Source organism: Leucobacter komagatae (genome assembly GCF_006716085.1).
Lineage (GTDB): Bacteria > Actinomycetota > Actinomycetes > Actinomycetales > Microbacteriaceae > Leucobacter > Leucobacter komagatae.
The window spans coordinates 228,450-286,120 of sequence record NZ_VFON01000001.1 but is presented as its reverse complement, the minus strand read 5'-3'; the positions used below and the strand labels follow the sequence as shown (position 1 = coordinate 286,120).

At 65.9% G+C, this 57,671-nt stretch carries 46 protein-coding genes and 3 rRNA genes (2 of these 49 cut by a window edge); 6 read left to right on the top strand and 43 right to left on the bottom strand.

All coding sequences use genetic code 11. The annotated features are described in order from the left end of the window. The 23 genes from dnaE to FB468_RS01165 all read right to left on the bottom strand — a co-directional run. Positions 1-1,921, bottom strand: partial view of a DNA polymerase III subunit alpha gene (gene dnaE / locus FB468_RS01275; RefSeq protein WP_425460817.1) — the 5' portion only. Its footprint begins 1,583 nt before the window's first position; the window shows 1,921 of its 3,504 coding nt (coding positions 1-1,921); the start codon lies at positions 1,919-1,921; its stop codon lies beyond the left edge, outside the window. 175 nt (positions 1,922-2,096) lie between these two features. Then, entirely contained in the window at positions 2,097-3,977 is a 1,881-nt protein-coding gene (locus FB468_RS01270; RefSeq protein ID WP_141885751.1) for a glycosyltransferase, read from the bottom strand. A 143-nt stretch (positions 3,978-4,120) separates the two neighbouring features. After that, positions 4,121-5,038, bottom strand: coding sequence for an RluA family pseudouridine synthase (locus FB468_RS01265; RefSeq protein WP_141888047.1), 918 nt, complete (start codon positions 5,036-5,038; stop codon positions 4,121-4,123). Further along, positions 5,025-5,642 (bottom strand): signal peptidase II, encoded by a 618-nt coding sequence (gene lspA / locus FB468_RS01260; protein ID WP_342777239.1) that lies wholly within the window; start codon positions 5,640-5,642, stop codon positions 5,025-5,027. The genes FB468_RS01265 and lspA overlap by 14 nt, the downstream gene beginning before the upstream one ends. Positions 5,643-5,649: 7 nt before the next feature. Then, on the bottom strand, positions 5,650-6,300 hold the full coding sequence (locus FB468_RS01255; RefSeq protein ID WP_141885750.1) for a DivIVA domain-containing protein: 651 nt from the start codon (positions 6,298-6,300) through the stop codon (positions 5,650-5,652). An 81-nt stretch (positions 6,301-6,381) separates the two neighbouring features. Then, the gene (locus FB468_RS01250; RefSeq protein WP_141885749.1) at positions 6,382-6,678 is read right to left on the bottom strand and encodes a YggT family protein; all 297 of its coding nucleotides are present in this window, start codon (positions 6,676-6,678) and stop codon (positions 6,382-6,384) included. Beyond that, positions 6,678-7,163, bottom strand: coding sequence for a cell division protein SepF (locus tag FB468_RS01245; protein WP_141885748.1), 486 nt, complete (start codon positions 7,161-7,163; stop codon positions 6,678-6,680). The genes FB468_RS01250 and FB468_RS01245 overlap by 1 nt, the downstream gene beginning before the upstream one ends. A gap of 30 nt (positions 7,164-7,193) precedes the next feature. Next, positions 7,194-7,892, bottom strand: a complete 699-nt coding sequence (locus FB468_RS01240; protein WP_246055678.1) for a YggS family pyridoxal phosphate-dependent enzyme — start codon at positions 7,890-7,892, stop codon at positions 7,194-7,196. A 7-nt stretch (positions 7,893-7,899) separates the two neighbouring features. After that, positions 7,900-9,099, bottom strand: coding sequence for a cell division protein FtsZ (gene ftsZ / locus FB468_RS01235; RefSeq protein WP_141885747.1), 1,200 nt, complete (start codon positions 9,097-9,099; stop codon positions 7,900-7,902). Between the two features lie 133 nt (positions 9,100-9,232). Then, positions 9,233-10,300: a cell division protein FtsQ/DivIB gene (locus tag FB468_RS01230; protein ID WP_141885746.1), complete on the bottom strand. Its 1,068-nt coding sequence runs from the start codon at positions 10,298-10,300 to the stop codon at positions 9,233-9,235. Then, positions 10,297-11,718, bottom strand: a complete 1,422-nt coding sequence (gene murC, locus FB468_RS01225; protein ID WP_141885745.1) for a UDP-N-acetylmuramate--L-alanine ligase — start codon at positions 11,716-11,718, stop codon at positions 10,297-10,299. Before murC ends, FB468_RS01230 begins: the two co-directional genes overlap by 4 nt. 74 nt (positions 11,719-11,792) lie before the next feature. Further along, the gene (locus FB468_RS01220) at positions 11,793-13,016 is read right to left on the bottom strand and encodes an MFS transporter (protein ID WP_246055676.1); all 1,224 of its coding nucleotides are present in this window, start codon (positions 13,014-13,016) and stop codon (positions 11,793-11,795) included. Next, a complete protein-coding gene (locus FB468_RS01215; protein ID WP_141885744.1) occupies positions 13,003-14,079 on the bottom strand; it encodes a UDP-N-acetylglucosamine--N-acetylmuramyl-(pentapeptide) pyrophosphoryl-undecaprenol N-acetylglucosamine transferase in 1,077 nt (358 codons plus the stop codon). The genes FB468_RS01220 and FB468_RS01215 overlap by 14 nt, the downstream gene beginning before the upstream one ends. A gap of 4 nt (positions 14,080-14,083) precedes the next feature. Beyond that, positions 14,084-15,304, bottom strand: a complete 1,221-nt coding sequence (locus FB468_RS01210; protein ID WP_141885743.1) for an FtsW/RodA/SpoVE family cell cycle protein — start codon at positions 15,302-15,304, stop codon at positions 14,084-14,086. A gap of 3 nt (positions 15,305-15,307) precedes the next feature. Next, positions 15,308-16,804, bottom strand: a complete 1,497-nt coding sequence (gene murD / locus FB468_RS01205; RefSeq protein ID WP_141885742.1) for a UDP-N-acetylmuramoyl-L-alanine--D-glutamate ligase — start codon at positions 16,802-16,804, stop codon at positions 15,308-15,310. Beyond that, on the bottom strand, positions 16,801-17,886 hold the full coding sequence (mraY, locus tag FB468_RS01200) for a phospho-N-acetylmuramoyl-pentapeptide-transferase (protein ID WP_141885741.1): 1,086 nt from the start codon (positions 17,884-17,886) through the stop codon (positions 16,801-16,803). Before mraY ends, murD begins: the two co-directional genes overlap by 4 nt. Next, complete coding sequence (locus FB468_RS01195) at positions 17,883-19,319, bottom strand: UDP-N-acetylmuramoyl-tripeptide--D-alanyl-D-alanine ligase (protein ID WP_141885740.1); 1,437 nt, start codon at positions 19,317-19,319, stop codon at positions 17,883-17,885. Before FB468_RS01195 ends, mraY begins: the two co-directional genes overlap by 4 nt. After that, entirely contained in the window at positions 19,316-20,875 is a 1,560-nt protein-coding gene (locus FB468_RS01190) for a Mur ligase family protein (RefSeq protein ID WP_141885739.1), read from the bottom strand. Before FB468_RS01190 ends, FB468_RS01195 begins: the two co-directional genes overlap by 4 nt. 11 nt (positions 20,876-20,886) lie before the next feature. Further along, entirely contained in the window at positions 20,887-22,659 is a 1,773-nt protein-coding gene (locus FB468_RS01185) for a peptidoglycan D,D-transpeptidase FtsI family protein (RefSeq protein WP_246055675.1), read from the bottom strand. A gap of 79 nt (positions 22,660-22,738) precedes the next feature. Further along, positions 22,739-23,326, bottom strand: a complete 588-nt coding sequence (gene ftsL / locus FB468_RS01180; RefSeq protein ID WP_141885738.1) for a cell division protein FtsL — start codon at positions 23,324-23,326, stop codon at positions 22,739-22,741. Then, complete coding sequence (gene rsmH / locus FB468_RS01175) at positions 23,323-24,294, bottom strand: 16S rRNA (cytosine(1402)-N(4))-methyltransferase RsmH (RefSeq protein WP_141885737.1); 972 nt, start codon at positions 24,292-24,294, stop codon at positions 23,323-23,325. The genes ftsL and rsmH overlap by 4 nt, the downstream gene beginning before the upstream one ends. 13 nt (positions 24,295-24,307) lie before the next feature. Continuing rightward, the gene (gene mraZ / locus FB468_RS01170; protein WP_141885736.1) at positions 24,308-24,739 is read right to left on the bottom strand and encodes a division/cell wall cluster transcriptional repressor MraZ; all 432 of its coding nucleotides are present in this window, start codon (positions 24,737-24,739) and stop codon (positions 24,308-24,310) included. A 397-nt stretch (positions 24,740-25,136) separates the two neighbouring features. Beyond that, positions 25,137-25,505, bottom strand: a complete 369-nt coding sequence (locus FB468_RS01165) for a DUF3040 domain-containing protein (RefSeq protein ID WP_141885735.1) — start codon at positions 25,503-25,505, stop codon at positions 25,137-25,139. A 71-nt stretch (positions 25,506-25,576) separates the two neighbouring features. On the opposite strand from FB468_RS01165, the gene FB468_RS01160 reads away from it, so the two are divergent. Next, entirely contained in the window at positions 25,577-26,677 is a 1,101-nt protein-coding gene (locus FB468_RS01160) for a polyprenyl synthetase family protein (RefSeq protein WP_141885734.1), read from the top strand. Between the two features lie 4 nt (positions 26,678-26,681). Here FB468_RS01160 and FB468_RS01155 read toward each other — a convergent pair whose 3' ends face one another. Further along, positions 26,682-27,029 (bottom strand): Rv2175c family DNA-binding protein, encoded by a 348-nt coding sequence (locus FB468_RS01155; RefSeq protein ID WP_141885733.1) that lies wholly within the window; start codon positions 27,027-27,029, stop codon positions 26,682-26,684. Positions 27,030-27,123: 94 nt separating this feature from the next. On the opposite strand from FB468_RS01155, the gene pknB reads away from it, so the two are divergent. Beyond that, positions 27,124-29,127 carry a Stk1 family PASTA domain-containing Ser/Thr kinase gene (gene pknB, locus FB468_RS01150; RefSeq protein WP_246055674.1) on the top strand — a complete coding sequence of 668 codons (2,004 nt, stop codon included), beginning with the start codon at positions 27,124-27,126 and terminating at the stop codon, positions 29,125-29,127. Between the two features lie 105 nt (positions 29,128-29,232). Here pknB and FB468_RS01145 read toward each other — a convergent pair whose 3' ends face one another. Next, positions 29,233-30,612, bottom strand: coding sequence for a class II 3-deoxy-7-phosphoheptulonate synthase (locus FB468_RS01145; protein WP_141885732.1), 1,380 nt, complete (start codon positions 30,610-30,612; stop codon positions 29,233-29,235). 120 nt (positions 30,613-30,732) lie between these two features. After that, positions 30,733-31,413, bottom strand: coding sequence for a lysophospholipid acyltransferase family protein (locus FB468_RS01140; protein ID WP_141888043.1), 681 nt, complete (start codon positions 31,411-31,413; stop codon positions 30,733-30,735). A 138-nt stretch (positions 31,414-31,551) separates the two neighbouring features. Here FB468_RS01140 and FB468_RS01135 point away from each other — a divergent pair, with 138 nt between their 5' ends. Beyond that, a complete protein-coding gene (locus tag FB468_RS01135) occupies positions 31,552-33,381 on the top strand; it encodes an AMP-dependent synthetase/ligase (protein ID WP_141885731.1) in 1,830 nt (609 codons plus the stop codon). 113 nt (positions 33,382-33,494) lie between these two features. On the opposite strand, the gene def is transcribed toward FB468_RS01135, so the two are convergent. Beyond that, positions 33,495-33,986, bottom strand: coding sequence for a peptide deformylase (def, locus tag FB468_RS01130; RefSeq protein WP_141885730.1), 492 nt, complete (start codon positions 33,984-33,986; stop codon positions 33,495-33,497). Between the two features lie 86 nt (positions 33,987-34,072). Here def and FB468_RS01125 point away from each other — a divergent pair, with 86 nt between their 5' ends. Beyond that, positions 34,073-34,885: a ParA family protein gene (locus FB468_RS01125; RefSeq protein WP_141885729.1), complete on the top strand. Its 813-nt coding sequence runs from the start codon at positions 34,073-34,075 to the stop codon at positions 34,883-34,885. Positions 34,886-35,276: 391 nt separating this feature from the next. Here the strand turns inward: FB468_RS01125 and FB468_RS01120 are convergent, their stop codons facing one another. From FB468_RS01120 to FB468_RS01105, 4 genes are all read right to left on the bottom strand, one after another. Next, positions 35,277-35,798, bottom strand: a complete 522-nt coding sequence (locus FB468_RS01120; RefSeq protein ID WP_246055920.1) for a MerR family transcriptional regulator — start codon at positions 35,796-35,798, stop codon at positions 35,277-35,279. Between the two features lie 209 nt (positions 35,799-36,007). Further along, positions 36,008-36,685, bottom strand: coding sequence for a transcriptional regulator FtsR (gene ftsR / locus FB468_RS01115; protein ID WP_141885727.1), 678 nt, complete (start codon positions 36,683-36,685; stop codon positions 36,008-36,010). Further along, positions 36,685-37,077 carry an FHA domain-containing protein gene (locus FB468_RS01110; protein WP_281290285.1) on the bottom strand — a complete coding sequence of 131 codons (393 nt, stop codon included), beginning with the start codon at positions 37,075-37,077 and terminating at the stop codon, positions 36,685-36,687. The genes ftsR and FB468_RS01110 overlap by 1 nt, the downstream gene beginning before the upstream one ends. Before the next feature lie 194 nt (positions 37,078-37,271). Further along, entirely contained in the window at positions 37,272-38,741 is a 1,470-nt protein-coding gene (locus FB468_RS01105) for an XRE family transcriptional regulator (RefSeq protein ID WP_141885726.1), read from the bottom strand. Between the two features lie 311 nt (positions 38,742-39,052). Between FB468_RS01105 and aceB the strand changes: the two genes are divergently transcribed. Next, entirely contained in the window at positions 39,053-40,660 is a 1,608-nt protein-coding gene (gene aceB, locus FB468_RS01100; RefSeq protein ID WP_141888041.1) for a malate synthase A, read from the top strand. A gap of 142 nt (positions 40,661-40,802) precedes the next feature. On the opposite strand, the gene mnhG is transcribed toward aceB, so the two are convergent. The 9 genes from mnhG to FB468_RS01055 form a co-directional block, all read right to left on the bottom strand. Continuing rightward, complete coding sequence (gene mnhG / locus FB468_RS01095) at positions 40,803-41,267, bottom strand: monovalent cation/H(+) antiporter subunit G (protein WP_141885725.1); 465 nt, start codon at positions 41,265-41,267, stop codon at positions 40,803-40,805. Next, positions 41,260-41,568 (bottom strand): MrpF/PhaF family protein, encoded by a 309-nt coding sequence (locus tag FB468_RS01090; RefSeq protein ID WP_211359057.1) that lies wholly within the window; start codon positions 41,566-41,568, stop codon positions 41,260-41,262. The genes mnhG and FB468_RS01090 overlap by 8 nt, the downstream gene beginning before the upstream one ends. After that, the gene (locus tag FB468_RS01085) at positions 41,565-42,125 is read right to left on the bottom strand and encodes a Na+/H+ antiporter subunit E (RefSeq protein ID WP_141885724.1); all 561 of its coding nucleotides are present in this window, start codon (positions 42,123-42,125) and stop codon (positions 41,565-41,567) included. Before FB468_RS01085 ends, FB468_RS01090 begins: the two co-directional genes overlap by 4 nt. Continuing rightward, on the bottom strand, positions 42,118-43,791 hold the full coding sequence (locus tag FB468_RS01080) for a Na+/H+ antiporter subunit D (RefSeq protein WP_141885723.1): 1,674 nt from the start codon (positions 43,789-43,791) through the stop codon (positions 42,118-42,120). Before FB468_RS01080 ends, FB468_RS01085 begins: the two co-directional genes overlap by 8 nt. Further along, positions 43,788-44,234 carry a Na(+)/H(+) antiporter subunit C gene (locus FB468_RS01075; RefSeq protein ID WP_425460816.1) on the bottom strand — a complete coding sequence of 149 codons (447 nt, stop codon included), beginning with the start codon at positions 44,232-44,234 and terminating at the stop codon, positions 43,788-43,790. Before FB468_RS01075 ends, FB468_RS01080 begins: the two co-directional genes overlap by 4 nt. A 2-nt stretch (positions 44,235-44,236) precedes the next feature. Beyond that, entirely contained in the window at positions 44,237-47,116 is a 2,880-nt protein-coding gene (locus FB468_RS01070) for a Na+/H+ antiporter subunit A (protein ID WP_246055669.1), read from the bottom strand. Between the two features lie 164 nt (positions 47,117-47,280). Further along, a 5S ribosomal RNA gene (gene rrf / locus FB468_RS01065) occupies positions 47,281-47,397 on the bottom strand. Positions 47,398-47,533: 136 nt separating this feature from the next. Then, a 23S ribosomal RNA gene (locus tag FB468_RS01060) occupies positions 47,534-50,646 on the bottom strand. A 438-nt stretch (positions 50,647-51,084) separates the two neighbouring features. Continuing rightward, positions 51,085-52,607 (bottom strand): 16S ribosomal RNA (locus FB468_RS01055). Together the 16S, 23S and 5S rRNA genes form the textbook arrangement of a ribosomal RNA operon. Positions 52,608-53,145: 538 nt before the next feature. Here FB468_RS01055 and tgt point away from each other — a divergent pair. After that, positions 53,146-54,474, top strand: coding sequence for a tRNA guanosine(34) transglycosylase Tgt (tgt, locus tag FB468_RS01050; protein WP_141885720.1), 1,329 nt, complete (start codon positions 53,146-53,148; stop codon positions 54,472-54,474). Between the two features lie 206 nt (positions 54,475-54,680). On the opposite strand, the gene FB468_RS01045 is transcribed toward tgt, so the two are convergent. From FB468_RS01045 to gltX, 3 genes are all read right to left on the bottom strand, one after another. Next, the gene (locus FB468_RS01045; RefSeq protein WP_141885719.1) at positions 54,681-55,382 is read right to left on the bottom strand and encodes a queuosine precursor transporter; all 702 of its coding nucleotides are present in this window, start codon (positions 55,380-55,382) and stop codon (positions 54,681-54,683) included. A gap of 84 nt (positions 55,383-55,466) precedes the next feature. Beyond that, positions 55,467-56,471: an NAD(P)/FAD-dependent oxidoreductase gene (locus FB468_RS01040; RefSeq protein WP_141885718.1), complete on the bottom strand. Its 1,005-nt coding sequence runs from the start codon at positions 56,469-56,471 to the stop codon at positions 55,467-55,469. 70 nt (positions 56,472-56,541) lie between these two features. Next, positions 56,542-57,671 carry the 3' portion of a glutamate--tRNA ligase gene (gltX, locus tag FB468_RS01035; RefSeq protein WP_141885717.1) on the bottom strand. The gene runs 394 nt beyond the window's last position, so 1,130 of the gene's 1,524 nt are visible here — the last part of the coding sequence; its start codon lies off the right edge, out of view; the stop codon is at positions 56,542-56,544.

Genomic DNA, 57,671 nt, shown 5'->3' with positions numbered 1-57,671 from the left:
GGCGGTACAGCGCGAGCACAGCGGAAATATCCTCGAAGTTATCCGGCTTCATGAGGCGCAGCAGGCCGCGCATCGGGCCGCCATCGAGCTGGAACACGCCGAGCGTGTCGCCGCGGGCGAGCAGCTCGTACGACGGCGCGTCGTCGAGTTCGAGCCGCTCGAGGTCGAGCTCGACCCCGCGGTTCAGCCTGATGTTTTCGAGCGCGTCGGAGATGATCGTGAGGTTTCGTAGCCCCAAGAAGTCCATCTTGATGAGGCCGAGGCCCTCACAGGTCGGGTAGTCGAACTGCGTGACGATCTGGCCGTCTTGCTCGCGCTTCTGCAGCGGGATGATGTCGATGAGCGGGTCGCTCGACATGATGACGCCGGCGGCGTGCACGCCCCACTGACGCTTCAGCCCCTCGAGCCCGAGCGCGGTCTCGTAGACCCGCTTCGCGTCTGGATCTTCCTGCAGCACGGCGCGGAACTCGGCCGCCTCCTTGTACCGCGGGTGCTCTGAGTCGGTGATCCCCGAAAGCGGGATGTCCTTCGCCATGACGGCAGGCGGCATCGCCTTCGTGAGCTTCTCTCCCATACCGAACGGAAAACCGAGCACGCGCGACGCGTCCTTCAGCGCCTGCTTCGACTTAATCGTGCCGTAGGTCACGATCTGCGCGACGCGCTCGTCGCCGTACTTCTCGGTCACGTACTTGATGACCTCGCCGCGGCGGCGATCATCGAAGTCGACATCGAAGTCGGGCATGGAGACGCGGTCGGGGTTCAAGAACCGCTCGAAGATGAGTCCGTGCTGCAGCGGGTCGAGGTCAGTGATCCTCATCGCGTACGCCACCATTGAGCCCGCGCCCGAACCACGGCCCGGGCCCACCCTGATCCCGTTCGCCTTCGCCCAGTTGATGAAGTCGGCGACGACGAGGAAGTAGCCGGGGAAGCCCATCTGAATGATGACGCCGATCTCGTACTCGGCCTGCTTGCGCACCGCGTCGGGGATGCCGCCCGGGTAGCGGTAGTGGAGGCCCTTCTCGACCTCCTTCACGAACCAGCTGTCCTCGCTCTCGCCCTCGGGCACGGGGTAGCGCGGCATGTAGTTCGCCGAGGTGTTGAACTCAACCTCGCACCGCTCAGCGATGCGCAGCGTGTTGTCACACGCCTCGGGCAACTCGCGGAAGATGTGCCGCATCTCGGCGGCGCTCTTCAGGTAGTAGCCCGAGCCGCTGAACTGGAAGCGGTTCGGGTCGTCGAGCCGCGAGCCCGACTGCACGCAGAGCAGCGCCGAGTGGGCTTCCGCGTCGTTCTCGCGCACGTAGTGCAGGTCGTTCGTCGCGAGCAGCGGAATCCCGAGGTCACGCGCGATCGCCAGCAGGTCTTTCTGCACCCGGCGCTCGATCTCGAGACCGTGGTCCATGATCTCGCAGAAAAAGTTGTCTTTACCGAAGATGTCTTGGAACTCGGCGGCCGCCTGGCGCGCCTCGTTGTACTGGCCGAGGCGCAGGCGGGTGTGGATCTCGCCCGACGGGCAGCCCGTCGTCGCGATGAGCCCCTTCGAGTAGGTCTGCAGCAGCTCGCGGTCCATACGCGGCTTGAAGTAGTAGCCCTCGAGCGACGAGTAGCTCGACAGCCTGAACAGGTTGTGCATGCCCTCGGTCGTCTCCGAGAGCATCGTCATGTGGGTGTACGCGCCGCCGCCCGACACGTCGTCGCCACCGCCGTCGCCCCACCGCACTCTCGTGCGGTCTGAGCGGTGCGTACCGGGGGCGAGGTATGCCTCGATACCGATGATCGGCTTCACGCCCGCGTCCTTCGCCGAGCTCCAGAAATCGAACGCGCCGAACGTGTTGCCGTGGTCTGTCATCGCGACCGCGGGCATGCCCTGTTCTGCCACCGCCTGCATGAGCGGTTTGACGCGCGCTGCACCGTCGAGCATCGAGTACTCGCTGTGCACGTGGAGGTGAACGAAACCGTCAGAATCCGACACTCAAGAGCCCCTTTCGAAGACTGTTCAAGGGTACCGCCTCGCACTTCGATCCATGTCCAGGATCGCGGGGCAGGCGCCCGCAGAGGGCACGCCGCCCGCGTGCCACCCGCGGAGCGCCCGCGCCTCAGTCGCGCGCGCCAGGAAGCCTGCGGCGCAGCGCTGCAACCCAGCGGCGGGCACCACGCACCCCAAACACCGTCGCGGGGTACGGGCTCAGTCGCACGTCTTCCGCGATAACCGTGCGCGGCTGGCCCTCGCCGCCCAGCACCGCCACGATGTCGACGCCGCCGGAGCCCGCGCGGTCACACGCCACAGGAAAGTCCGCCGCAGGAAGGGTCACGGTCGCACGGTACCGCGTGCCCGGGAGCCGCCGTACCCGTGCGGCGCGGCGCCACTCGATCGCGGGCTTCGCGGCAGCGATCCCGAGCATGACCGACGCGGGGAGCTCGCGCGATCGCGACAGGCCAAACTCTGCCTCGATCGCTATCGAGTGGGGGCGCCGGCACACGCGCAGGGAGAGCGGCTTCGCCTCGCGGCGCTCCGCGGTGATCTGCCCCGCCGCGAGATCTACTTCAAGGCCGGCGAGCAGTTCACGCCACTTCGCCGCGATGACCTCCGGCCGAAATCGTTCGGCCTCGCGGGCGGTCGCAGCGCGCACTCGCTCGCACTCGGCCTCGGGCCGCGCGAGGAAGGCGGTGAGGCGCGCAGCGAGCGCGCGGGGGTCCTCTTGTGCCACCAGGCACCCCGGGATCTCACTGAGGAGCTCGGCAGGGCCGTAGGCAATGTCGTAGGCAATGTCGTAGGCAAACGGGACGCAGCCGTCGGCCATCGCTTGGGCGACCGCCATACCAAACCCCTCGTGCGTGCTCGACAGCGCGGTCCACGAGGCCTCAGCAAAGCGCTGTCTCGCATCGGCCGCATACCCGCGCAGCTCGACGACCCCGTCGAGGCCGAGCTCGGAGACGAGCGCGCGCAGCTCGAGTTCTCCCTCACCCGTGCCGAAGATGTCGAGCGTGATCTCCGGGTGAGTCTCCCTGGCAATCGCGACCGCCCGCACAATATGGTCGAGGCGCTTCCGCGGTTCGAGCGAGCTCAGCACGACCCCGTGCGCGGGACGGCGCTTTCGAGCGCGCGGCGCCTGGCGCCCCGGGAGTTCGCCGGCTGTGGTCGCGCCTCCCGCAATCGCAGGAGGGATCACGCTCACCGCCGGCCCGCTGCCGAGCAGGGAGCGCAGATCATCGCGCTGCGCCGAGGTTGAGCACACGACGCGCTCGAAGGCCTCAAGGTCGCGAATCACCTCGGAGCGCGTCGCCGAGAGCACCCCGAAGGGCCGCGGCTGAGCGTGCCCGAGGTGCCGATTGTGGATCACGTGCACACTCGCGACTCCGTCTCTGCGATAGCGCGGGGCGAAGCGGGAGGTGACCTTGCTGTCGTAGAACAGCACGGCCTGATCGTTGCCAAGGTGCGCGTCGAGCGCGAACGCATACAGGCTCCAGATGCTCCGCCACGCCCGCACCGGAGTTCCCGAGCGGTCGAAGAGCGTCACTCTGCGGCTTGGTGATCCAGCGACCGCCGGGCCATCTCGCCGGTCAACGGCGAGGAGCGAGCCGTCAGGGCGGTAGTGGTCGACTTGCAGCGCCGTCGTCCCGTCGTCGGCCCACCGCGTGCGCATCCGTACCGCCCCGCCATCGGCCCAGGGCGTGGTTTCGCGGCCGAGCGCGGCGTCGGTGAACCGCAGCCCGCGCGCGGGAGGGCGCGGCGTGTCTGCGACCGCGAGAATATCCCAGAGGTTCGTGAGTGGCCCGGCGGCGGGCAGCCTCCCCTCTGCGGCGAGCCGCTCACGGTCGTGCTCACGCCGCTGCGTCGGCACAAAAAGCATCGTCTCGCAGGCGTAGCCGGCCTCGGCGAGCATCGCAGAACGGTCGAGCATGGCCGAGGTCATGCCGCCGATGTGTTCGGGTATGGCCCAGCTCAGCGAAAGCACCCTAAGAGGTTGTTTCGGCACAGCGCTCCCCTTTCGAGAAGAGGCAGGAGGTCCTCATGGTGCCGATCCGGGCGTCACCAACCTCACGGTAGCCGCCCAAAGCTATGGGACTGCCGAAAGCGCTGAGCCCACCGCAGGATCTGCGGTGGGCTCACATCAGCGGGTCAGGCGTCGAGAACGTCGATCGCGTGCTGCAGATCGGCCGGGTAGGTCGACTCGAACTCAACGGGCTCGCCCGTGCCCGGGTGCCGGAACCCGAGCCGCATCGCGTGCAGCCACTGGCGCGTGAGGCCGAGGCGTTCGGACAGCACCGGGTCTGCGCCGTACATCGCGTCGCCGACGCACGGGTGGCGCTGGGCCGACATGTGCACGCGAATCTGGTGCGTACGGCCCGTCTCGAGCTCAACCTCGAGGAGGGTCGCAAACGGGAACGCTTCGAGCGTCTCGTAGTGCGTGATCGACGGCTTTCCGTCGCTCGTCACCGCGAACTTCCACTCGTGGCCGGGGTGGCGGCCGATGGGGCCCTCGATCGTGCCCGAGAACGGGTCGGGGTGCCCCTGCACGACGGCGTGGTAAATCTTCGTCACCTCGCGGTCTCGGAAGGCGCGCTTGAGGAGGCTGTAGGCGCGCTCGCTCTTCGCCACGATCATGAGTCCGCTCGTACCAGCGTCGAGCCGGTGCACGATCCCTTGCCGCTCGGGCGGGCCCGAGGTGGCGATGCGGTAACCGGCGCCGGCGAGGGCACCGAGCACGGTCGGGCCGGTCCACCCGAGCGAGGGGTGCGCGGCAACGCCCGCTGGCTTGTCGATCACGACAAGGTCTTCGTCGTCGTACACGATGCCGAGCTCGGGGAGGTGCACGGGCACGACGGTCGGGCCCGTCTTCTCCTCCCAGCTCACCTCGAGCATCGCGCCGGCGGCGAGACGAGCGGACTTCGGGATGATCTCGCCGTCGAGCGCAACGCCTCCGGCAGCGATGACTTCCTGCGCGAAGCTCCTGGAAAACCCGAGTAGTTTTGCGAGCGCGGCGTCAGCGCGCTCGCCGGTAAGCCCATCGGGCACTGGCAGGCTACGGTGTTCCACCATCGGCCCTCTCGTCGTCGGCGGCAGATGCGTCTGCGTCGTCGGCCTCTGGTGCGTCGGCGTCGGCGCCGCGCTTCTCGCGACCGCCCTCGATCTTCAGCCCGAAGATGGTGATGAGCACGAAGAGGATCATGCCGCTCACGATGCCGATGTCAGCGATGTTGTAGATCGCGGGCATCATCCACGGCGTGAAGATGAAGTCGACGACGTGGCCCTCAGGGAACCCGGGCTCCCGTGTCAGCCTGTCGGTAAGATTGCCCAGCACACCGCCGAGCAGCAGCCCCAGGAACAGCGCCCAGGGAATGGAGCGCAGCCTGCGAATCTGCCAGACGATGACGCCGACGACCACGGCAGAGAGGATCGTGAAGATCCACGTCTGCCCGCTCGCGATCGAGAACGCGGCGCCGGGATTCCGTACGAAGTGCCACTGGAGGAACTCGCCGATGACGGGAACGCTCTCGCCCTCGGGCAGGTTCGCGACAACCCAGTTCTTGACGAGCTGGTCGCTCACCAGTACGGTGGCCGCTACGACAACGAGCAGCAGCGGCACCAACACCCTACGACGGGTAGTTGGTGCCGCTGCTGCTGAAGATGCTGTCTTCACCCTCGATTTACTCGAGGCCCTCAGGCCTCACGAGCGGCTCGGGCGAGCTGTCGAGGTCACGAAGCTGGGACTGGATGTACGAGCGGAGCGTCGAGCGGTACTCGCTCTCGAAGCCGCGAAGCTCGGCAACCACCTGGTTGAGGCGCTCCATTTCGTCGCTGTGCGCGCGGAGTTCGTCGGTGCGGCGCTTCTGTGCCTCCTCGACGAGCTCGCGCGCGGTGCGCTCGGCGTCGTCGACCATCTGGGTGCTCTTGGTCTGAGCTGCGTTGATGAGGTCGTCGCGGGTGGTCTCACCCTCGCTGACGTACTTGTCGTGCAGCTCGAGTGCCATCTGCAGCATCGCGCTCGACTTGATGGCGTCGGGGCGCTGTGCGCTGTCGTCTGCGGCGGGTGCCGGCGCCACGGGCTCGGGGGCCACAGCCGCGACGGGCGCGTCGACGACGATCGTCTCGTCGGCGGGAGCGACGGCAGCGCGCTCCTCAAGCTGTGCGGTGAGCTCGGCGATCTTCGCCTCTAGCTCCTGCTTCTCTGCGTCGCGCTGACGGATCTCTTCAACGACCGTGTCGAGGAAGTCATCGACCTGATCGAGATCGTAGCCATCACGGAACTTCGTGATCGTGAACTTCTGATTCACAACGTCTTCAGGAGTTAGGGCCATCGTTAAATCTCTTTCTGTGGGTGGGACCGCTTGCGCGGTCTACACGTCAACGCTAGCAAATTCTCAATGAGCTTACGGTGTTTACGCCCAGCCCGGGATAATCCGGAGCAAAATAATGCAGGCGAACATGGTCAAGAACCAGCCGAGGTCAAGCGCGACCTGGCCGAGGCGGATGGGAGGAAGGATCTTGCGGAACATTCGGATCGGAGGATCCGTGATCATGTAGACGGCCTCAACGATGATCGCGAGGATACCCTTGGGCCGGAACCCACGCGCCAGCACCGTTACCCAGTCGAGCACAAACCTCGCCCACAAGAGCAGCACGAACAGCCGCAGTGCGATGCGCACAACGGTGGTGAAGATATAGACGATCTCCACTATGCGGAGGGCGCCACGAAGAAGGACCCGTCGGCTTCGGCCTGGGGCTCGTCGCTTCCGACTTCAATGTGCTCGGGGGTCAAGAGGAAGACCTTGCTGGTGACGCGCTCGATCCGGCCGTTGAGGCCGAGCGTCAGGCCGCTCGAGAAATCGATGAGGCGCTTGGCCTCTTCGTCGCTCATGCGGGAGAGGTTCATGATGACGGGGATGCCGTCGCGGAAGCTCTCGGCGATAACCTGCGCATCACGGTACGCGGTCGGGTGGACGGTAAAGATCTCGTTCATTGCCTGTGGTGCCTGATTGCGAACGGGAGTCACGCGGCGCAGCGGCGCGACGGCCGGGCGCGGTGCCTGGCTCGGCTTCGCAGCGGCCTGGGCCGCGGGAGCAGGGTCACGCTCGGGCGCGGCCTGAACGACCGGTTCCTCTTCGAGGCCCTCCTCGGCAAGTCCGAGGAACACCATTGTCTTCTTCAACGGGTTGCTCATCTGTTCTCCCAACGGTTGTTTGCACTGAGACTATCGGGCATCTGGCCGGTTTCCTGTGATTGCGCTGCCGATCCGCAGGTGTGTCGCCCCGGCCGCGATAGCCTCCGCGTAGTCGTGGGTCATTCCTGCGGAGATCGCAGTGGCCTCGGGGGCCAGGGCGCGCACGCGGTCGGAATACCCGGCAAGTCGTTCGAACGCGCTCGCTGCGGCTTCCTCGAGCGGGGCGACCGCCATGACTCCCCTGAGTCGAAGCGTCGGGGTTCCGAGCATCTGCTCCGTGAGCGACTCGATCTCGCTCGGCGCCGCTCCCCCGCGACCGGGGTCGTCGGTGAGGTTGATCTGCAGAAACGCGTCGACCGTCCGGTCGGCACTCGCGAGCGCATCCACGAGCCGAGCCCGGTCAATCGAGTGGATGGCCGAAGCGTACTGCGCAGCCTGCCGGGCTTTCTTGGTTTGCAGTTGCCCAATGTAGTGCCAGTTCAGGTCGAGCCCCGAGAGCTCCGCGGCCTTCGCCTGGGCCTCCTGGTGCCGGTTCTCGCCAATGTCGCGGACCCCGAGGTCGGCGAGCGCCGAGACGAGGCTCGCCGGGTGAAACTTCGTCACCACGATGAGCGTCGTCTCGGAAGCGTCGCGCCCGGCCGCTCGGCACGCGTCCGCGATTCCGCTCTGCACGGCGTGCAGGCGATCCGCAAGGCCCTCGTAGCCGGGCTGAGCTTCGGTGAGACTCACGCCGCACCTACCTCAGGAATGCCGGGATGTCGAGATCGTCGTCATCGTCTCCGTCGAACGCGGGGTCGCGCAGCTGCTCTTCAACGGGCGGGTGCGCGAGCGCACCTCCAAATTCGCCCGGCTCGTCGGCCGAGGCAGCGTCGGTCGCCCGAGCGCCGGTACCGGCGAGCGCCGCGCTCACAGCCGACGCCTCCTCGATGCTCTCAACGTGACCCGCGCGACGCCCACGGTCGGCGGCGGCCGAGCGGTTCTGCACGTTGGGCTCCTCGTCGAAACCAGCGGCAATGACCGTCACGCGCACCTCGTCGCCGAGGGTCTCGTCGATGACGGTACCGAAGATGATGTTCGCCTCGGGGTGCACCACATCCTGCACGAGCGTGGAGGCCTCGGTGATCTCGCTCAGCGCGAGGTTCGAGGAACCCTGGATCGAGAACAGCACGCCGTGCGCACCCTCGATTGACGCTTCGAGCAGCGGCGAGGCGACCGCGAGCTCGGCAGCCTTGATCGCGCGGTCGGCACCGCGGGCCGAGCCGATGCCCATGAGCGCGGAGCCGGCACCCTGCATGACAGACTTCACGTCTGCGAAGTCAAGGTTGATGAGGCCGGGGGTCGTGATGAGGTCAGTGATGCCCTGCACGCCGGCCAGGAGCACCTGGTCGGCCGCGGCGAACGCGTCAATCATGCTGATGCCGGGCTCGCTGATCTCGAGCAGGCGGTCGTTCGGCACGACGATGAGCGTGTCGACGGCCTCGCGCAGCGTGTTGACGCCGGCGTCGGCCTGCGCAGCGCGGCGCTTGCCTTCGAAGCTGAAGGGGCGGGTGACCACGCCGATGGTGAGGGCGCCAATCGACTTCGCAATGCGCGCAACGACGGGGGCAGCACCGGTGCCGGTTCCGCCGCCCTCGCCAGCGGTGACGAAGACCATGTCGGCCCCGGCGAGGGCCTCCTCGATCTCTTCCGCGTGGTCTTCGGCAGCGCGGCGGCCAACCTCGGGGTCGGCTCCGGCGCCGAGACCGCGGGTGAGCTCGCGGCCGACGTCGAGCTTGACGTCGGCGTCACTCAGGAGCAGGGCCTGCGCGTCAGTGTTCACCGCAATGAACTCGACGCCGCGGAGCCCGAGCTCGATCATGCGGTTCACGGCATTGACGCCGCCGCCGCCAACGCCGACAACTTTGATCACCGCGAGGTAGTTCTGGTTCATGGCCACCTGGTCCCCTCAACCTTCAAGTACGAGCAACATTAAAGTTCTACTTGAACTTCAAAGTTAGTATTGCCGTATACGCTTTCGTGTCAACGGTATGGGGTGACCGGGCGCGAGCCGCACTCGACACGCCGCGAAACTACTTGAAGATGGGCGACTCAGTCGACGAGACGTCAATATGGCTCACCGGGCGGTCGCCGAGAGACTTGAGCATCGTTTCGAGCACGAGCGATTTCCGCTTCGTTTCTTCGGGGTTCCCCCAGAACACCTCGACGCCGCTCGTGAGCTGGAACGTGACATCCTGCCCGCTCACCGAGTTCACCTCGGCGAGCTGGGCGCGCAGCCCGGCGGGCATGTCGCGGACGACCTTCGAGGCCGCAAGGAAGCCCTTTGATGAGGTATTCCGCATCGCGCTGCTGCCGAGCGGAACCCCCTCCGGCCGCTCTGCGACCTCACCGAGCACCACCCCCGCCGCGTCGTAGAGGCGCAGCACGTCGCCCTCCTGCAGCGCGACGACCGGCTCGCGCTCTTCGATTCGCACAATCAGCGTCTGCGGCGGGACGCGCTCGACGGCAAAGCGCTGGATCAGCGGGAACGGCTCAAGCGCGCGCAGCACGTCGTTTTCGTCAACCAGCGCGAGCGGCACCCCATCAAACTCCGCGAGTGCGGCCGTGACCGCCTCGGCGTCCACGCTCGCCGCGCCCTCGACCCGCACGTCGCGCACCGACATGATCGGGGTGAACGCTCCGACGGCGACAAACAGCAGGAGACCGGCGACCGTCGCGAGCACGATGAGCACGCGCCTGCGGCGCCTGCGCGACTCGGCGGTGAACCGCCGCGTCTCGCGCTTCCGCCGACGCTTGTTCTGCCGCTCGGCCACCCGCAGGCGCTTCTCGGCGGCGACCACGGGGTCAACGTCGCGCGGCTCGCGCTTCGGCAACAGCGAGCGCACGCGGTCGGGCACGGCCCGCAGCTTCTCAAGATCGAGCGAGGACGAGATATCCTCGGTCACCTGTTCATCGGCCGGCCGCGCAGCAGCCACGGCGTCGGCTTCACGGGCTGCGGCCTCACGCGCTGCGGCGTCACGGGCTGCCGCCTCCCGCGCCTCGGCAGCGCGGGCCTCAGCTTCCCGCTGCTCCCTCGCCTCCGCCGCGAGGCGCTCAGCCTCGGGGTTCGATCCCGGGTCGAACCCGCCGGGGCGCTTCACTCGCGGCCCGAATCCTCGGCCGCCCCGCTCAGCGCTGCTGCGAGCTGCGGCACGATCTTGTAGACGTTGCCCGCGCCGACGACAAGCACGAGGTCACCGGGTGAGGTCAGCTCGACGGCCTTTGCGACCGCGGCATCCCAGCTGTCGATGTAGCTCGCCCGGCTCGGGTCAGCGAACGACTCGGTGACGAGCGCTCCGGTCGTCGCGGGGTCTGGCGCTTCGCGCACGGGGTCGATCTCGAGCACGATCGTGTGGTCGGCGATCGCGAACGCCTCAGCGAACTCCCGGTGGAAGGTGCGTGTGCGACTAAACAGGTGCGGCTGGTGCACGACGACGAGCTTCCCTTCGCCCGCCACCGACCGCGCCGAGTCGAGGAGCGCGGCGACCTCGGTTGGGTGGTGCGCGTAGTCGTCGTAGAGCCGCACGCCGCCGGGCTCGCCGTGCGATTCGAAGCGCCGGTGGGTACCGGTGAATGCCGATACCGCGCGCAGCGACTCAGCTGGGTCGAACCCGAGGCCAGTGAGCACCGCGACGATGCCAGCCGCGTTCACAGCGTTGTAGCGACCGAAAACACCGAGCTGCTCGGTGAACCGCTCCCCCGCAATCTCGAGTTCGACCCGCGCCCGCGCGGTCGTGTCGACGTTGACGATGCGCACGTCGGCGCCGTCGGCGAAGCCAAAGGTGCGCACCGGGGCCGAGGTTCCTTCGGCCCGCAGTGTTTCGAGCACCTCGAGTGCACCGGGGTCGTCGGAGGAAATCACGAGGAGATCGCTCGCGCCCCTCGCAAAGTCGACGAAGGCGGCCATGAAGTTCTCGCGCGACCCGAAGAAGTCGAGGTGCTCGGGGTCAACGTTCGTGATGAGCGCGACCTGCGTGTCGTAGATGAGGAACGACTTGTCGCTCTCGTCAGCCTCGATGACGAACAGGTCGTCTGCCCCGGCGGCCGACGCGGCGCCGATGCCCGCGATGACGCTGCCGTTGACGAACGACGGATCTTGCCCGAGGCCGCGGAGCGCGGTCGCGAGCATGCCGGTTGACGTCGTCTTGCCGTGCGCGCCGGCGACCGCAACGAGGCGCTTCGAGCGCGCCAGCCAGGCGAGGGCCTGCGACCGGTGCAGCACCGGGATCCCGCGCTCGCGCGCCCGCAAGTATTCGGGGTTGTCTTCCGATAGCGCGCCCGTCACGACGAGCGTGTCGGCATCGCCGACGTTCTCCGGGGCGTGACCGACAGCGACGCGCACCCCCGCGGCTTCGAGCGCCTGAGTGCTGTAGTTCGCGCCGCGGTCGGAGCCCGTCACGACGACGCCCGCCGCGTGCATCATGTGCGCGATCGCGCTCATCCCCGCCCCGCCGATACCCACGAAGTGCACGCGCCCGAGGTCTTCAGGGATCTCAAGCTCGAGATCGGGATAGATCATCAGGGTGCCTCCTCAGCGGGTTGGGTGCGGGCGGCTGCCAGATCCAGTCTCGATCCCGCCGCCCGTGCGCGCCTCTAGCGTACCGCTTTGACGGTGCGCTTCGCCGTCGCGTGAGCGAGCTCTTCCGACGGCAGCACGGGCGCCGCAAGGAGCGGCGCGAGCGCGACGAGCGCGAGCGTCGCTGGCATGCCAAGAGACGCGATCATGGCGCCGATGAGCGGCGGCAGCAGGCCAGACGCGAGGAACTGGCCCGTGTTCTGCGCGCCGAGCGCCCTACCAGACCAGCGCGGCCCCGCAATCTCGGCGACCGCGGTGAAGGCGAGCCCGTTGTCAGCGACGCTCACGCAGCTCACGAGCACGTACGCGACCGCTGCCGGGATCGCCCAGTCGGCCCAGCCGAACGCGGCCGAAATGACGAGCAGCGCCGCGCACGCGAGCGCGATGAGCCTGATCGGCCGCAGCCGCGAACTCGCCCGGTCGCTCCAGACGCCGGCAGCGATGCGCCCCGCGGCACCGATGAGCTGTGCTCCGGCGACGAGGGCGCCTGCCGCGAGCTCGCTCCAGCCGAAGCCGATCACGAACCAGACGAGCCCGAACGACGAGAGCACGAACTGCGGGATCACGAGCAGCACGGACACCGCGTGGATGCGCGCGAGCGCTGACGATTCGCGGTACGGGTTGCTGCTCGCCTGCGCGAGTGCCTTTGCGGGGATCATCGGGTCGACGACGATGACGGCGCACGCGAGCAGGCTGATGAGCGTGAGTGCGCCGCCGAATGCGAGCGCCCCAACGATCCCGAACGCATTCGCGAGCGCGGGCACGGCAAGGGCGGCGATCGCCATGCCGACGGGCTGGCAGGTCTGGCGGATGCCCATCGCAAGGCCGCGCTTCTCCGCCGGGAACCAGCCGGTGATGAGGCGGCCACTCGCGTTGTTGATGCAGGCGGACATCGCGCCGCTCGCGACGAGCGCCACCCCGAGCCACACGAACCCCTGCGCCGCCATCGACGCAACGACCGCGAGCGTCGTGAGGCTCAGACCGACAAGCAGCACCCGCCGCTCGCCGACGCGGTCGGTGAGCGCGCCCCACGCGATGAGCGTGAGCACCAGGCCGAGGTGCGGGGCACCCGCGAGCATGCCGGCGCTCGCAAGGCTCATGCCCTGGTCGGCGTGGAGGTACGGAATGAGGAAGGCGGGCGTCGCGGTCACCACCGTGGTTGAGGCCTGCCCGAACACCATCACGGCGAGCATCGCCCACGAGCGCGGGGCGATGGCGGGCGCCGCGCTACCGGGACGCAAGGGCTTCGCGCACGAGGTCGTACAGCTTCGCGGTGCCGTCGAGCGCGCCTGCGCCCTTCGCGCGTGCCGACATGTCGGCGAGCCTGTCGCGATCGGCGAGGAGCGGTAGAAGCGTGCCCGTGACCCACGCGGGCGTGAGCTCGGCGTCGTCGACCATGAGAGCGCCGCCTGCGCCAACGACACCCGCCGCGTTCGCGCGCTGTTCGCCGTTGCCATGGCTGAGCGGCACGAACACCGCGGGAACGCCGAGGCCAGAGAGCTCGCTCACCGTCGTGGAGCCCGCGCGGGAGATCGCGAGGTCGCACGCGGCGAACGCGAGGTCCATGCGATCGCAGTACTCGATGACCTGGTACCCGGGCACGCCTGGATCCTCAAGCTCAGTCAGCCCACCCCAGACGTGCAGCACCTGCACCCCAGCGTCGACGATTGCTCGCGCCGACCCGGAGATACCCCGGTTGATCGCTCGCGCGCCGAGGGAGCCGCCCGTCACGAGCAGCGTCGGCCGCTCAGGGTCAAAGCCGAAGTGCGCGCGGGCCTCGCCGCGCAGCGCTCCGAGGTCAAGCTCCTCGATCTCGGGGCGCAACGGCATGCCTGTCACCCGGGCGTGCCGGATCGGGGTTCCCGCAAACGTCACGCCGACAAACTCGGTGGACTTCGCGCCGAGCTTGTTCGCCATTCCCGGCTTCGCGTTCGCCTCGTGGATCACCGACGGGATACCTTCCTTCGCCGCCGCCCGGTACGCGGGCGCGGAGGCGTAGCCACCGAACCCGACGACGACGTCGACGCCGCGCGCGCGAATGAGCTCGCGAACCTCGCGGATCGCCCCGAAGTACTTCGCGGGGAATGTCAGCGCATACCCGTTCGGGCGGCGCGGGAACGGGAGCCTCGCAATCGTCGAGAGCTCGTAGCCGCGCTCGGGCACGAGGCGAGCCTCGAGCCCCTCCTGCGTGCCGAGGACAACGATCTCAGCGTCCGCTTCCCGAGCCCGAATCCGATCGGCGAGAGCGAGCAGGGGGTTCACATGGCCGGCGGTGCCGCCGCCGGCGAGGAGATACGTCGTCATGCACCTATCGTGCCACGGATACGCCCTCCGCAAGTTCCTCGCGGTAGGCTTTCGCGTCGCGCGCGACCGAGATGACGACCCCCATCGTGACGAGACACGACACGAGCGCGGTACCGCCGGAGCTGATGAGCGGCAGGGGCACGCCGAGCACGGGGAAGATGCGAATCACGACACCGATGTTCACGAACGCCTGCCCGACAATCCACACGAGCGCTCCGCCGACGACGGCGCGCCCGAACCGGTCGCGCGCCTGCGAGATCACCCGCAGCATGAGCACGGCGAGCACGATGAACAGCGCGATCACGAGCATCGCGCCCACGAACCCGAGCTCTTCACCGATGATCGCGAAGATGTAGTCGTTGTCGGCCGCTGGCAGCCAGTTCCACTTCGCCTTCGACCCGCCCAGGCCGACACCGAACAGCCCGCCGTTCGCGAGCGCCCACATACCGTGCTGCGGCTGCCACCCGATGCCGGAGTAGTCAGACTCGCCTCCGGAATGCTCGAACAGTCGCTTCATTCGGTTCTCGCTCGTCACGACGAAGAAGATCGTCGCGATGACGCCGCCCGCGATGATGATGCCGAGCGACTTGAAGCTCACTCCGCCAAAGTACATTGCGCCGATCACGAGCGCCGCCATGATGAGCACGGTGCCGAGATCGCGGCCTCCGAGCACGAGGCCGAGGGCGAGCAGCGCGCCGGGGAAGATGACCGGCACGAGCTCGTGCGACACCTGCCCGAGGTACTTCTCCTTCTTCAGGAGCACCGCCCCGATCCAGACCACGAGCGCGAGCTTCAGCGCTTCAGAGGGCTGCGCCTGGATGTTGCCTATGAGCAGCCAGTTGCGGTTGCCGCCGACGGCGAAACCGAGAGGCGTGAAGACGAGCGCCTGCAGCAGCAGGCCCGCGCCGAAGAACCACCAGGCCCAGCGCTTCCAGAAGTCGAGCTTGCGGGTCGCGGCGAACACCATGAGCGGCAGGCCAAGGGCGGCGAAAACGAGCTGCCGCGTGAAGCCCCCGAGCGAGCCCTGGTCTTGGGTGTACGAGGTCACGGACGACGCCGAGAGCACCATGATGAGCCCGATGCCGGTGAGAAACAGCGTGATGCCCCAGAGCAGCGCAACCGTGCGGTTGTTGCCCGTCTTCGCGCCGGCGCCGAGCGAGATCCGGGTACCGGCGACGGGCGGCACGGATTTTCCGCTGCCTGCTCCCCCGCCCCGCGCAGCCATCAGCTACTCCGAATCCGCCGCAAGCTCCCGCAGCGCGTCCTGGAACGCCCTCCCGCGATCTGCGTAGTCGGCGAACTGGTCCATCGACGCCGAGGCCGGCGAGAGCAGCACGGTGTCGCCCGCTTGCGCGAGCCCAGCGGCAGCGCGAACGGCCTCCCGCATGACGTCGAGCCCGCGCTCGGCAGTGACCTCGGCGACCGGAACGCCCGGGGCCTGCTCGGCGAGGATGCGGAGCACCTCTGCGCGATCAGCGCCGATGACGACCGCGGCGCGCAGCCGCGACGCGTGCTCGGTGACGAGCGGCGTGATGTCGACTCCCTTGAGCAACCCGCCGACGACCCACACGACGCCAGACAGCGCCTTCAGCGACGCGTCAGCCGCGTGCACGTTCGTTGCCTTCGAGTCGTCGACCCAGCGCACCCCGGCGTGCTCGCCGAGCTGCTGGGCGCGGTGCGCGTCGGGGGTGAAGCTCAGCACGGCGCTCGCGATCTCGGCCGGCTCGACGCCGCGCGAGCGCGCGAGCGCTGCCGCGGCGAGGATGTTCAGGCCCATGTGGGGCTGGCCAATGCCGCGATCCTTGAGCTCGTCAACCGTGACGAGCTCGTAGGCCTCGTCGCGGCGGCCGGTGTGGAAGCCGCGGTCGACGAGGATGCCCTCGACGACCCCGAAGCCGCTCGGAGGCGGCGAGTCGAGCCCGAAGCTGATCGCGCGGGCGCCCTCAATGACGTCTGCCTCCTCGACCATGCGCTCGGTTTCGAGGTCGCCGCGGTTGTACACGCAGGCGACCTGAGTGTTTTCGTAGACCTTCGCCTTGGCATTGCGGTAGGCCTCGGCCCCGCCGTGCCAGTCGAGGTGGTCGTCCGCAAGGTTCAGGCAGGCGCTCGCGTAGGGCGACATCGAGTGCACCCGCTCGAGCTGGAAACTCGAGAGTTCGAGCACGAGCACGTCGTAACCGACGGGGTCGCGGAGCGCGTCGAGCAGCGGCGTACCGATGTTGCCGACGGGCGCGGCCCGCAGGCCGCCTGCGACGAGCATGTGCGCGGTGAGCTGCGTCGTCGTCGTCTTCCCGTTCGTGCCGGTGATGCAGATCCAGTCGGCGACGCGGGCGGTCTTGTCGCGCAGGCGCCAACCGAGCTCGATGTCACCCCAGACGGCCACATCGTGCTCGGTCGCCCAGGTCACCACGGGATGGTGCGAGGGGTAGCCGGGCGAGATCACGATGAGCTCGGGGTCGAATGCCCCGAGCTCCGCGAGCTGCGCCTCGTCAGTCTCGGCAAGCGCGCGCTCCGAGCCGATCACGTCGAGCAGGCGCTCGCGGTCTGCGTCAGGCTTGCCGTAGATCACGCGCACGCGGGAGCCGAGCTCGACGAGCGTGTCTGCGACGGAGAACCCTGTCGCGCCGAGGCCGAGCACAGCGACGCGCAGGCCCGACCAGTCGTGGTGCCAGCTGGTCAGCGCGTCAAGGCGATCCTGCACCTGAGTCTGCGGCTCGGAGGTCATTGGTTCAGCACCCATTCTGCGTAGAAGCCACCGATGCCGACGATGGCGAAGATACCGGCGATCATCCAGAACCGCACGACGATCGTCACCTCGGCCCAGCCCTTGAGCTCGAAGTGGTGGTGAATCGGGCTCATGAGGAAGATTCGCTTGCCCTTCGTCACCTTGAAGTACAGGCGCTGGAGGATCACGGAGCCGGTCTCGATGATGAAGAGGCCGCCGATGAGAATGAGCAACACCTCGGTGCGGGTGAGGATCGCGAGGGCCGCGATGGCTCCGCCGATCCCCATCGAGCCCGTGTCACCCATGAAGATCTGTGCGGGGTTCGTGTTCCACCACAGGAAGCCGGCGACGCCGCCGAGGAAAGCTGCGGCGATCACCGCGAGGTCCATCGGGTCGCGCACCTCATAGCAGCCGGCCTCGCCCGCGGTCGCCGCGCAGTTCTGCGCCGACTGCCAGAAGCCGATGAGCACGTAGGCGGAGAACGCGAAGATCGAGGCGCCAGCGGCGAGGCCGTCGAGCCCGTCGGTCACGTTCACGGCGTTCGTCGTCGCTGTCACAATCACCATGACCCACAGGATCACGAGGATCGTCCCAGCGATGACGCCGAGGCTCATGAAGTCAAACGGCAGGTCGCGGAAGATCGAGATGTGCGTCGACACCGGCGTGAGGCCGTGGTCGTTCGCGAACTGCAGGCCGAGCAGCGCGAACGAGACCGCGATGACGACCTGACCGAAGATCTTCGCCCACCCGCCCAGGCCCGCGGAGTTCTGCATGCGCGTCTTCATGAGATCGTCGATGAAGCCGACCGTGCCGGCGCCGACGGCCATAAGGATCACGAGGAGCGCGGAGGGCGTGGGCGTCTCGCCCATGACGAGCTTGCCGACGAAGTAGGCGAGCACCGAGCCAGAGATGAAGATCAGGCCACCCATCGTGGGCGTACCCCGCTTCGTCTCGTGCTCCTTCGGCCCGTCGACGCGAATCGGCTGGCCCCAGCGGAGCTTGTTGAAGCCGCGAACGAACAGCGGCGTCAAGAGCAGTGAATACATCAGCGAGAACCCCGCCGCGATGAGCATGGCAATCATGCGTATGCCTCCCCCAGGCGGTCTCCGAGGGCCTGGAGGCCCGCGGCGTTCGAAGATTTCACGAGCACCGTGTCGTCGGTGCTCAGCATCTCACGTAGGTAGTCGAATGCCTCGTCTTGGGTCTCGAAGAACACGCTCTCGCCGTCCCACGACCCCTCGTTGATGGCGCTGATGTGCAGGTCTCGGGCGTCCTTTCCGACGACCACGAGCTGGCGGATGCGCAGGCGCACAGCCTGCAGCCCGATCCGCATATGCTCTTCGATCGTGTAGCTGCCGAGCTCGGTCATCGGGCCGAGCACCGCGACCGAGCGCCCGCCCGGCTTCGTGATCTGCGCGAGCGTGCGGAGCGCGGCGCTCATCGAGTCGGGGCTCGCGTTGTAGGCATCATTGATGATCGTGATGCCGTCGCGACCGCCGAGCACCTGCATGCGCCCCGGCGCCGCGAGCGTCGCTGCCTCAAGCACGGAAACGATTGCGTCGAGCGACAGCCCGAGCGCCTGCCCGACGGCCGCGGCAGCAAGCGCGTTCATGACGTGGTGCTCACCGAGCACGCGGAACGAGACCGGGCGCGACTCGCCAGCTGCGTGCAGCGTGAAGGTCGTGCCGCTCGCCGAGGGCTCGATGTCGGTCGCGCGGACGTCTGCCTCGGGGTGCTGGCCGAACCACAGCACGCGCGCATCAGTGAGGTCCGCCATCTTCGCGACGCGCGGATCGTCGCGGTTCAGCACCGCGACGCCCGAGGCGTCGAGGCTCTTCACCATTTCGCTCTTCGCGCGGAACGTCGCCTCGATGCCGCCGAACTCGCCCGCGTGGGCGAGCCCGACCGTGAGCACAACGCCGATGTGCGGCTTCGCCATCGCGGTGAGTCGCGCAATCTCGCCCTCAGCGCTCGCGCCCATCTCGGCGACGAGCGTCTCAGTCTCAGGCGTCGTGCGGAGCATCGTCATCGGCCCGCCGACCTCGTTGTTGAACGACTTCTCGCTCGCGACCGTCGGCCCGAGGCTCTCCGCCATCGCCTGGACGAGGTTCTTCGTCGTGGTCTTGCCGTTCGAGCCCGTGATCCCGACAATGGTGAGCGTGTCGCTCGCGCGCAACCTCGTGACGACCTCGGTTGCGAGCGCGCCAAGCGCGTCGGTCGCGTCGGCGACAACGAGCTGAGATACCTCGGGCGCCCCCTGGTCGGTTCCGAGCTCCGCGGCCCCGAGCTCGCGTTCGACGACGAGCAGCTTTGCGCCAGCCCGAGCCGCCTTGCCCGCGAACAGGTGTCCGTCAGTGTCGTCACCGCGCCGCGCGAAGAAGATCTGGCCGGGCTCGACCTCACGGGAATCGGTCTGGGATTCGCCAGATACCAAGGTGTCAGGCGTATCCCCCGCCGCGAGCACGAGCGTGCCGCCCGTTGCGTTCGCGACCTCGGAGAAACTCAGTTCAATCACGCAAGCAATCCTGCCTCGCGGAGCGCACCGCGTACTTCATCACGCGCCGAGTACGGGATAAACGCACCGGCAACTTCCTGGTAATCCTCGTGTCCGGGACCGGCATACAGAATAACGTCGCCCGGTTCCGCGAGGGAAATGGCGAGCCGGATCGCCGCGCGCGGATCCGCTTCCTCGTAGAGGGTCGCGTGGTTCGCGGAGCGGGCGCCGGAAAGGAGCTGCTCTCGGATCTGCTCCGGCGGCTCGCTGCGCGGGTGGTAATCGCACACAATGAGCACGTCTGACCCCGCTGCCGCGATCCTGCCCATGTCCTCGCGCTTCGTCGTGTCGCGGTCGCCATCGGCGCCGAACATGAAGATGATCTTGCCCTCGGCGACCTCGCCAAGCGCGTCGAGCATCGCTTCGAAGGCGCCCGGCGTGTGGCCGTAGTCGACGTAGAACCTCGGGCCGTTTCCGCCCTCCGTGATCTCCTCAAGCCTGCCCGGGATGTGTACGGGGATCAGCCCGTTCGCAAGCCCGGCCTCGACCTGAGCGAGCGGGATCCCTGCCTCGTGCAGCATGATGAGCGCGAGCGCGGCGTTCTCGGCCATGAAGCGCCCGAACACTGGCACACGTCCGCGGAAGTGCGCGCCCTCGGGGCCCTGGAGCACGAACGAGACCCCGTCGAGCGTCTGCGCGGTGATGGCGAGGTGCCAGTCGGCGCTCTGACCGTACTCGGTCGCGAGGGTCACGACGGGAATCTGCGACTCGCGAGCGACGCGCTGGCCCCACGGGCCGTCAACAACGACGACGCCGCGGTGCGCGTGCTCGGGCGCGAACAGCGCGAGCTTCGCCTGGAAGTATGTCTCCATGTCGCCGTACTCCTCGAGGTGATCCTGCGAGAAGTTGTTAAACGCGACGACGTCGAAGTGCACGCCGTCGATGCGGTGCCTGCCGATGGCCTGTGCAGAGACCTCGATGGCGACGCCCTCGACTCCGCGCTCAACCATCCTGGCGAGCAGGCCGTGCAGCTCGGAAGACTCGGGGCTCGTGAGGTTCGAGACGATGACCTCGTCGCCGATGCGCCGCTCTGCCGTCGAGCTCAGGCCCGGTCGCAGGCCCGCGGCCTCAAGAATCTGCGCGATGCAGTACACGACGCTGGTCTTCCCGTTCGTGCCGGTGACGCCGAACGTCTTCGCCGCAAGCGTGTCGGTGCCGTAGACGAGCGCCGACAGCTCGCCGAGGATCGCGCGCGGGTGCCCCTCCGAGACGAGGATCGGCAGCTCGGCGACGCCAGCGGCGCGCGCGAGGTCGCGGCCGGCCGCATCCGTGAGCATCGCCGCAGCGCCGCTCGCCGCGGCCGCCGCCGCGAACGCGGCGCCGTGGTGCTTCGCGCCGGGGATGCCGACGTAGAGGTCGCCTAGCTGCACGTCGCGCGAGTCGATCGTCACGCCCGTGACGGTCACCCCCGCGTCATCGGCTGCGAGTTCGAGCGAGAAGGGCTCAGCGAGTTTCGCGAGCGTCACCTTCTTCGGGTGCTGGGGTCGGATCGTAAGATCACCGGTAGTGCTGGTCACGTGGATCAATCCTACCCAGCCGAGCCCAGCTCGTCGCCAATCGGCAGCTTCTCGTACGTGCCGCTCGACGGCGGGATGTGGAACTTGCGGATCGTCGACTCGGCAGCATCGTGGAAGGCCGTCACCGCGGCGGCCGTGCCGTCGCCCCCGTGCGGGAATCCGACGGTGGCAACAACGACGTACTGCGGGTCGTCCATCGGGAACATGCCGGCGAAGCTGTACACGAAGTCGGTGCGGTAGCCGCCCTGGCCGTCTGCCTGCTCTGCGGTGCCCGTCTTTCCGCCGATGCGGTAGCCGGGGATGCGTGCCATGTCTTTGATGAGCCCGTCGGTGCCGATCGTCTCGAGCATCTTGCGGGTCTCTGCCGCGGCCTCGGGCGAGATCACCGTGACCTTGTCGCCGTGGTCGGGGGCGCTCGCCTTCCCCTCAGCGGGCGCGCACTTCTTCACGATCGAGGGCGGGATGCGCACGCCGTCGTTCGCGATCGTCTGGAACACGCCGGCCGTCTGCACGATAGTCGAGGAGAGGCCCTGCCCGAACATCGTCACGTAGCTCGTCTGCGCGTCCCAGTCCGCGACGTCCGCGAACATCCCCCAGTCTTCGACGGGCATGCCGGCGTTCGTTGGCTGCCCGACCCCGAACTTCGTCAGGTAGTCGTGACGCGTCTCGGGCGAGAGCTGGCTGCCGAGCATCGAGATGCCAACGTTTGAGGAGTAGACGAGCGTACCCGTCAGGGTCCAGTCGGCCGGGCCGTGGTTGAACCAGTCGCTGAAGGTGACGCCCGATTGCGGCTGCCAGTTGTCTGGCGCGGTGACAGTGCTCTGCGGCGTCGCTTTGCCCTGGTCGATGAGAGCGGCGGCGGTGATGACCTTGAACGTTGAGCCTGGCTCGTAGGGTGAGGTGAAGGCCCGGGCGTTGCGCCTGTCACCGTCGACGGCGCCAACGTCGTTCGGGTCAACCGAACCGTCCTCGGCAACCGCGATAAGTTCGCCCGTCTTCACGTCCATCACCACGAGATAGCCGTACTCGGCGCCAACGTTCTGCACCTGCTCGTTGATGATCTGCTGGGTCGCCCACTGCAGGTCGAGGTCGAGCGTGAGCTCCACGGTGCCGCCGTTCTGCGCCTTCTTCGTCTCGACGACGCTGCCCGGCAGCTGGATGCCGTCGGCACCCCGCTCGTACGTCTCTGCGCCGTCCTCGCCCGCAAGGCACTCGTCCTGCGACAGCTCGACGCCTGCCTGGGCGACCTCGTCTTGCCCCGCAAACCCGACGATATTGCCGCCAACCGCGCCGTTCGGGTAGACCCTGCGATGCTGGCTCTCGAACGTGAGCCACGGGATCTGCAGCTTCTTGAGCTCCTGCAGCTGCGTGAGGTCGACGCCGCGCTTCACGTAGGCGAAGTCAGACTTCGGGTTCACCTCGATCGCGTCGTCGACGATCTTCTTGATGTCGGCGCCGCTCTGCCCGGTGACTGAGCCGATCTCGGCGTACGCCTGGTCGGCGGTCACGTCAACGGTGCCTGCACCACGCTCGAGATCAGGCCGCTGGAACACGCCCTTGTTGAGCCGTGCGTTCTTCGGCGACAGCTGCACGTCGTAGCGCTCGTCGGTCGTCGCGAGCACGTTGCCGTTGCGATCGACGATGTCGCCGCGCACGCTCGGGACGGTCACGGGCACGGCGCGCTTCTCGTGCGACTCCTCGTTCATTGCCGCCGCCGAGATCATCTGCAGGTCGATCAGGCGAACCATGAAGGCGAGCGCAGTGAGCAGAATGATGGCGAACACCACCAGGTTCCGCCCTCGCGTGCCTCGCAGGGTTCGCCACAACACTCGTTCGTCTCCTTACGGGCCCGCGCGGTGCGGGCTAGTGCGTCTCGGGTGCAGGAAGTTTGCCCTGCCATGCTACGGCCGAAGCAGCATCGGCAACCTGAGCGACGGGTGCGTTTCGGCTCGTGAGGAGCCCCTTGGCGTCGACGACGGGCAGGTTCTCGAGCTGAGCGTTCGGCACGAGGTTCGGGCTCGCCTCGCGCGTGGCGGAGTCGAGCTCGCCCTGGATCGCGCCGTCGCTCAGGCGCATCGTCGCCGGGGCCACGTTCTGCACCATGCCGAGCGCGGCTGCGTTTTCGACGAGGTTCTGCGGCGACGCGAGCTTGTCAAGGTTCTGCGAGAGCACCCGCTCAACGCGGCCGAGGTCGCGCTCCTCGATCTCGAGCGCGCGGGTCTCGTACGCGCCCTGCGACACGAGGATGCTCAGGGCGAGCTGCGCGGCAAAAATGCCGAGGATCACGCAGACAGCGACGATCGCGCCGACGACGGGGCTCTTCTTAGGCTTCGGCGCGGGCGCCGGTGCGGGCTGCAGCCTGTCGGCGCGCTCCCGCTCGGGCGCGCGCAGGGGCGCGGCCGAGCCGAACAGCTCGATCGGGTCGACTTCGACGGGAACCGTTGCGTTCATGCCACTTCCCTTACTCGTTCAGCCGCGCGCAGCCGTGCCGGAATCGCGCGCGGGTTCACTGCCTTCTCTGCGTCAGTTGCCTGCTCCGCCCCCTTGGTGAGGATGCGCAGCTGGGGCTTGTGTTCTGGGAGCTCGACCGGGAGCCCCTGCGGGGCCGTCGAACGGCTTCGCGCCTGAATCGCGCGCTTGACGATGCGATCCTCAAGCGACTGGTACGACATGACCACGAGGCGACCGCCGAGGTTCAGCCTGTCGATCGCTGCGGGAATGGCGCGCTCGAGCGTCGCGAGCTCGCCGTTCACCTCGACGCGCAGTGCCTGGAACACCCGCTTGGCCGGGTGCCGCTTGCCGAGCACGGCGGCGGGGGTCGCCTCCTGCAACACGTCGACGAGCTGGCCCGATCGTTCGAGCGGTGCGACCTTGCGCGCGGCGACAATCGCCCTTGCGTAGCGGCCAGCGAGCGGCTCCTCGCCGTAGCGTTCGAAGAGCTCGCGAAGCCTGCCCTCGGGCTCCTCAGCGAGGATCTCGGCCGCGGTGCGCCCGCGGGTCTGGTCCATGCGCATGTCGAGCGGCGCATCCTGCGCGTAGGCGAAGCCGCGGTCGGCGTCGTCGAGCTGGAGTGAGGAGACACCGAGGTCGAACAGCGCGCCGTCGATGCTCGGCGCGCCGGCCTCTTCAAGTGCCCTGTCGATCTCGTCGTACACGGCGTGCACGGGTACGAACCGGCCGCCGAAGCGGGCCAGCCGCGCGCCCGCGAGCTCGAGCGCCTCAGTGTCGCGGTCGAGGCCGATCACCGTGAGATTCGGGAATCGCTCGAGCAGCGCCTCCGTGTGGCCCCCCATACCGAGCGTCGCGTCAACGACGAAAGCGCCGTCGCGCTCGGCGCCCGGGGTCAGCAGCTCGACGCAGCGCTCAAGCATGACGGAGGTGTGAAGCTCGGCTGGGTTCCGTGGTGCGGTTTCTTCCATGTCGTGTTCCCGGCTAGAACATGCCGGGAATCACCTCCTCTTCGATGTCGGAGAAGACTGACTCCTGCTCGGTCAGGTAGGTCTCCCAAGCCTGCGCGTCCCAGATCTCCGCGCGCGATCCTGCGCCGATGACGGCGAGCTCGCGGTCGAGCCCGGCGTAGTCGCGGAGCCCCTGGGGCACGGTCACGCGGTGCTGCTTGTCAGGCGTCTCGGGGTGTGCGCCCGACAGAAACACGCGCAGGTAATCGCGCGCCTGCTTCGAGGTGAGCGGGGCCTGGCGCACGCGCTCGTGCATCGCCTCGAACTCGCTCTCGCTGAAGACGTACAGGCAGCGTTCTTGACCCCTGGTCATCACCAGACCGCCCGCGAGCTCGTCGCGAAATTTGGCGGGGAGAATCAGGCGGCCTTTCTCGTCGAGGCGCGGAGTGAACGTGCCGAGAAACATGGACCACTCCCCTCCTCAACCGATACGTTTCTCCCACGGTACTCCACTTCCCTCCACTAATCACGGAAAATGCCGGTAAATCTTCGAGAAAAACCAAAAGTCCCGTTGCAATTACTGGTGGAGCAAAGTGGAGCCTTTTTGGGGATCTGTAGGCACAGACGCCCCCTGCGTGGCCCGCGGTGCGAGCCAGATTGCAACCCAGCCCGGGCTTCACCTCGGCCGCAATCCCCCAAAACTGCCGAATCTATGCGGTTTTCCCGGGCATCAGGCATACCTTCGGCACATCCCAGAGGCATCGGCCGAGGTCAGCGCGGCCCGAGGGAGGAACCTGGAAATAGGCACAAAAAAACGGGCCACAACCGAAGTTGTGACCCGTGTGGAGGAAAGTGGGGCGGTACTACTGGCCGCCCATCCGCTCATCCCAGCGCCGCTCCATGCGGTCCGAGAGCGACTCCTTTGCCTGCTGGGCAGGGCGGCCGGTCGACGCGAACTGGTCGGGCTCGACCTCAGTGCGCTTCGAGAACATGACGAGCACACCGCCGAGCATCGCGACGAAACCAAGCAGCCCCAGCCAGAGCTGCTGGGCAGCGGCGCCGCCAATGAGCAGACCAATACCGGCAAGCGCGAGCAGCGTACCGAGCACGAGCGAACGGTAGTTGAATCGACGCGGCACACCCGTCGAGGCAGGAAGCAGATCGGCCTCGCTCTGATAGAGCCTTCGCTCCATCTCGTCGAGCAGCCGCTGTTCGTGTTCTGACAGCGCCATGATGCCCCCTTCACCTTAAGAAAAGCCTTTCCCAATAGTTTACGTCTACGGCTGCCGGATAGGCTAGTCGGGTGGACGAAACGACGAGACTCGCAGGCCTTATACAGGAGCGACTGAACGACATCATCGAGGGCCACCGCGCGGAGCTCGAGCCGCTCGGACCCGACGCCGGCCCCCTGCTCGACGAAGCGACGAGCTTCCTCACCGGCGGCAAGCGTTTCCGGGCCCTGTTCGCGGTCCACGGCTACCGCGCAGTCCGCCCGCTCGACATCGCCGGGCCCATAACTGACGAATTCGCTGCCGTACTCGACGCCGCGTGTGCGCTGGAACTCTTCCACGCCGCCGCGCTGATCCATGACGACGTCATTGACCGCTCCGACACGCGCCGCGGCCGCCCCGCCGTGCACCGAAGCTTCGCAAAGCTGCACGGCGAGCACGGCCACCGTGGCGCCCCCGAGCACTTCGGCATCTCGAGCGCGATCCTGCTCGGCGACCTGCTGCAGTCGTGGTCGGACGAGCTCATGAACCGGGCATGCGACGGCGCTCCAGAGGCATCGTTCGCCCGCGCCGCTCGCGCACACTTCAACAGGATGCGCAGCGAGGTGGCCGTCGGCCAGTACCTCGACGTGCTCGAGGAGCAGCGCTCAACCTTTGCCGACCACGCCGAACAGCTCGACCGCTCAACGCGCGTACTCGTCTACAAGTCCGCGAAGTACAGCGTCGAGGCGCCACTGCTCATCGGTGGGGCGCTCGCCGGCGCGAGCGCAGAGCAGGAGGCCGCGCTTGCCGGTTTCGGCCTGCCCGTCGGCGTAGCCTTCCAGCTTCGTGACGACCTGCTCGGCGTCTTCGGCGACGAAGAGGTCACTGGAAAGCCGAGCGGTGACGACCTCGTCGAAGGCAAACGGACGGTGCTCGTGACGCTCGCCCGCGAGGCACTTCCAGTCACCCAGCGGCGCATCTTCGACGACCTGCTCGGCACGGACCTCGACGGCGAGCAGGTCTACATGCTGCAACGCACCATCCGCGACAGCGGGGCGGAGCAGCAGGTCGAGCAGATGATCAGCAGGAACATTGAGCGCGCGCACCGCGCACTCGGCGATGCCGGGCTCGATGACGCGGCTGCAGCCCGGCTGAGCGCGCTCGCGGGTCGAGCGGCCAGCCGGGACTCGTAGGCGACTAGAAGGCGAGCGCCTGCGTGGCGCGGCGCACGGCGCTCTTGTTCCCCCTGAGCAGGAGGTCGATGGGGCGCTCGCCGAGCTCGTCACTCACCGAGTACAGCCAGTGCACCGACTCTTCCTCGGTGAGACCCGCGTCGCTCAGCGCGAGCAGCGTGCCGCGCAGCGAGTGCAGCGGCTCAGCTCCCTGCACGAACTCGGCCGGGATCCGCTTGACGCCGTCAATTCGCACGATCGCGAGGTAGCGCTCTTCGACCAGGCGGTGCACCTTGCCCAGCGAAATCCCGAACTGCTCAGCAACTTCGGGGATAGTAAGGGTCGACTCGAATGACACAGTATTGTCTGACACACCCTAACTCTGCCAGCGCGATGGGCCGAGCGCAATCCGCAGCCACGCGGCGCGCGCCAGGGTACGCGCATAGAAACTTCCGTAGACTTTGCTCGTGACTCCTGCGACCATCGACCCGCTCATCGGGCAAACGCTCGACGCGCGCTACGTGATACGCTCACGCATCGCCCGCGGCGGCATGGCGATGGTGTACCTCGCCCACGACCTGCGGCTTGAGCGCAAGGTCGCCGTGAAGGTCATGCACGAGCACCTCGCGGAGGACGCCGATTTCACGCGCCGGTTCGACCGCGAGGCGCGAAGCGCTGCGCGCCTTTCGCACACCAACCTCGTGAACGTCTTCGATCAGGGCCAGGACCTGGGGCGCGTGTATCTCGTCATGGAGTACCTTCCGAGCATCACGCTGCGGGAGCTCCTGAAGAAGCAGCAGCGGCTCACGCTCGACCAGAGCCTCGAGATCGGCGAAGCCGTGCTCGCCGGCCTCGCCGCGGCCCACAACGCCGGGATCGTGCACCGCGACCTCAAACCCGAGAACGTGCTCCTGGTCGACGACGGCCGCATCAAGCTCGGCGACTTTGGGCTCGCGCGCGCCGTGAGCGCGAACACGACCACGGGGCAGGCGCTGCTCGGCACGATCGCGTACCTCTCCCCAGAGCTCGTCACGCGCGGCGTCGCAGGCGAGCGCAGCGACCTCTACGCGTTCGGCATCATGCTCTACGAGATGATCACCGGTTCGCAGCCGTTCACGGGCGAACAGCCCATGCAGATTGCCTACCAGCACGCGCACTCAGACGTGCCCGCTCCCTCGGAGGCCGGCGACGTCTCTACCCCCGCACTCGACAGCTTCGTGGTGTGGCTGACCCAGCGCGATCCTGATCTGCGACCGGCGAACGCCGGCGAAGCGCTCGTGCACATGCGCGAACTGCGCGACGACCCCTACCGGATGCCCGATGCGCTCGCGACCGCGGTGCTGCCCATCGGGGGCGCCCCCGGCGACACCACGGTGCTGCCCGCCGACGGCTTCGACGATGACGCCGCCACAACGCACCTCACCCCCGCGACCTCTGTGCTCAGCGGGCTCGACCAGGCCGCGCTCCGGGGCGCGCCCGCGGGGCCTGCTGCCGTGCCAACTGTGGGGCCGGCGAGCGATGAGCCGGTGAGCAGCGCCGATCGCGCGCACGGCGCCGGCGTCAAGCGTGGCCGCCGCGGCAGGATCGCGGCGCTCGTCATCGTCGCGCTCGCGCTCGCGACAGCGGGGGCCGCGTTCTGGTTCGGGCAGGGCCCCGGCTCGGCCGTCACCGTTCCCGACGTGTCAGGCAAGACCATGGCCGCGGCCCAGCAGGAGCTCGAGGCGCTCGACCTCACCGTCGCCACGGCGGAGTGCTCGAGCCTCGACGTGGAGGTCGGGCTCGCCTCGGTGGTGACCCCCGAACCCGGCAGCCGGCTCGACCGCGGCTCCGAGGTCACGCTGTGCCAGTCAACTGGCCCCGAGCTGCTCGCCGTGCCGACGCTCATCGGCCTCAACGTCGACGACGCAATCGCGCTCATCGGCGAAAGCAGGTTCACCTTCGGCGAGGTCACAGACACCCGGTTCTCTGACGCAGCTGATGGCGAAGTGCTCGCGGCGCTCGACAGCAACGACGAGGCACTCGGCGACGAGTTCCCCGAGCGCGGCACGATCAACCTCATCGTGTCGGCCGGTCGACCGCCCGCAGTGAGCGGCCTCACCGTTGAGCAGGCCACGAAGGCGCTCGCCGACGCTAAGCTCACCGTCGACGCCGGGCACAACACCGAGGTCATCAGCGACGACGTGCCGAAGGGGCAGGTCGTCGGCGTGAACTGGCAGACCGACCCCGTGCGCCCCGGCGACACCGTTGGGTTGCAGATCTCGTCAGGCCCCGAACTCTTCGAGATCCCTGACGTTTCCGGGATGGGGCTCCAGGAGGCGATGGACACGCTCGCAGGCGCCGGGTTCTCCCCCTCAACTCTCGTGCCCGAGCCGCTGCGCGGGCTCGCCAAGGCGACCGGCACCAACCCCGGCGCCGGAGAGCGCGTCGAGGCCGGAACCGAGATCCGGATCACGTCCCAGCTCTCGCTCTAGCGTCGGCCGCGGTACCACCTCGGTTCTGCCATGCCGCGCTGGGGTACGAAAAACCCGCCGGGTGCCGGGCCGTGTTGGCCCAGTTCCCGGCGGGTCCCGTGTGCGTTAGCGCGCGCTGGCGGTGCGCTTGAGCTCTTCAGCGACCTGGAATGCGAGCTCCAGCGACTGCATGTGGTTCAGGCGCGGGTCGCACACCGATTCGTAGCGCGTCGCGAGCGCTTCCTCGTCGATGTTCTCGGAGCCGCCGAGGCATTCCGTCACGTCGTCGCCCGTGAGCTCGACGTGGATGCCGCCGGGGTACGTTCCGACCTCGCGGTGCGCCTCGAAGAAGCCAAGCAGCTCGTCCATCACGTCGTTGAATCGGCGGGTCTTGAAGCCCGTCGCGGTCGTGATGCCGTTGCCGTGCATCGGGTCAGTGACCCACAGCGGCTGCGCGCCGGCGTCGCGAACGCCCGCGAGCAGGCCCGGGAGCACATCGCGGATCTTCTCGGCGCCCATGCGGGTGATGAACGTCAGGCGGCCGGGCTCGCGCTCAGGATCGAGCTTGTCGATGAGCCGCAGCGCATCGTCAGTCGTCGCGGTCGGGCCCAGCTTCACGCCGATCGGGTTGCGCAGCTTCGACAGGAAGTCGACGTGCGCGCCGTCGAGGTCGCGGGTGCGCTCCCCGATCCAGAGCATGTGCCCCGAGGTGCCGTAGAGCTCGCTCGTGCGCGAGTCGATCCGCGCGAGGGGACGCTCGTAGTCGAGCAGCAGCGCCTCGTGGCTGACGTAGAACTCGGTCTGCGTGAGCGCCGTGTGATCGACGCCGCACGCGTCCATGAAGCGGAGCGCGCGGTCGATCTCGGTCGCGAGCGCCTCGTACCGCTGGTTCGCGGGGTTCGACACGAAGCCCTGGTTCCAGGAGTTCACCTGGCGCAGGTCAGCCATGCCGCCCTGCGTGAACGCGCGGATGAGGTTCAGCGTCGAAGCCGACACGTGGTAGCCGCGAACGAGGCGGCTCGGGTCGGCGGTGCGTGACGCTTCCGTGAAGTCGTAACCGTTCACGAGGTCGCCGCGGTACGCGGGCAGCGTGACACCCTCGCGGGTTTCCTCGTTGCTCGAGCGCGGCTTCGCGAACTGGCCGGCCATGCGGCCAACCTTGATCACCGGCATCGACGCGCCGTACGTGAGCACGACTGCCATCTGCAGGAGCGTCTTCACCCGGTCACGGATCTTGTCGGCGGTCGCCGCTTCAAAGGTCTCAGCGCAGTCGCCGCCCTGCAGCAAGAAAGCTTCTCCGCGGGCCGCGCTCGCGAGGCGCTCGCGGAGCTGGTCGACCTCGCCCGCAAACACGAGGGGCGGCTGCGTCGAGAGCTCCTGTTTCGCATACCCAAGGGCGGCTGCGTCGGGCCATGTCGGCTGCTGCTTCGCCTCGAGTGCACGATATGCATCGAGCTGCTCAAAGGTCTGCTGCGCCGTCAGGGTCTCTACGCTTGGTGCGTTCATGGCCATCCCGTGTGTATCTCATTGGTGCCGTCCCTATTAACGGCACCACTCAACACTACCCAACGCTCGCCCTCGCCGTGGCATTCCTCACCACAGCCCCTAGCGAACGTGCCACGCGCACTACTTTCCGGTGCGCTCGCGAACGCTCGAAGCGTAGACGTCGACGTACTCCTGGCCGCTGAGCTCCTGGATCGCGAGCGTGATCTCGTCGGTGACGCTGCGCAGCACGAAGCGATCGGCGCTCATGCCCTCGAACCGGCTGAAATCAAGCGGCTGGCCAATGACCGTGCCGATACGCCGGATCTTCGGGAACTTCGCCCCGATCGGCATCGCCTTCTCCGTGTCAATCATCACGACGGGCACGACAGGCACACCCGACTCCAGCACCATCCGCGCGACGCCGGTACGGCCGCGGTAGAGGCGGGCGTCAGGGCTGCGGGTGCCCTCGGGGTAAATGCCGAGCACGTCCCCGCGATCCAACACATTGAGGGCCGTATTCAACGACGCCTCCGAGGCCTTGCCGCCGGAGCGGTCGATCGGAAGCTGGCCGACGCCGAGCATGAATGTCTTCACGAGCCAGCCCTTCAGGCCCTTACCCGAGAAGTACTCGCTCTTCGCGAGGAAGTACACGCGGCGCTCGATCATGATCGGGAGAAAGAACGAATCAATAACAGATAGGTGATTCCCGACAAGAATTACGGGGCCAGTCGCCGGAATGTTCTCGGCTCCCTCCACCCACGGCCGGTACACCGCTTTCAAAAACGGCCCGACGATCAGGTGTTTAAAGATCCAGTAGAGCAAAGTGAGCTGGTTCCCTTCGTAGACCACCAGAATAGCGGAGCCGCGCATCATCAGACGCATAGAGATAGGGTGAGAGCATACTTGTTCGCGGCCGGACTGCCGCGCACAGCGTCCGACACGAGGTACAAAGGAGTTGCCGTGAAGCTGTCAGAAACACCACTGCTCGTTCCCCCGGTTCCCGAGGATAACATTACAGACCTTCTCGAACAGCGGGTTGCTGCCACCCCCGATCGCCCGCTCTTTGCCACACCGACAGGCGATGGCTGGAGTGACATCACGGCAACCGAGTTCCGCGCCCAGGTCATCACTCTCGCTAAGGGGTTCGTCGCCGCGGGCGTCGAACCCGGCGACCACATCGCGTTCATGTGCAAGACGAGCTACGAGTGGACGCTCGTCGACTTCGCGCTGCACTACGCCGGGGCCATCATGGTTCCCGTTTACGAGACGTCTTCCGCGCTGCAGATCCACTGGATCCTTGAGGATTCTGGCGCCCGCGGCTTCATGATCGAGACCGCCGATCAGTTCAGCCGTTTCGCTGAGGTGCAGGATCAGCTCGGCAAGGTTGACCTGGTCTGGCGCCTCGACGAGGGCGCGGTTGCGGCCCTCGGAATCCAGGGGGCCGACGTCGATGACGCCGAGATCGAGCGCCGCCGCAACCTCGCGAGCGGCGACGACATCGCAACCCTCATCTACACGTCGGGGTCGACCGGCCGCCCCAAGGGCTGCGTGCTCACCCACTCGAACTTCGTCGATCTCTCGCGGAACGCGGGTAGCGCGCTCTCGGAGCTCGTCCAGCAGCCCGGCGCGGCCACGCTGCTCTTCGTCACGCTGGCCCACGTCTTCGCACGCTTCATCTCAGTGCTCTGCGTGCACGGCGGCGTGCGCGTCGGGCACCAGGCTGACACGACCCAGCTGCTCCCCTCGCTCGGCTCGTTCCACCCAACGTTCCTGCTCGCAGTCCCCCGCGTCTTCGAGAAGGTCTACAACTCCGCCGAGCAGTCGACCGAGGCGGAGGGCAAGGGCAAGATCTTCCGCGCCGCGGCAAAGGTCGCGGTCGAGCACTCTGAGGCGCTCGACGCCGGCAAGGTGCCGTTCATGCTCGGCCTCAAGTTCCGTGTATTCGACAAGCTCGTCTACTCGAAGCTCCGCTCGAAGCTCGGCGGCCGCGTCCAGTACGCCGTCTCCGGCTCCGCACCGCTGAGCCAGTACCTCGGCCACTTCTACCGCAGCCTCGGCATCAAGATCCTTGAGGGCTACGGCCTGACCGAGACAACGGCGCCCGTCACGGTGAACCTGCCCGACAAGTTCAAGATTGGCACCGTCGGCCCAGCGCTCCCCGGCCACACCGTGCGCATCGCAGAAGACGGCGAGATCGAGGTCAAGGGCATCGACGTCTTCAAGGAGTACTGGAACAACCCCGAGGCGACGAAGGCGGTCTTCACCGAGGACGGCTTCTTCAAGACCGGCGACCTGGGGTCGCTCGACAGCGACGGCTACCTGTCGATCACCGGCCGCAAGAAGGAGATCATCGTGACCGCGGGCGGCAAGAACGTCGCCCCCGCCGCACTTGAGGATCCGATCCGCGCGAACACGATCATCAGCCAGGTCGTTGCCGTCGGCGAGCAGAAGCCCTTCATCGCGGCGCTGATCACCCTGGACATGGAGATGCTCCCGGCCTGGCTCAAGAACCAGGGTGAGAACCCCGACATGACCGTCGAGGAGGCCGCGCGCCACCCGAAGGTGCTCGCTGAGGTGCAGCGCGCCGTCGACGAGGGCAACAAGTACGTCTCGCGGGCGGAGTCGATTCGCAAGTTCGTCATCCTGCCGACCGACTTCGTCGAGGCGAACGGTCACCTCACCCCGAAGATGAGCATCAAGCGCGACAACATTCTCCGCGACTTCGCGGCTGAGATCGCCGACATCTACGGCGAGAACCCGCAGACAGAGGCCGTGCAGACGCAGCACTAGTCGCCGGTACAGCGAAGGAGCGCCCCGACCGTGTGTCGGGGCGCTCCTTCGCTGTTTGGGGCTGGCACCGCTGTCTGGGGCTGGCGCCGCGATCTGCGGCCGTTGCCCGTGGATCAGAACCAGGCCGAGGTGCGAATCTGCCGCATCGCCTCGCCTCGGTTCTCGCGGTCGAGGCGCGAGATGTACAGCTTGCCGTCGAGGTGGTCGCACTCGTGCTGCAGCGCCTGCGCTTTCAGGCCCTCACCCTCGATCGTGATCTCCTCGCCGTCGAGGTTCATGCCGCGCACCTTGGCGTACGGATAGCGCATCACCGGGAACCAGAGGTCTGGGACCGACAGGCACCCTTCGCCCGTCGGAACGGGTTCGCCCGATACCTCGATGAGCTCGGGGTTCAAGACGTATTCGATGTGACCGTCGATGTTCAGGCTGAAGGCTCGGAGGGTGTATCCGATCTGGGTCGATGCGAGCCCAGCACGGCCGGGCTCGTCGACGGTTTCGCACAGATCAAGCACCATCGCCCGCACACCAGCGTCAATCTCGGTCACGTCCTCGCACACCGTGCGGAGCACCGGATCCCCGAACAGCCGAATCTCGCGTTTTGCCATTATTCGATGCTATCGGTTGCCGCGGTTTCGCGTATCGCGAAGCAAACGCCCAACAGATTTCAACCGGAATCCAGTAAGCTCGAAACGTGCATGTATTGAGTGTCAGCTCCCTCAAAGGTGGCGTAGGAAAGACGACCGTAAGTCTCGGCATTGCGTCGGCAGCATTCTCGCGCGGCCTGAGGACCTTGGTCGTTGACCTTGATCCGCAGTCAGACGTTTCGACAGGCCTCGCGGTCGACCCCGAGGGCTACGCCAACGTCGCTGATGTCCTCGAGTCGCCGAAGGAGAAGGTCGTGCGCTCGGCCATCGCCCCGAGCGGCTGGAATGAGTTTCACGAGGGCGGCAAGATCGACCTGCTGGTCGGCAGCCCCTCGGCGATCAACTTTGATGGGCCGCACCCTTCGGCTCGCGACATCTGGAAGCTCGAGGAGGCGCTCGCGATCGTCGAGGCCGACTACGACCTCGTTCTGATCGACTCGGCGCCGTCGCTGAACGCGCTCACCCGTACGGCCTGGGCCGCGAGTGACCGCGTGCTCATTGTTACGGAGCCCAGCCTGTTCGCCGTCGCGGCAACTGACCGCGCGCTGCGCGCAATCGAGGAGATCCGCCGCGGCGTGAGCCCCCGCCTGCAGCCGCTCGGCATCCTCATCAACCGCGTTCAGCCGCAGTCAATGGAGCACCAGTTCCGCATCCGCGAGCTGCGCGAGATGTTCGGCCCGCTCGTGCTGAACCCGCAGCTGCCCGAGCGCCCCGCGCTCCAGCAGGCGCAGGGTGCGGCGAAGCCCGTTCACCTGTGGCCGGGTGAGCCCGCTCAGGAGATGGCCGCAAACTTTGACCTCGTGCTCGACCGCGTGCTGCGCTCAGCAGGCCAGGCTGCCATCCAGGCGAAGCAGGCCTAACGCCAACGACCTCGCGCTGGGGTGCTGTTCCTGTTTGGGGCACACTCCACGGCGTTAGTCAGGGGCTGCTCGGGTTTTCCCGGGTAGCCCCTGAGGCGTTTCCGAGGGTTTTCTAAGCTAAGTCCCTTGTCAGTCATAGAACGCCGAGAGCACTCCAGGGGTCAGAGCACGGCAATTCCGTACCCCGCGGCTAGGTGGGCAGGGGCAGCGCCCGTTCCACCCATTTCCTCAGCTCCACCGCATGGGAACGACCCTAGCAATGCAGGTTTCGGGGCCACAGGGCATACGAAGAGCCGATCGCATACGCAGTGTGTGGGTTGCGAGGGTGGCGGAGCCACAGGTGTGAGGGTGGCAGGTCCACGGGTGCGAGGGTGCTCTCCCCCAGAGAAATTTAAGAGGTCTTGCGGGCCGCGCGACGGGCAGCCAGTTCGTCGTTCATCGACGAGTCGTCAGCGGCCTTCTCGCGGTGGTCGTCGAGATCAACGAGTGAGGTCTCGACCTCCCGAAGCACCTTGCCGACGGCGATGCCGAAGACGCCCTGGCCGCGGCTCACAAGGTCGATAACCTCATCGTTCGAGGTGCAGAGGTACACGCCCGCGCCGTCGCTCATGAGCGTCGTCTGTGAAAGGTCGTGCACGCCGGCCTCGTGGAGCTGTGCCACCGCGGTACGGATCTGCTGGAGCGAGATGCCCGTGTCGAGCAGGCGCTTCACGAGCTTCAGCACGAGGATGTCTCGGAAGCCGTAGAGGCGCTGTGAGCCCGAGCCGCTCGCACCGCGCACCGTCGGCTCGACGAGCCCGGTGCGGGCCCAGTAGTCGAGCTGGCGGTAGGTGATGCCGGCGGCGCGTGCCGCGACGGCGCCCTTGAAGCCACCGTCAATGTTCGGCTGAGGGAGGCCATCGCTGAACAGCATCTCTGCGGAATCCAGGTACTCTCCCGCACCAGTGCCGCTACCGCCGAATGGCGGCTCGATGTGCTCCATGACGTCCCTCTCTCGCGTTGTGCTCAATTCACCTAACGCTATCGGCGTAGGGCCCCCTAAGCAACGACCGCGAACACCCAATTCCGTTTTCGACCTTCACCCTCAAGTTGAAGGTGAGAAATCAGCGGAATCACGCCAATCTATAGCGCGCCAAACTTCCGCCGCAACACGCCGGAGCGGACGGTCTCAAGATACTCGACAAGCTCAAGGGACCCGTCAACCGCGCTCGGGGAACCCTGCTTCTCGCCACGCGAGGCAACGGCGTGCGCGAGCATCTCCGCTTCGCGCTCCGCGGCGACCCGCAGCGACCGCAGGTGACGCGGCGTGAGGCCCGCCTGAGCGAGTCGAACGAGCGCGTTCAGCTGCGCGATGGCATCGAACGGGAAGACCTCGGTGGCGGGCAGCAGGCCTGCCGCGATCGCCTCACCAAGGAAGCGCTTGTTGGTCGCGGCGGCGTGGCACAGCTCATCACTCGAGAGCACCTCCTTCGACGACAGGATCGTTGACGCGCTGCGCTGCGAGGCTCCGGGTATGACGGGGTCACGGCCCGCGTCGAGCTCCTCGAGCACCTCGGCGATCTTCTTCAGCGGCAGGTAGTGGTCGCGCTGGAGCGTCAGCACGAGGCGGACGCGCTCCACGTGCTCCTGCGAGAACTTGCGGTAACCCGACTTCGTGCGCTCCGGGGTAACGAGCCCCTGGTCTTCAAGGAACCGCAGCTTCGACGGCGTAAGGTCAGCGAAGTCGTCCTGCAGCGCGGCAAGCACCTGGCCGATGCTGAGCAGCCCGACGGGCACCGCCCGCAGTGGCGCGGCCGCCATTAGAAGGAGCCTGGCAGATCAAACCGCGACGCGAAGAAGGTGAAGCGGAACTTGCCAACCTGCACCTCGACGCCGTCCTCAAGAACGACCTCGCCATCGATGCGCTCACCGTTGCTGTACGTCCCATTGAGCGAGCCGCGATCGAGCACGGAGAACACGGTACCGCGGCGCTTGAACTCTGCGTGCTTACGCGAGACGGTCACGTCGTCCAAGAAGATGTCGGCCGCTGGGTGGCGCCCCGCCACGGTCGAATCCTGATCGAGGAGGAACCGTGCGCCCAGGTCGGGGCCGCGGCGTACGACGAGCAGCGCCGCGCCCGATGGGAGCGACTGCACGGCCTCGAGCTCATCGATCGTAAGGTCGGTCACCTGGGCGCGAATCATCGCGTTCAGATCCTCACGGAACTGCTCGGTGGCGCGTACCTCGGTGTCCTTATTCCGCTTCTCGCTCACCACTGTCTCACCCGTTTCCTACTCGCCGGAGCAATGACTCCGATACTTTCCCCCTACGCTATCGCAGTGGGGCATCGCGGCGCATCCCTGGCCGCAAATTACGCGGTGGGCTCACGGCCCCGGCAGAACCAGCGCTACTCGTGCGACTCCAGGAACTCGTACACCTCGTGGGAGTCGACGCCTGGGAATGTGCCCGTCGGAAGCGCTGCCAGGAGGCTCGTCGGCGTCGCCGCCTCGGGCCACGCCGACGCGTGCCACTTCTGCGTCAGCTCGGTCGAGGCTCGCCTGCAGCAGCGCTCGTCTGGGCAGAACGACTTCGATCGGTGCTGGGTCTCGCGTCCCCGGAACCACTTCACGTCTTCAAAGCGCACCCCGACGCTCACGGAGTACTGCCCCTCCTTCGCGTTCTCGAGGCGCGACGTGCACCAGTAGGTCCCGCCCGCGGCCATGTCGGTGTACTGGTACCAGGGGTTGAAGAAGTCAGGCTGAGCGAACACCGTTCTCGCCGTCCAGTTGCGGCAGACCATCGCGCCCTCAAGGTTACCGAGCGCATCCGAGGGGAAACGCACGCCGTCATTCTCGTACGCCTTGATGAGCGTGCCCGACTCGTGCGCCTTCATGAAGTGGACGTTCAAGTCGAGCCACTCGGTTGCCAGGTTCGTGAACCGGTGCGCCGCCATCTCGTAGGAGACGGCGAACGCGTCGCGCAGATCCTCCATCGAGATCTCGCGGCGCTTCTTCGCATCCCTGAGCGACTCAACGGCCGCGGTTTCAGGCAGCAGGACCGCGCCCGCGAGGTAGTTCACCTCGACGCGCTGCTTGAGGAAGTCACCGTAGTTCTTCGGTTCTTCGTGCCCGCACACGAGGCTGCCAAGGGCGCGCAGGATCGGGGCGCGAGCGTCGCGCGACGGCAGGTTCGCGCTCAGGTAGATACGCCCGTTGCGCCGGTCGATGACCGAGCGCGTCGAGTGCGGCAGGTCAGACACGTAGTGCAGGGTGAACCCGAGCTTCTCAGCCACCTTCGCGACGGTCTGCTGCAGCACGGGGCCGCCCGAGTAGCCGACGCTGTCGAGCAGGTCGGCAGCCGCCCGCTCCAGGTCTGGGTAGTAGTTGTTCGCGACGCGCATGCCCGCACGCAGCTCGGTGTTCGCGCGCCGCGCCTCCTCCGGTGTCGCAGCGCGCTCGCTGTGCAGCCGCTCGACCTCCTGGTGGAGGCCGATGATCGCGCGCAGCGTCTCATCGTTCGTCGCTTTCGACACCCGGATGGGCTGCAGCCCGAGCGAGCGGAAGACCGAGCCGCGCTGGGCACGCTCAACCGAGATCTCGAGCGCGGCCCGCTCGCTCGGGGCCTCGTCGAGCAGCAGCTCGTCGACCGTCGACTGGAGCGCGCTCGCGAGCGCCCGGAGCAGCGGCAGCCTGGGTTCGCGTTTGCCGTTCTCGAGCGCCGACAGCTGCGACGGCGCGCGGTCGACTGCTTGCGCAAGCTGCTCAAGCGTCATGCCGAGCTCGGTGCGCCGCTCGCGGATGCGGCGACCAAGCGTCAGGGCGTCACCGGAGTCGGTCTCGGGCTCTGCCGCCGGAAGATCGAGGGCTTCAATAGTCATATTCCCATGGTGACAGACCCAAAATCTTTCAGCAAGCAGAAAAAGTGGATTATTTCACGCGACAGATGGCGCACGACAGTCGATTGTGGGGCAGAGGATAGAAGCACACCAGGCAACACCTCCCGGTTCCGGGTTCACAAGTCTTCAACGGCGAGCGACACCGGCTCCGGAGCACCAGCAGCAACACCCAGCGGCTTCACCACACACGCGGGGACCGGCCTCACCACCGGCTCCCCCGCACACCTCACGCTAAGGACAGCACGATGAACACCCCAACCGCGACCGCAGAGCGGCCCAGCACCTACACCCCGATGACCCACGAACCGCGACTCGACGTGAACGGCCGCCCGTTCGACCGCTCCGATGAGATCCTCACCCCCGAGGCCCTCGCCTTCCTCACCGAGCTGCACGAGCGATTCGCCAGCTCGCGCCACGAGCGCCTCGCAGACCGGCAGCGCCGCCGCTACGAGATCGGCAACGGCCGTGACCCGAAGTTCCGCGAAGACACGCGCAGCATTCGCGTGGACGCGAGCTGGAAGGTCGCAGCGCCGGCACCCGGTCTCGAGGACCGCCGCGTCGAGATCACCGGCCCCACCGACCCGAAGATGACGATCAACGCGATGAACTCCGGCGCCAAGGTCTGGCTCGCCGACCAAGAGGATGCGACGAGCCCGACCTGGCGCAACGTCATCGGCGGCCAGCTCTCGCTGTTCGACGCGATCCGCGGCCAGCTCGAGTACACGAGCCCGGAGGGCAAGGAGTACCGCATCACCGCAGAGCGCACGCCCACGATCGTGATGCGGCCCCGCGGATGGCACCTCGTTGAGAAGCACATCCGGTTCACCGATGCTCAGGGCCAGCAGGGCGCCGCGTCTGGCAGCCTCGTTGACTTCGGCCTGTACGCGTTCCACAACGCGAAGCAGCTCATCGAGAACGGTCACGGCCCCTACTTCTACATCGCGAAGCTCGAGTCGAGCGAGGAAGCGAAGCTCTGGGACGACATTTTCACCTTCACCGAGCAGCGGCTCGGCCTCGAGCACGGCACAATCCGGGCGACGGTGCTCATCGAGACCCTGCCCGCCGCGTTCGAGATGGAGGAGATCCTCTACGTGCTGCGCGACCACATGGCCGGCCTCAACGCGGGCCGCTGGGACTACATCTTCTCGATCATCAAGAACTACCGCGGCCGCGGCGCGCGCTTCGTGATGCCCGACCGCAGCGAGGTCACCATGACGGTGCCCTTCATGCGCGCGTACACCGAGCTGCTCGTGAAGACCTGCCACAAGCGCGGCGCCCACGCAATCGGCGGCATGAGCGCGTTCATCCCGAACCGTCGCGACCCCGAGGTGACCCGCCTAGCCGAGGAGAAGGTGCGCGCTGACAAGAACCGCGAGGCGACCGACGGCTTCGACGGCACCTGGGTGGCGCACCCCGACCTCATCCCCGTCGCACAGGCGGAGTTCGACGCTGTGCTCGGCGATCGCCCGAACCAGGTGGATCGCCAGCGCGACGACGTCGAGGTGACGGCGGCGCAGCTGCTCGACGTGCACATTGGCCGCGACATCACCGAGGCAGGCGTGCGCGACAACGTCTCGATCGGAGTCCGGTACATCGAGTCATGGCTGCGCGGCATCGGCGCTGCGGCGATCGACAACCTCATGGAGGACGCTGCGACGGCCGAGATCAGCCGCTCGCAGATCTGGCAGTGGATCCATCAGGATCAGCGCACCGCCGATGGCACCCCGATCACGCGCGCCTGGGTGTCTGACATCCTCGCCGAGACGGTTCGCGGCTTCGAACGTTTCGAGGGCGACCGCTACGATGACGCGGCTGAGCTCTTCGCGGACGTCGCGCTCGGTGACACGTTCCCGACGTTCCTTACGGTGCCGGCGTACAGCCGCTACCTCGTCGACGCGTAGGCGCCCAGCGCAAGTCCTAGCGCTACTCTGGTGAGCGAAAGGCGGCCCCTCTGCGGAGGGGCCGCCTTTCCTGTCTATCTGGGGGCTGGCGCGCGGGCGGAAAACTCGCGGCGCGCGGCGCGCGCGAGCCGGTAAAGTCATATCAGCTGAGCGTCGGCGGGCGCACGGGCTTGACCTCGCGTTCCGCGTTCTCCGCCTCGAGCTGCCGGTCGCGCTCGGCCTCGGCGAGCGCCTGCTCCCGGTCTTGCGCGGCGGCGTTGGCGGTAGCCCGCTCGACGGCGGGGCCGAGCTCGTCGACAAGGATTGTGCGCTGGTCGAGCTGCCCGGTACGGTACGCGGCGCGGCCCACCATGTGCGCGGCCGTCGGCGCGGTGAGGGCCTGGAACACGAACACGGGAACGAGCGCGAGCAGCACCCCAAAGGAGCGCTGGTCAAGGGCGACAGCGGCGATCACGAGCAGCAGACCGAAGATCTGCGGCTTCGTGGCGGCGTGCAGCCGGCTCAGCGCATCGGTGAACCGCAGGAGCCCGATGCCCGCCGCGGCCGACAGGAGCGCGGCGAGCAGCAGGCACACGAGCGCCAACGCGTCGAGGATCTGGTCAAACATGTTCCGCCTCCCCCGTGGTCTCCGGTAGGTCTTGCTCGCTTCGCCGCTTCACGTAGCGCGCGACAACGATCGTCGCGAACGTCGCGGTCGCGGCAATCGCGACCATGATCGGAATCGAGTCGGTGTGCCCGCGCGCGACCATGTCGGCGCCGAGCGCGAGAATCACGGTCGTGAGGAGCACGTCGGAGGCGACCATGCGGTCGAGGATCGTCGGCCCGCGCACGATCCGCACGAGAGCGGCGAGCGCGGTAAACGTCAGGCCGATCCCGATCGCGATAAACATCGTGACTTCGAACGTCATCTGCGCACCGCCTGAACTTCTTCTTTCGACCCGAGCGTGAGGATGAGCAGCCGCTCGATCGTCGCGACGTCGTGGCGCATCTTGGTGATCGCCTTCTGCGAGGGCGTATTCAGCACGTGTAGGTAGAGCGTCGACCCGAACCTGTCGACCTCGGCCACGAGCGAGCCGGGGATCAGCGAGATCGTGAGCCCGACGATCGTGAGGATGAAGTCGGAGCTCGTGCGCAGCCGCACCGCGATAATCGACGTCTCCGGCACCGGGCCGGGCCGAACGGCGAGCCAGGCGACCTCGAACGAGGCGCGCGCAAGGTTCCACAGGAAGTACCCGAGGTATCGCAGCGCGTACCAGGGGTTGAAGCGCCCTGCGAGTGCGACGGGAGGCAGGTAGAACACGCGCATCATCACGATCGAGACGACGATGCCGCTCACGAGCGAGAGGAGCGACGCCTCGCGCCAGAGCATCATCCAGAGCACAACGAGGCCGACGAGCAACGGTAGCTCGTGGAAACGCACGATGAGTTCCATGCCCCGCACCGTGCGTGGGGTGCGCTTAGCCATTGTCGACCTCCTCTGGCGCTGCGGTGGAGCCGCTGCCACCGTTCGGGTGCTCGCCGTCCAAGACGAGCGAGGCGAGCCCCTCAGGAGCAGCGAGGTCATCGCCCGCGCGCTCGGCGTAGGCGAAGAGTGGGCCGGCGGCAAAGGTCAGCACGAGACTCACGCCGATCATTCCGACGGTCGCCGCGATCATGAGGCGCGGGATCCCCTTGCGCTCCTGTGTTGGGGCGGCGTCGGGCGCATCCTGCAGCCGTTCGATCATCGCTTCCTCGCGCTCCCGCAGCCGCAGGGCCTCGGTGGAGGGCGACTTCACGGGATCCTTCGCCGGGTCTTTCGCAGCGTTCGCGGCGGCGGGCTTCGGGCGCCAGAACGCGAGCACCCACGCTCGCGCGAGCGCGTACAGCGTGAGCAGCGACACGAGCGCGCCGATGCCGATCAGCCAGTACGCGCCCGGTGACTGCAGCTGGGCTCCGGCTGTAAACAGGCCGACCTTTCCGAGGAACCCCGAGAACGGCGGGATGCCGCCCAGGTTGAGCATCGGGATGAAGAAGAGCACGCCGATGACGGGCGCGCTGCGGAGCATCCCGCCGAGCCCCGACAGCGAGGTCGTGCCGCCCTGACGCTCCATGAGCCCGACCGCGAGGAACAGCGTCGTCTGCACAATAATGTGGTGCGCGATGTAGTAGATGGTTGCGGCGAACCCCGCGGACGTCGCGATCGCGATACCAAAGATCATGTAGCCGATGTGGCTGATGAGCGTGAACGACAGCATGCGCTTAACGTCGAGCTGCGAGATCGCACCGAGGATGCCCACGAGCAGGGTGAGCGCTGCGATCACCATCAATAACGGGTCGACGCTCGACTCGGGAAACAGCATCGTCTGGGTGCGGATGATCGCGTAGACGCCGACCTTCGTGAGCAGGCCCGCGAAGACCGCGGTGACGGGCGCCGGCGCCGTAGGGTACGAGTCGGGCAGCCAGAACGCGAGCGGGAAGACCGCCGCCTTAATGCCGAACGCGATGAGCAGCGCGAGGTTCAAAATGAGCTGCAGGTCGCTCGGCAGCTCCGCAATGCGGGTCTGCAGCTGCGCCATGTTCACGGTGCCGGTCGCGCCGTACACGAGGCCGATCGCCGCGAGGAACAGGATCGATGACACGAGCGACACGACAACGTAGGTGACGCCGGCGCGGATGCGGGGGGCAGTGCCGCCGAGCGTGATGAGCACGTAGCTCGAGACGAGAAGGATCTCGAAGCCGACGTACAGGTTGAAGAGGTCGCCCGCGATGAAGGCGTTGAACACCCCCGCGCCGAGCACCATGTACGTCGGGTAGTAGATCGAGACCGGGGTCTCCTCGTCGCCGTCGGCGAGGCCCTGCCCGATGGAAAAGATGAACACCGCGAGCAGCACGATCGCGGAGACCGCGAGCATGAGCGCTGAGACGCGGTCAACGACCAGCGAGATGCCATACGGCGCTGCCCAGCCGCCGACCTGCATCACGAGGGGCCCGCCGCCATCGACGATGAACATGAGCGCGATGCCGAGAATCGAGCTCGCCGTCAGCGCGACGAGCGTGATGCCGCGCTGCAGGGCGCGGTGCCCGGGAACCGCGAGCGCAAGCGCCGCGCCGACGAGCGGGATCAGTACGACGAGGGGTACGAGGAATGTCACTTGCGGGCCTCCCCCGTGCCGTCTTCGGATACGTCTTCTTCGAACTCGGGCGCGTCCTCGAGATCCTCATCGGTGACCTGGCCGGTCGTGAGCGTCTCGGCGCTCGCGATCGCGAGGTCGTCAGCGTCATCCTCAACATGGTCGTCGCTGACGCGCGCGAGTCGCCAGGAGCGGTAGATGAGCGCGAGCAAGAACGCGCTGACACCGAACGTGATCACGATTGCGGTGAGAATGAAGGCCTGCGGCAGCGGGTCGCTCATCTCGCCGTCTCCCCCGGCGATCGGGGCGGAGCCGAAGCTGCCGGACATCAGGAAGATGAGCAGGTTCGTCGCGTTGCCGACGAGCAGGAAGCCGAGCATGATGCGAGTGAGGCTTCGGTCGAGCAGCAGGTAGACGCCTGCGACGTACATCACAACCATTACCGCGACGAGCACGAGGGGCATTGTCACTTCGCTACCTCCTCTTGGAACTCGGCGTGGTCTTCTTCTTCGTGTTCATCGATCTCCGAGCCGAGGCTACGCAGCACGTCGAGCACCAGGCCGAAGACCACGAGGTACACGCCAATATCGAAGAGCGTCGACGTCACGAGCGGCAACGAACCGAACGGGCCGAGGTCGACGTCGACCCAGCTGGATGAGAGCGCAGGCTGACCGAAGAACAGCGGGATGATCGCCATCGTCACCGCGAGCGCAAGGCCGATCCCCAGGATCCTGCCCGCGTCGAGCGCGACCGTCGCCCGCAGCTCGTGACGGCCGCCCGCGAGGTAGCGCGCGACCAGTGCGAGGCCGGCAACGAGGCCCGCGGCGAACCCGCCACCGGGGGCGTTGTGCCCCGAGAGCAGCAGGAACACGGACAGGATGAGCAGGCCGTGGAATACGAGCCGCACGACGACCTCGAGAATGATCGACCGGCGCTCGGGCCTGAGGTACGAGCCCGCAAGCAGCCAGTTCATGCGGCTCGCGGGGTCCTCGGGGTCGGCGACCCGCAGCAGATGGGCGCGCGTCGCGTTGCGCGCCTCGCGCCTGCTGAGGTGCGGGCTCTGATCGTCGCGCGTGTTGAGGAACACGAGCGACGCGACGCCGGTCGCAGCGGCGAGAATCACCGACAGCTCCCCCATCGTGTCCCACGCGCGAATGTCAACGAGCATGACGTTCACGACGTTGTACCCGTGGCCGCCCTCCACGGCAAGCTGCGGCATGGCCAGCGAGATGGGGTCGGCGATGCGCGCGCCGAGCGAGACAACGGCGACGGCGCCGAGAACGAGGCCGACTCCGAGGCCAAGAGCGAGCCTGAAGCCGCGGGTCACGCGCCGCGGGCGCTCTGCCATGTGGGCGGGCAATCGCCTGATCACGAGCACGAACGCGATGAGAGTCACGGTCTCTACCAGGAGCTGCGTGAGGGCGAGGTCGGGCGCCCCGTGCAGTGCGAAGATCGTCGCCATGCCGTAGCCAGTCACCCCGACGAGGAGGCCCCCCTGGAAACGGGTGCGGGCGCGCATCGCGAAGAGCGCGGCGACAATCATGACGATCGCAATCGGAATGTCGACGGGGCTCGAGATCATCGAGATCTCGTCGGGCCACTGCTGCACCGAGAGCACCGTGCCGCCTAGGGCGAGCACGAGCACGGACAGGATCACCGCGAGGTAGAAGGGCAGCGAGCCGCGCTGGGTGAGCGACGTGAATTTGATCGCGATCGTGTCGAGCGCATGAGTCGCGACCCAGTAGGCGTGCGAGCCCGAGAAGCGCTCTGAAGGCGGCGGCAGCGTCACCGCGAGCTTCCGGGCCGGGAAGAAGACGAGCACGCCGAGCACGAGGATGCCGGCTGAGAGCGCGAGCGGCAGGGTGAACCCGTGCCACAGGCTGAGGTGCTCGGGGTCGCCGAGTGGCGATGCGGGAACTGCCTGACGGAAGAGGGGGTCGAGCAGCGGCGAAGCGAGCCCATACACGACCGCAAACGCGGCGAACATCGCGGGGGCGAACACAATGCCTGCGGCCGCCGGGTGCTCGATCGGAGTGTCGGCAACGCCCGGCTTCGATGCGAAGGCACCCCACACGAACCTGATCATGTAGGCGACGGTCAAGATGCTGCCCACCACGGCCACCGCGAGCGCGACGTACGCCGCCGGGTGCTCGTGGCCGACCTCGAGGAGCTCGGCGAAGGCCGACTCCTTCGCCACAAACCCGAAGAACGGCGGGATGCCGGCCATCGAGGCTGCGGCGACGATCGACACGATCGCGAGCACGGGCATACGTCTACCGAGGCCACTCAATCGGCGCAGGTCACGCACACCCGTGGAGTAGTCGACGATGCCCACCGAGAGGAACAGTGGCGCCTTCGCGACCGCGTGGGCGAACAGCAGCACGAGGCCCGCAAACGTCGCGCGTGCGTCACCAACACCGATGACCATCACAAGGAGGCCGAGCTGGCTCACCGTGCCCTGCGCGACGATGAGCTTGATGTCGAACTGGCGCAGCGCACGGAACCCGCCGATGAGCATGGTGATGCCGCCGAGGATCACGAGCGTCCAGCGGTAGCCCGGCACATCAGCGAAAGGCTCGCTCATGCGCGCAATGAGATAGACACCGGCCTTCACCATCGCGGCGGCGTGAAGGTACGCAGACACTGGGGTCGGAGCGGCCATCGCGCCGGGCAGCCAGAAGTGCAGCGGGAAGATCGCGGACTTCGAGATCGCGCCAAGCAGCACGAGGTACACCGCGACAGTCACGAGCGTACCCTCGGGCGGGTCAGCGATGATTTCAGAAAGCAGCGGCGTCCCGCCTGCCTGCACGAGCAGCACGAAGCCGACGAGCATCGCGAGGCCGCCGAGCGTCGTGATCATCAGCGCCTGCAGCGCCGCGGAGTTCGCGGTGCGCAGGCGGAGCACGTGCCCAATGAGCAGGAAGGAGAAGATCGTCGTCGCTTCCCAGAAGATGAAGAGCAGGTAGACGTTGTCGGCGACGACGAGCCCGAGCATGCTGGTCGCGAACCCCATGAACACGCCGGCGAACCGGGGAATACCAACCTCACCATCATCAAAGTAGTGCGCGCAGTAGAGCAGCACAAGTGAACCTGCGCCGAGCACCAGGAGCGAGAACAGCATCGAGAGCGGATCAAGCCTGAGCGTGAGCCCAACGTCGAGCTGCGGAATCCACTCAACGTGTTCCACGAGCGTCTCGCCGCCGAACACCGATGCAGCGAGGCTGACGAATACGACGAGCGCCACAGCCATGAGGCCCGCAAGCACGAGAAACACGCGACGCCCGAACCGTTTAGCGAGCGGGTGAGAAATGAGAGACACGAGCGCGAGGAAGAGAATAGTACCCATCATCGCGCCCATTGGCTGCCTCTTTCGCTTGTGCTCGTTGACCCAGCTTCCAGTTTATCGGATGAACCGGGTCCGCGATGGCGAGCCTAGGAATCCCCTGTGCATTGTGTCCTGAAATGACGAAAGCCCCGGAGCGCAATTGCTCCGGGGCTTTCCCAATAAATGTTCGGCGGTGTCCTACTCTCCCACGAGGTCCCCCTCGCAGTACCATCGGCGCTGTCAGCCTTAGCTTCCGGGTTCGGAATGTGACCGGGCGTTTCCCTGACGCTATAACCACCGAAACTCTATTGACATGAAACCCAACCCCTAACCAGGCACCACAACGGATGCACGGGGTTGTGGCCGTACGTCAAGAACCACAAAGTAGACGCGAACATCGTTACAACAACATACTCATGCCCCAAAACTATTTGGGATGAAGTCAAGTCATCGGCTTATTAGTACCAGTCAGCTCCACACGTTACCGCGCTTCCACATCTGGCCTATCAACCCAGTCATCTACTGGGAGCCTCACAGGAGTAAACTCCTACGGAAATCTCATCTTGAGGCCGGCTTCCCGCTTAGATGCTTTCAGCGGTTATCCATCCCGAACGTAGCCAACCAGCCATGCCCTTGGCAGAACAACTGGCACACCAGAGGTTCGTCCAACCCGGTCCTCTCGTACTAGGGTCAGATCCTCTCAAATTTCCAACGCGCGCAGAGGATAGGGACCGAACTGTCTCACGACGTTCTAAACCCAGCTCGCGTACCGCTTTAATGGGCGAACAGCCCAACCCTTGGGACCGACTCCAGCCCCAGGATGCGACGAGCCGACATCGAGGTGCCAAACCATGCCGTCGATATGGACTCTTGGGCAAGATCAGCCTGTTATCCCCGAGGTACCTTTTATCCGTTGAGCGACAGCGCTTCCACAAGCCACTGCCGGATCACTAGTCCCGACTTTCGTCCCTGCTCGACCTGTCAGTCTCACAGTCAAGCTCCCTTGTGCACTTACACTCGCCACCTGATTGCCAACCAGGTTGAGGGAACCTTTGGGCGCCTCCGTTACTTTTTGGGAGGCAACCGCCCCAGTTAAACTACCCACCAGGCACTGTCCGAAAACCCGATCAGGGTTCGTCGTTAGATATCCAATATGACCAGAGTGGTATTTCAACAATGACTCCACGAACACTAGCGTGCCCGCTTCACAGTCTCCCACCTATCCTACACAAGCCACACCGAACACCAATACCAAGCTGTAGTAAAGGTCACGGGGTCTTTCCGTCCTTCTGCGCGTAACGAGCATCTTTACTCGTACTGCAATTTCGCCGAGTTTACGGTGGAGACAGCTGGGGAATCGTTACGCCATTCGTGCAGGTCGGAACTTACCCGACAAGGAATTTCGCTACCTTAGGATGGTTATAGTTACCACCGCCGTTTACTGGGGCTTAAATTCACAGCTTCGCAGTCCGAAAACCGCTAACCGCTCCTCTTAACCTTCCAGCACCGGGCAGGCGTCAGTCCGTATACGTCCACTTGCGTGTTAGCACGGACCTGTGTTTTTAGTAAACAGTCGTTCCCCACTGGTCTCTGCGGCCACCACACCCTTTCGGCGTAAAGCCTAATAAGTGGATGGCCCCCCTTCTCCCGAAGTTACGGGGGCATTTTGCCGAGTTCCTTCACCATAATTATCTCGAGCTCCTTAGTATTCTCTACCTGACCACCTGTGTCGGTTTGGGGTACGGGCAACTAGCAACCTCACGTCGATGCTTTTCTCGGCAGCATAGGATCAATGACTTCCCCATACGGGTCCCCATCGCATCTCACCCTTCACGCGGGACGGATTTGCCTATCCCGCAGGCTACATGCTTAGCCCGGGACAACCATCGCCCGGGATCACCTACCTTCCTGCGTCACACCTCACGCTCACCACCCCAGTTCGGGTTCGCAGCCGCCACCCCACATCACCCGAAGGATCCATGAAGCTTTGGTTTGCTTAGCACTACTGGTTAGGTCTTGAACGGTTACCAGCCGGTACGGGAATATCAACCCGTTGTCCATCGACTACGCCTGTCGGCCTCGCCTTAGGTCCCGACTTACCCAGGGAAGATTAGCTTGACCCTGGAACCCTTGGTCTTCCGGAGGACGGGTTTCTCACCCGTCTTTCGCTACTCATGCCTGCATTCTCACTCGTGTGGCATCCACGGCTGGTTCACACCGCCGCTTCACTCGCCACACGACGCTCTCCTACCCATCCATACGGCTGGACCACGAAGGCCTACCTATCTATATGAATGCCACAACTTCGGTGGCGTGCTTGAGCCCCGTTACATTGTCGGCGCGGAATCACTTGACCAGTGAGCTATTACGCACTCTTTCAAGGGTGGCTGCTTCTAAGCCAACCTCCTGGTTGTCACAGCAACTCCACATCCTTTTCCACTTAGCACGCGCTTTGGGACCTTAGATGGTGATCTGGGTTGTTTCCCTCTCGACTATGAAGCTTATCCCCCACAGTCTCACTGCTGCGCTCTCACTTACCGGCATTCGGAGTTTAGCTGACGTCAGTAACCTTGTAGGGCCCATCGGCCATCCAGTAGCTCTACCTCCGGCAAGAAACACGCAACGCTGCACCTAAATGCATTTCGGAGAGAACCAGCTATCACGAAGTTTGATTGGCCTTTCACCCCTATCCACAGCTCATCCCCTCAGTTTTCAACCTAAGTGGGTTCGGCCCTCCACGCGCTCTTACACGCGCTTCAGCCTGGCCATGGATAGATCACTTCGCTTCGGGTCTAGGACATGCGACTGAACCGCCCTATTCAGACTCGCTTTCGCTACGGCTACCCCACACGGGTTAACCTCGCCACATATCGCTAACTCGCAGGCTCATTCTTCAAAAGGCACGCTGTCACAGCAACAAGGCTGCTCCAACGGATTGTAAGCAAACGGTTTCAGGTACTATTTCACTCCCCTCCCGGGGTACTTTTCACCTTTCCCTCACGGTACTAGTCCGCTATCGGTCATCTGGGAGTATTTAGGCTTATCAGGTGGTCCTGACAGATTCACACGGGATTTCTCGGGCCCCGTGCTACTTGGGATACGCCACACGCAGCCAGGTCATTTCGGGTACGGGACTCTCACCCACTCCGGTCCGCCGTTCCAAGCGGTTCCCCTATAACCTGAACATTCACGTCGAAGGCTCAGCAGCGCCTCCAGCAACGTCCCACAACCCCGATGATGCAACCCCTGCCAGGTATCACACACCACCGGTTTAGCCTCTTCCGGGTTCGCTCGCCACTACTACCGGAATCACATGTTGTTTTCTCTTCCTGTGGGTACTGAGATGTTTCACTTCCCCACGTTCCCTCTACCCGCCCTATATATTCAGGCGGGAGTCACCAGCTACGCACGCGCGCTGGCGGGGTTTCCCCATTCGGAAATCCTCGAATCACAGCCCGTTTATCGGCTCCCCGAGGCTTATCGCAGATTACTACGTCCTTCTTCGGCTCCAGATGCCAAGGCATCCACCGTTTGCTCTTCGAAACTTGAAATCACATAAGTAAATTATTTAGAAACACACACAAACCCGAAGGCTCATGCGTGACCAATGAGACACACACCACAATCCCGAAAGATCATCAGTGCGTGTATCGAAGATGCTCGCGTCCACTGTGTAGTTCTCAACGTACGGTCAATCCCTGGACAGCTAGACAACACGTTCTAGACACCAGGGCTGAAGAAACCAAGCACACAAGACAACGTCTTGCGGTCTGGGTCTCCAGGACCCAACAGTATGCACTCAAAGAAGCAGTCACTACCCCACCCAAACTTTCCTCTCACCCCCGCAGAAAACGGACATGATGTACTCACACAGGCGAGCTAATCACAGCTTACTTTGTCAAATGTTCCACCCATGAGCGGGTACGCATCACACGATCGGTGATGAACGCCCCAATTCTGCAACCACACAGTGGTTGAGTGCTCCTTAGAAAGGAGGTGATCCAGCCGCACCTTCCGGTACGGCTACCTTGTTACGACTTAGTCCTAATCACCAGTCCCACCTTCGACGGCTCCCTCCACAAGGGTTAGGCCACCGGCTTCGGGTGTTACCGACTTTCATGACTTGACGGGCGGTGTGTACAAGGCCCGGGAACGTATTCACCGCAGCGTTGCTGATCTGCGATTACTAGCGACTCCGACTTCATGGGGTCGAGTTGCAGACCCCAATCCGAACTGAGACCGACTTTTTGGGATTCGCTCCACCTCGCGGTATCGCAGCCCTTTGTATCGGCCATTGTAGCATGCGTGAAGCCCAAGACATAAGGGGCATGATGATTTGACGTCATCCCCACCTTCCTCCGTGTTGACCACGGCAGTATCCCATGAGTTCCCACCATAACGTGCTGGCAACATAGGACGAGGGTTGCGCTCGTTGCCGGACTTAACCGAACATCTCACGACACGAGCTGACGACAACCATGCACCACCTGTATACGAGTGTCCAAAGAGTTGACGATCTCTCGCCCGTTCTCGTATATGTCAAGCCTTGGTAAGGTTCTTCGCGTTGCATCGAATTAATCCGCATGCTCCGCCGCTTGTGCGGGCCCCCGTCAATTCCTTTGAGTTTTAGCCTTGCGGCCGTACTCCCCAGGCGGGGAACTTAATGCGTTAGCTACGACACAGAACCCGTGGAACAGGCCCTACATCTAGTTCCCAACGTTTACGGCATGGACTACCAGGGTATCTAATCCTGTTCGCTCCCCATGCTTTCGCTCCTCAGCGTCAGTAGCGGCCCAGAGATCTGCCTTCGCCATCGGTGTTCCTCCTGATATCTGCGCATTCCACCGCTACACCAGGAATTCCAATCTCCCCTACCGCACTCTAGCCTGCCCGTACCCACTGCAGGCCCGGGGTTGAGCCCCGGGTTTTCACAGCAGACGCGACAAGCCGCCTACGAGCTCTTTACGCCCAATAATTCCGGACAACGCTTGCACCCTACGTATTACCGCGGCTGCTGGCACGTAGTTAGCCGGTGCTTTTTCTGCAGGTACCGTCACTTTCGCTTCTTCCCTACTAAAAGAGGTTTACAACCCGAAGGCCGTCATCCCTCACGCGGCGTTGCTGCATCAGGCTTGCGCCCATTGTGCAATATTCCCCACTGCTGCCTCCCGTAGGAGTCTGGGCCGTGTCTCAGTCCCAGTGTGGCCGGTCACCCTCTCAGGCCGGCTACCCGTCGTCGCCATGGTGAGCCATTACCTCACCATCTAGCTGATAGGCCGCGAGTCCATCCAGAACCGATAAATCTTTCCACCCACACACCATGCGGTGATAGGTCGTATCCAGTATTAGACACCGTTTCCAGTGCTTATCCCAGAGTTCAGGGCAGGTTACTCACGTGTTACTCACCCGTTCGCCACTCTTCCACCCAGCAAGCTGGGCTTCATCGTTCGACTTGCATGTGTTAAGCACGCCGCCAGCGTTCGTCCTGAGCCAGGATCAAACTCTCCGTAAAAAACGAATAGCAGCCAGCCACCGGAATAAGGTAGACCAGACTGCGAGTTCAACCTGGACAGAAACCATCATCTGACGATTTCGTTATCCATAAAAAAGGAATCTCCAACACCAAACCAAAAGGCTCGATGCCGGGGATAATAAATTGGCATTTGACAATTTAAGTGCACACTATTGAGTTCTCAAGATCCAGACACCCACCGTACTCACCCTGAGGCTTTCCGAAGAGCAACCTGTCTAACGTATCACACGAGGTGATCCTGCGCACCGGTATAAACCGAACCGCTCTACGGCCCGGCTGCGTTGCGCTGACAAGGGAATACATTACGCGCGCTCCCCCGAACCCGCAACCCCGGCCCTCATCTCGGGCGTGTCTTCGTGTCTTTCCGCCGTTCATGCGATATTGCTCCGTCGTTCACCTCGCGGCCAGCGACGGCCCACGGATCCTTCTTCCCCGTGATCTCCGCTGATCTGCGCCCTGCCCAGCGCGTTCCCGCGCGTGTTGGCTACTCGCGGTTGCCTACTTCTACACTGAGTGGGTGACTGACACTCCTACTTCCCCCGGTTCCCCCTCCCCCGCTGACTTCAGCTTCGACGTCGAGCATCACCTCGAGTCTGGCGGGGCAACCGGCAGTGACGGTCGGCCCCTCGGCCGGGCCGGCACGATCCACACCCCGCACGGCGACATCCAGACCCCGGCGTTCATTCCCGTGGGCACGAAGGCCACCGTGAAGGCCGTGCTTCCCGAGACGGTGACGCAGTTCGGCGGTCAGGCAGTGCTGGCGAACGCCTACCACCTCTTCCTGCAGCCGGGCAGCGACATCGTCGACGAGGCCGGTGGTTTCGGGAAGTTCATGAACTGGCATGGCCCGACCTTTACTGATTCGGGTGGGTTCCAGGTGATGTCGCTCGGCGTCGGCTTCAAGAAGGTCATCTCCATGAGCGAGAAGTCGCACGCGGAGGCAGAGGTCATCGCGAAGACCAAGGAACGGCTCGCGCACGTCGACGAGGATGGCGTCACGTTCAAGTCGTTCATCAACGGCGACAAGCATCGCTTCACGCCGGAGGTCTCGATGCAGATTCAGCACCAGCTCGGCGCAGACATCATGTTCGCGTTCGACGAGCTCACGACGCTGCTCGACTCTCGCGCGTATCAGGAGGACTCGGTCGAGCGAACCGAGCGCTGGGCGGTTCGCTGCCTCGACGAGCACGCGCGCCAGACCGCTGAGCGCCAGCACCGGCCGTACCAGGCGCTGTTCGGTGTGGTGCAGGGCGCGCAGTATGAAGATCTGCGGCGTCGGGCGGCGAGCGGTCTCGCCGGGCTTCGCGGCGCGACCGCCACCCAGCAAGAGTTCGACGGCTTCGGCATCGGCGGCGCGATCGAGAAGACCGAGCTCGGCGAGATTGTTGGCTGGGTCTGCGACGAGCTGCCCGAGAACAAGCCCCGTCACCTGCTCGGCATCTCGGAGCCCGATGACCTCTTCTTCGGGATCGCGGCCGGCGCCGACACCTTCGACTGCGTTGCGCCATCGCGTCAGGCCCGCGGCGGAACCATGTACTCGAGCAGTGGCCGCATCAATGCCAAGGCCGCCACCCAGCGGCGGCGCTTCGAAGCCCTCGACCCCGAGTGCGACTGCTACACGTGCGAAAACTACACCGCGGCGTACCTGCACCACCTCTTCAAGGCGAAGGAAATGCTCGGGTCGACGCTCGCGACGATCCACAACGAGCGGTTCATCGTGCGGCTCGTCGACCAGATTCGTCAGTCGATCATCGACGGCACCTTCGTCGAGTTCCGCGAGGAGATTCTCACGAAGCAGTACGGCGCAGACTTCGCACGAGACGCCGCCGCCCGCTACGCGGCGTAGCGGGCCCGGCCCCTGGCGCCCAGACCGAACCCTGGCCCCGGCCTCGGCCCCGGCCCCGGCCCCACACCATCTACATGCAATCGGCCCAGGATATGCAGCACCTGCTTTGTAGGCTGCATACCCTGGGCCGATTGCATTGGTACTGCTTGGAGAACTGGAGCGGGCGTAGCCAGCGGAGCGGGTTGAGCGAGCGGAGCCCCAAACCGCTACGCCGCAGCTTCCTCCGCCCGGCGCGTCCATGCGATCACCCGCGTTGTCACGGGCAACAGAATGACCTCGGCGAGCACCTTCACCACGTACCCGAGCACGACGTACATGACGAAGTCGACCCCCGTGATGATTCCGGCAAAAGCGATGGTGCAGAAGAGCAGCGTGTCGATGAGCTGACCCGCGATCGTCGACCCGACAAGCCTGGTCCGCAGGAAGCGGCCCGAGGTTTTTCGGCGCAGGCGATCCAGCACCCACGCGTTCACGAGCTGGCCCGCGACGAACGCGACCAAGCTCGCCGCGACGATGCGCGGCACGAACCCGAGCACGGCCGCGAAGGCCTCCTGGTTCTCCCAGCCGTCGGCGGGCGGCGACACCTGTACCGCGAGAATGGTGAGCGACGCGACGAGCGCGAGCGCGAACGCCGTCAAGATCGCACGGCGCGACGCCCGAAGCCCGTAGACCTCTGCGAGCACGTCGCCGAGGATGTACGCGAGCGGGAAGAGGAACACTCCCCCGTCGAACACGAGCGGCAGCTGCGCGTCGCCGAAGGGAATCGAGCCGAACGCGATCGGCTTGACCGCGACGACGTTCGAGATGAGGAGGATCCCCACGAACGCCGCGGAAATGAGGGCGTAGCGGCCACCGGCCGTCGCAGCCCGTTCACCAGGCACCAAGTGGGCGCGCTGTTGCTCTGACACAACTGTCTCCTTGAGAGTGACGACGCGCTGCCCCACGTCTGTACTGCGAAATCTCGCTCACTGTGCGTGAGCGCAGAACACAGCTTACTCGTCTACCTGGCCGACGCCGAGCGCGCCACGGATCATGTCCATGTTCAGCTTCGCAGCAACGCTCGCGCCATTTCCGGCGGCAATGATGAGCTGCTGCGGCCCGGGCGGCACCGTGTCTCCCGCAGCGTAGACGCCGCGAATCGATGTCTCGCCGCGCTCGTCCACCTTCACGAGGCCCCAGTCATCGCGCTCGATCTCGAGGTCACCGAAGTAATCGACCGACGCGTGCCAGCGCGGGCGCACGAAACCGCCGACGCGCGGGATCACCTCACCGTCGGCGAGGCGCACCCCCGTCATGTCTGCCTTCTCGCCGACGATGTCGTCGATCGCGCGGCGCTCAACGCGGATCCCGATGGAGCCGAGCTCGGCCTCCTGTTCGGGCCGGATCGTGTCTGCCCCGTTCGTGAAGACGATGAGGTCTGAGCTGAACCGTGAGATGAGCAGGGCCCGGGCGAACAGGTCGCTGGTCTCGCCGATGAGGGCGAGGGGCTTGTCGGTCTTCTCGAATCCGTCGCACTCGACGCACGAGTGCAGCGCCGTTCCGTAGTACGCGCGAATCATCGGGAACGGCGGCAGCTCTTCCGTCAGCCCCGCGGCGATGAGTACGCGGCGGGCGACGATCTCAACGTCGCTGCTGCCGCGCAGGCCGGTGCCGCTCACGCGGAACCCGATTCCGTCTGGAAAGCCAGCCTCGCGCGCCTCGTCGGCCGAGAGCGGCGTGATTTCGCGGGTCATCGCCTGCGAGAACCGGGCAGTCGGGTAGGTCTCAAACTCCTCGCGGCCGAGCCGGCGCAGCTCGAGGGGCGGTGCTCCGTCTCGGGTGAGGAAGCCGTGCGAGCGCAGTGTCGCCGAGTGACGCGGGCGGTTCGAATCGAGGATGGCGATGCGCCGGTTCGCCCGGACGAGCTGCAGGCCAGCCGATAGCCCAGCGGGCCCTCCACCGATAATGGCCACTCCGTAGGGAGCTGCGGGGTTATCCGCAACTGTCTCGATCACCATCTGCCCTCGTCTCCTTCTTTCACTCAACCGATTCCTGGCCGGCGGGCGATGTACGCCCACCGGCTCCCGACTACTCGCCCGAGAGCTGAGCTTCGAGGCGACGGAGGCGCGCGAGCGTCTCGTCGCGCCCGAGCAACTCGAACGACTCGAACAGCGGCGGCGAGACGCGGCGCCCCGACGCCGCCACGCGGAGCGCTCCGAACGCGACCCGGGGCTTGAGCCCAAGCCCCTCGATGAGCGCGCCCTGCAGTGCGGTCTGAATCGGCTCGGTCGCCCAGCCGTCCTCAGGCAGCGCTTCGAGTGCCGCGATGCTTGCGCGCAGTGTCTCGGGAGCGTCGTCCTTCAGCGACTTCAGCGCGTCGTCTTCGTAGACGAGCGCGGCGGAGCTGGTGAACAGGAAGCCGAGCATCGGAACGACCTCGGAGAGCACCGTGACGCGGCTCTGCACGAGCGGCACCGCGGCACGAACGGTCGCGAGCTGCTGCTCGGTCGGCTCGACGGGAAGCGCGCCGCCCGCAATGAGGTAGGGCAGGATGCGCCCAAAGAAGTCGTCCTCGCTGAGCAGGCGAATGTGGTCGGCGTTGATCGCGTCGGCCTTCTTCTGATCGAAGCGGGCCGGGTTCGGGTTCACGTCGGTGACGTCAAACGCCGCGATCATCTCGTCGCTCGTGAACACGTCGCGGTCAGCGGAGATCGACCAGCCCAGCAGCGACAGGTAGTTCAGCAGCCCCTCGGGGATGAACCCGCGCTCGCGGTGGTGCAGCAGGTTCGACTCGGGATCGCGCTTCGAGAGCTTTTTGTTGCCCTCGCCCAGCACGTACGGGAGGTGGCCGAACTGCGGGATCGCGGTCTCAATGCCGAGTTCGACGAGTGCGCGGTGCAGCGCGACCTGGCGCGGCGTCGACGACAGCAGGTCTTCGCCGCGCAGCACGTGGGTGATGCCCATGAGCGCGTCGTCGACGGGGTTCGTGAGCGTGTACAGCGGAGCGCCGTTCGGGCGCACGACAACGAAGTCGATCGTCGAGCCAGCGGGGAAACTGATCGGGCCGCGCACGAGGTCGTCGAAGCTCAGGTCCATATCGGGGATACGGAAGCGGAGCGCGGGCTCGCGGCCCTCTGCGCGGAACGCCGCGCGCTCTTCGTCGGTGAGGTCGCGGTCGAAGTTATCGTACCCGAGCTGCTTCGCGCGGCCGTTTGCCT

Excerpts from the sequence above, each read along its gene's own strand:
- FB468_RS01245 (WP_141885748.1), bottom strand. The coding sequence starts at position 7,163 with ATGAGCAACCCGTTGAAGAAGACAATGGTGTTCCTCGGACTTGCCGAG.
- FB468_RS01040 (WP_141885718.1), bottom strand. The coding sequence starts at position 56,471 with ATGGTGATCGAGACAGTTGCGGATAACCCCGCAGCTCCCTACGGAGTG.
- FB468_RS01075 (WP_425460816.1), bottom strand. The coding sequence starts at position 44,234 with ATGCCCCTCGTGCTCGTCGCGGTAATGGTTGTGATGTACGTCGCAGGC.
- FB468_RS01165 (WP_141885735.1), bottom strand. The coding sequence starts at position 25,505 with ATGGCGCTGTCAGAACACGAACAGCGGCTGCTCGACGAGATGGAGCGA.
- FB468_RS01120 (WP_246055920.1), bottom strand. The coding sequence starts at position 35,798 with ATGCTGTTCAGCGATGGCCTCCCTCAGCCGAACATTGACGGTGGCTTC.
- FB468_RS01145 (WP_141885732.1), bottom strand. The coding sequence starts at position 30,612 with ATGAACGCACCAAGCGTAGAGACCCTGACGGCGCAGCAGACCTTTGAG.
- FB468_RS01070 (WP_246055669.1), bottom strand. The coding sequence starts at position 47,116 with ATGGGTACTATTCTCTTCCTCGCGCTCGTGTCTCTCATTTCTCACCCG.
- ftsL (WP_141885738.1), bottom strand. The coding sequence starts at position 23,326 with ATGAACGCAACGGTTCCCGTCGAAGTCGACCCGATCGAGCTGTTCGGC.
- FB468_RS01090 (WP_211359057.1), bottom strand. The coding sequence starts at position 41,568 with ATGACGTTCGAAGTCACGATGTTTATCGCGATCGGGATCGGCCTGACG.
- aceB (WP_141888041.1), top strand. The coding sequence starts at position 39,053 with ATGACCCACGAACCGCGACTCGACGTGAACGGCCGCCCGTTCGACCGC.
- mraY (WP_141885741.1), bottom strand. The coding sequence starts at position 17,886 with ATGATTGCCATGCTCATCGCGGCGGGGTTCTCGCTGATGTATTCACTG.
- murD (WP_141885742.1), bottom strand. The coding sequence starts at position 16,804 with ATGACCTCCGAGCCGCAGACTCAGGTGCAGGATCGCCTTGACGCGCTG.
- murC (WP_141885745.1), bottom strand. The coding sequence starts at position 11,718 with ATGATCTATCCCGATCTCGAGCTTGAGATCCCTGAAGACCTCGGGCGC.
- ftsR (WP_141885727.1), bottom strand. The coding sequence starts at position 36,685 with ATGGCGGCCGCGCCACTGCGGGCGGTGCCCGTCGGGCTGCTCAGCATC.
- mnhG (WP_141885725.1), bottom strand. The coding sequence starts at position 41,267 with ATGTTTGACCAGATCCTCGACGCGTTGGCGCTCGTGTGCCTGCTGCTC.
- def (WP_141885730.1), bottom strand. The coding sequence starts at position 33,986 with ATGGCAAAACGCGAGATTCGGCTGTTCGGGGATCCGGTGCTCCGCACG.
- mraZ (WP_141885736.1), bottom strand. The coding sequence starts at position 24,739 with ATGTTTCTCGGCACGTTCACTCCGCGCCTCGACGAGAAAGGCCGCCTG.
- FB468_RS01105 (WP_141885726.1), bottom strand. The coding sequence starts at position 38,741 with ATGACTATTGAAGCCCTCGATCTTCCGGCGGCAGAGCCCGAGACCGAC.
- FB468_RS01255 (WP_141885750.1), bottom strand. The coding sequence starts at position 6,300 with ATGGCCCTAACTCCTGAAGACGTTGTGAATCAGAAGTTCACGATCACG.
- FB468_RS01215 (WP_141885744.1), bottom strand. The coding sequence starts at position 14,079 with ATGACGACGTATCTCCTCGCCGGCGGCGGCACCGCCGGCCATGTGAAC.
- FB468_RS01085 (WP_141885724.1), bottom strand. The coding sequence starts at position 42,125 with ATGGCTAAGCGCACCCCACGCACGGTGCGGGGCATGGAACTCATCGTG.
- FB468_RS01210 (WP_141885743.1), bottom strand. The coding sequence starts at position 15,304 with ATGGCTGCGCGGGGCGGGGGAGCAGGCAGCGGAAAATCCGTGCCGCCC.
- rsmH (WP_141885737.1), bottom strand. The coding sequence starts at position 24,294 with ATGGAAGAAACCGCACCACGGAACCCAGCCGAGCTTCACACCTCCGTC.